The following is a 56,487-nucleotide window of genomic DNA, read 5'->3' on the forward strand; positions in this document are numbered from 1 at the left end:
CTTCCATGAACATCCCGCCGACACCCGCGTCCACGAACTTGGCGGCAGTGCGGGCGGCGTTGACGGCATTGCCATAGCCGGTGTCTATATCGGCGACCAGCGGCAGCTTGGAGGACTCCCGGATGGTGCGGACGGCCTGCAGGTTCTCGGTCTGGGTGTAGAGCTCGGCGTCGGGGAGGCCGAGGGCCGCCGAGACGGCGAACCCGGAAGCGCACAAGGCGCTGAAACCTGCCTGTTCGGCGAGGCGCGCGGTCAGGCCGTCCCATACGCCGGGCGCGTAGACCAGGCCGCGTGACGTGAGGTCTTTCAAGGTCGGGCTGCTCACTGTCCACTCTCCGTTTCGCAATGCGGAATGCGTTTCAAAAACTCGTAACGAGACGGTAAGGTGGTCCGAGTCACAAAGTCAACCCCGATCGGTAAAAGTGTTCGTATGGTGGCGACATCGATCGGCCGATCCACGGAAGAGAGTGAGTAACAGTGGCTGTGCCCACCGAGCCGGAGCCGGCTGTGCGTACCGCGCCGGAGGTATCGGCAGGTCGTGACGTCGTGGGTGCCGTACTCAAGGCGTGCACACTGCTCGGTCACTTCAGTGCCGACCGGCCCGTCTGGACGCTGAACGACCTCACCGTGGCGAGCGGGATGAACAAGACCACGGTGTTCCGCCTGATGGCCACGCTGATCCACGCGGGATGGGTCGATCGCACCGACGAGGGCACCTACCGGGTGGCGATGCCGGTGTTCGAGATCGGTTCCGCGGCGCTGGCGAAACTCGATATCCGTTCCGCGGCAAAGCCGTTCATGTCGGATCTGGCCAACGCCTTCGGCAATACGGCCTACTTGATGGTGCCCGCGGAACAGGGCGCGGTCTGTATCGACCTGCTCGAGGGGCGTAACTCGCTCGTCGTCGCCGGGATCAATGTCGGATCCGTGATGCCCTATCACGCGGCGGCGGGGCCGATCGTCATGCTCGCGCATTCGAAAGCGTTGCGGGACAAGTGGGTCACGACCGATCTACCGGCGATCACCGAGCAGACCATCACCGATGTGGACCGGCTCGTCGAACACCTCGACGAGATCGCCGAAGCCGGCTACTCGCTGAGCGTCGCCGACTATCTGCCCGGGGTCGCGGCGGTGGCCGCACCGATCCTCGGGCGCAACGGGTCGGTGGTCGCGTCGATCAGCGTCGGGGGCCGTGCCGAGGAATTCGAAGGTGACGCGCTGGCCGCGATGATCGAGAAGGTATGTGATGCGGGAGTCCGCATCACGCGGATCGCGCAGGCGCTACCGCGGGGCTGACAAACGCCGACTCCGGCGAGCCCGGCCGCCTGGTCGCTGACCACGGCGTTGTCCCGCAGCGGAACTCGGCTCGAGGCCGTCGAGCGGTCCGCCACCGATGTGGACACAATCGCCGCACATCTCGACCGGATCGAGGAGGCAGGTGCCCGGTGCGCGGTTGCTGGATCCGGGAACAGTTGTGAGTATGTACGAGTGGGCCGCAAGTAAATGGCTGAACAATACGGACTCGAGCGGGTTTCGGGCCGATGCCCATAGGTCGTGGTGTGATCGGATCGGTCCCGAATCCGGGGCGTATCCGAACACAACCGAGGAATATCGATGAACTCCAAAATTATCCGTCCGCTTGTTATCACCGGATTCGTGCTGTCCACGGGCGCATTGGGTGCCGGCGCCGCCGCGGCGGATGCCCCCGCTGCCGCCACCCCCGTCGCGGGCTCGGCCTCGGTATGCCTGAATATTCCGGTTGGCCCGGTGAGTGTCTCGGTCTGCCTGTAGCGGGCCGGACCAGGCGCGATGCGGCGGTGGCGAGGTCACTTGTCACCGCCGCCGGCCGGGATCTCTTACACGGGTGTCATCGAACGGTCATTCCTGAGGTGGTCGCTTATGCGACGATGCGGATCGACGCAGATTCGAAGGAGTGTCCGTTTTGGCCGAGTTTCTCGATATGGTCAATGGCTACGTCTGGAGCGACGCGCTGGTCTACCTGTGCTTGGCGACGGGCATATATTTCTCGGTGAGATCCCGGTTCCTGCAGTTGCGCCAGGTGCCGGAGATGATCCGGTTGATGGTGAAGGGGGAGAAATCCTCGTCGGGGGTCTCGTCGTTCCAGGCACTGGCAATATCGCTGTCCGGGAGGATCGGCACCGGGAATATCGCCGGTGTCGCGACCGCGATCGCGTTCGGCGGGCCGGGAGCGATGTTCTGGATGTGGGCGATGGCGTTCCTCGGGGCGTCGACATCGTTCGTGGAGTGCACGCTCGGCCAGATCTACAAGACCCGCGATCCGCTCTCCGGTGAATACCGTGGTGGCCCGGCGTATTACCTGAGCAGGGCGATGGCGCATACCAAGGCCGCCCCCGCGTTCCGGGTCTATGGGTTCGTATTCGCGGCGGTCACCGTGCTCTCCTGTGGTGTGCTGCTGCCCGGTGTCCAGTCCAACTCCATGGTGTCGGCGATGCGGCAGGCGTGGGGGATATCGGAATGGGTAGCGGCGGCCGGTACGGCACTGGTGCTGGCGGTGGTCATCATCGGCGGTGTCAAACGGATCGCGGCCTTCGCGTCGGTGGTCGTGCCGTTCATGGCCGTGGGCTACATACTCGTCGCCCTGATCGTCGTCGTCGCCAACGCCGGCGAGATACCCTCTGTTGTCACAATGATTTTCGAGAGCGCCTTCGGCACGGACGCGGCGTTCGGCGCGATCATCGGCGCGGCGGTGATGTGGGGCGTGAAACGCGGTATCTACTCCAACGAGGCGGGACAGGGCAACGGACCCCATGCCGCGGCCGCCGCCGAGGTTTCCCACCCCGCGAAACAGGGTTTCGTGCAGGCTTTCGCGGTCTACTTCGATACGCTGTTCGTCTGTAGCGCAACGGGTTTCCTGATTCTCTCCACCGGCGCCTACCGGGTGTTCGAAGGCGAGAGCGCCGACGGGGCGACCCTCGCCGACGGTGGTGCGCTGCCGTCGGATATCGACGTCGGACCCAGCTTCGTCCAGGTCGGCTTCGATACCCTCTGGAGCGGTGCCGGCTCCACCTTTGTCGCCGTATCGCTGGCGTTCTTCTGCCTGACCACGATCATCGCCTACTACTACATCGCGGAAACCAATCTGCGGTTCCTGCTCGACAAGTACGGCACAGCCATGATTCCGTTCCTCCGCCGGTCGGCCGGTTCGAGCGCGACGATTGTGCTGCAGGCCCTGATCCTGCTGTCGGTGGTGTTCGGCGCGGTGTCGACGGCGGCGGAAGCGTGGGCGCTTGGTGATATCGGGGTCGGTCTGATGGCCTGGCTCAATATCGTCGGCATCCTCATCCTGCAGCAGCCCGCGTACAAGGCGCTGCGCGATTACGAGAAGCAGCAGCGAGCCGGCGTGGACCCGGTGTTCGATCCGCGTTCGCTGGGGATCGTCGGTGCGACCTTCTGGGAGAGCTACGAGAGGGCGGGCGATAAAGAACGCGCACCGACCGGAGCGTAGGTCGCCGCCCGTCCGCCGGGTGGTGCGGTCGGTCAGGGGTGGCGCATGCACAGGGTTCCCCACTGGAACCCCGCCCCGATGGCCGAGAGAACGAAGAGGTCGCCGGAGCGGATGCGCCCTCGTGACATCGCCGTGTGCAGTGCTGTGAAGGCGCCGGCGGAACCCGTATTGCCCAATCGGTCCACGGTGATCGGCGCACGATCCATCGATACGGCGATGCGGTCCATGGCGGCGGTGACGATCCGGAGATTGGCCTGGTGCAGGAAGAAATGATCCACTTCGTGCACAGTCGATCCCGCTCGGCGAACAGCGTTGTCGATGCTGCGGGGCAATTGCTCGGTGGCCATCTCCCACACCGCGCGGCCGTCCATGCGCACATAGTGGGCACCTTCGGCCACGGTTTGTGCGCTGGCCGGCAGTCGCGAGCCGCCGGCGGGGATCTGCACGCTGTGCGACAGTTCGGCGCCGAAATCCCAGGACAACAGACCGGTTCCGGGCTCGGTTCCGCGGGTGAGGACAACGGCGACCGCCGCGTCGCCGAAGAAGACCCGCGTGGTGCGGTCGGCTGGATCAGTGATCCGCGCGGCGCAGTCGGCCGCCACGACGAGTACCGTTCGCGCCGAGCTCTGCAGTAGATGCGCGGCGAGCAGCATTGCCTGTATGCCATTCGCGCAGGCGGCCTGGGTGATATCGATCGGCAGCGCGTGCCGGGCGCCGAGCCGGTCGGCGACCATCAGTGCCGTGGACGGCAGGATCTGGTCGCCGGTGTAGCTGGCGATCAGCACCGCGTCCAGGTCGGCGGCCTCGACTCCGGCTGCCGTCATTGCGTCGCCGGCGGCTGCGACGGCCATATCCGATACCGCCAATTCAGGTGCCAGCCAACGCCGTTCGCGGATGCCGGTGTGCTGGACGATCCACTCGTCGCTTGTGTCCAGGGTCTCGGTGAGCTGCTGATTGGAGACGACGGTCGGTGGCAGGTGAAGACCGGTACCGGCGATACCGACCGGCACGGCCAAGTGGGTGTGTATCGGGAGCTGGGTGTCGAGCGTAGTTGTCACGGCGTCACCGCGGCCGGTACGGCGGTGTTGTGTTCCGGGGCGATGAGTTCGGCCAGATCCACGTAGAAGCGCCCGGATTCGCACGGCAGTCCGAGCAGGATGCGGCGTGCGGCATCGGCGACCAGCGCGCCTCCCAGCGCCACGTCGGCAGCCAGTTGTGGCCAGGTACTCAAAGTGACCCCGATCTGCCCGAAGGCCGCGGCGAGCTCGGAGCTGATCCGTTCGGGGTCCACCATCGCCAGCATCACGTCCGCGCGCTCGGCCTGCGTCAATGTGTCCAGGTCAGCGGAGCCGACCGAGCCCAGGCGGCCGTGCAGCAGCGGGCGGTCCGGCTCGAGATCGAATCGTTCGATATCGAGCATGCCGCGATCGTTGCAGTCCATGACGACCGGAATACGGCGTTCACGCGCGTATTCGCGGGCGGCGAGCTTGATTTTCGGGCTGTCGCATTCCTCGACCATGAGGTCCAGGCCGTCGAAGAAGCGATCGATGTTCTCGTCGGTCAGCCCGTCGGTGTAGATCTCGATATCCAGGTAGGGGTCGACCTCGAACATCTGTCGTGCGCTCAATACCGCTTTGTTGACCCCCAGGTGGTGCAGGCCGGCCCGCAACCGGTTCAGGTTGGACAGGCCCAGCTCGTCGAAGTCCGCGAGCCGGAAACGGCCCCCGATCCCACCCGCGGCCAGGGTGAGCGCCGCGGAGTTGCCCACGGACAGTCCGGCAATCCCGATCCGGCGGGCGAACAGCCGGCGCTGCTGGGGGCGCTGGATCTTCTCGCGGTTACGGTCGGTGCGCACCAGCCGGAACTCCTCGCACGGCAGGACGTGCACCAGCCGGCCGGACCACGGGTACCAGACCCAGGTGCCGTAGGCCCATTGTTCGACACCGTCGAGCTGTTCACGCACCGCGGCGGCCACATCTTCCGGGGTGAACCGGCGCTGCGGTTCCCGGCAGCGGACCAACTCGTCGAGCTGGTCGCCGATGCTGTCGAACACCGCGCGCACCCGGCCTGATTCCAGCAGTTCGGTCAGGGCCGCCAAATCCTGGGCCCGCACCGGCTCGAAGAGGGTCGGCCGCCACGACGTTTCCTCCGCGCCGGGCGGGCTGCTCAGCCCGGCCGGCGCCTGCCGCATCAGGTCCGGGGCAGCGGAGGTTGCGACACTGTCGGCGCCGGTGGTCAGGGTGGGTAGCGCAGGGAACTCACGATCCATCGCAGCGACCAGGTCGGTGTATTCCCCGGCGCCCAGCGCCGGACGATGCACCAGGATGATCACGTCCTCGGTGTACCGCTCCGTGTAACGGCGGGTACCTGGCACCGGGACGAACCCGAACCTGGCATGGAAGCTGTCCTGGCCGTCGGCGGTCCCCGAGGTGCCGATCATCAGACGCGCGCCGAGATGATGGGCGGCGCCGATTGCGACGGCGTTCAGGTAGGCGCCGAGTCCGAGTTTGCGGGCGCGATGCTCGACCACCAGCCGGCTGTGTTCGAAAGTATGGGCCGCGTCGACACCTTCGTCCGCCAGAACGCGCTGGTACTGCTCCGGACCCAGGTATTCCAGCGACTGGAACAGGTGACCGGTGGCCGGAGTCGACAACCGGATATATCCCAGTGGCGGCCCGTCCGGATTCCGGCGGGCCAGGAAATGCCAGGCACCGTAATCCAACTGCTGATCGTCCGCGGAATCCTCGACGACAGCACCGAAAGCCGGACGGCGGCCTCGGTCGAACAGGATCCTGGCGCGCAACTCACGCAGGCCGGTAAGAAGTTTCTCGTGTTCGTCCCCGCCGTCGACCGGTATCTGGACCGCGCTGATATGCCAGCGGGAACCCTCGAAATCGGTGGCAGCGCGCATGCCGACGCGATTGGTCACCAGAAAACTCCTTTGAGGACGAGCCGGCGGATCGCGGTAGCGACGCGATTCGTGGTGACGCCGAAATCGTCTACCAGTCGATACCGAACCACCGTGGCCGAAATTAGCACGCCGTGGAATCGTTTCCCCGCGACGGAGACATTCCCACCTATGGGCAGCTGTATTTCGAATTCGGTGACGCGCTGTGACGCTCCAGTGGGCCGAATGTCCATCGCCGGGCACGGCTGCCGGAGTGCGGAACGGTCAGGCGTGACCGCGGATGAAATCGGCCGCGCTCTCTGCCGGCCTGATCCGCCGGCCACGAATTCGGCGGAATCCCCGTGGCTTCGGTAGCGTGCTGAGTAGCACGATACGAGACTGATGACGGAGCACATTGTGGGCGCAGGGAATCGGTGGACCGCGCGGGGGCGGCTGCGCAAGGTCGGTGTGGTGATCGCGACGGTGTTGCTGATGACCTGGGTCGGCGGGGCGGTGGCCGGTTCCGCGCCGATCGGTCCCCGGGTATTGCGCACCCCGGCGGGCGGGTTCGAGGAACTCGTTGTGCCATCCGGTATGGGCCCGATCAAAGTCCAGGTGCAGTGGGCCGCTCGCGGTGGCAGTTCGGCGCTGTATCTGCTCGACGGTCTGCGCGCGCCGCACGATCACAGTCAATGGACCAGTGATACCGATGTGCTGCGCCGGTTCGCCGGCGATAACGTCACGCTGGTGTTCCCGGTCGGCGGCCACTCCAGTTTCTACGCCGATTGGTATCGGCCGAGCAGCACCAACGGCCAGGCGACCGCGTACAAATGGGAAACGTTCCTCACCGAGGAGTTACCGGCATTCCTTGCGGGATATGGTGTTTCGCGTACGAACAACGCCGTCGCAGGTGCCTCCATGGGAGGCGGGGCGGCCCTGACCCTGGCGGCCCACCACCGCGACCAGTTCAAGTTCGCCGGATCCTTCTCCGGTTTCGTGAACCCGACCTTCCCGCTGTGGAACGAGGCGGTCCGCGCCGCGATGTGGGACGAGGGCCGGTTCAATGTGGACGATATGTGGGGTCCGGCCGGGGACCCGGCCTGGAGTCGTAACGATCCGACGGTGCAGGCGGAGCTGCTGCGCGGCCTGCCGATCTATGTCTCGGCGGGCAACGGCGTGCCCGGGCCCGCCGATGTGCCGTACGGGGTCGGCAACACCGTGAACGCGATGGGCCTGGAACCGATGGCCACGATTGCCGCTCAGATCTTCCGTGATCGAGTTGCCGCGCTGGGGATCCCGGCCCGTGTCGATATCGTCAACGGCACCCATACCTGGCCGTACTGGGCGCAGGCTATTTCCACCGCCCGTCCGATGATCCTCGACGCCCTCGGCGCCCACTGAAAGTCACAGCGGGCCCCAGGTGGTGTCGGTGCCGTCCCGGAAGGCGGCGAAGGAGGCACCGAGTTCGCCGGTGGCGCTGCACATCACCTGCGTCCGATTCTCGATATCGAGGGCATGCCGCAGGCTGGGGGAGTCCACGGTCTGCCACATGGTCTCCTTGGTCATCCACACCGCGAGTGGTGAGTGCCGGGCGATCTCCTCGGCCTTGGCGACGGCGCGGTCCAGGAGATCATCGCTGCCGGTCACCTCGAGGACGAGCCCGATCCGCTCGGCCTCCTGGGCGTCGAAGACGCGGCCGGTGAGCAGGAGTTCTGCCGAACGGGAGGCGCCGACGAGTCGCGGCAGGTGATAACTGGTGCCCATATCGCAGGCCGAGATCCCGTGCCGGATGAAAACGGCGCCGAAACTCGCCTCGGGGCTCGCGAAGCGGATATCGCAGGCCAGTGCCAATGCGAAACCGCCTCCGACCGCCGCGCCGTTCACCGCGGCGATCACGGGCTGGCGGAGCCGGTGGATCTTCTCGAACGCCGAGGCCATCAATTCCTGGGCGGCGAATATCTGGGCCACCGGTGAGCGGACCGATCCCAGCAGCGCCGCGGTCGGGGTGGCGTCGGTGGCCGTGAAATCCTCCGGCTGGGCCCGCAGGTCGGCGCCGGCGCAGAACCCGGCGCCCGCACCGGTGACGACCAGGGCCCGGATCTCCGGTTTTCCGTTCAGCTCATCGAGCACCGCATGCAGTTCCGCGACCGTTTGATTATCGAGCGCGTTACGCCGATGCGGGCGGTCGATCGTCATGACGACGACGCCGGAGGGCAGGTACTCGATGGATAATTCGGACACGGATCGACCTTTCCGGAGGCGGGCTCAGCGGGCGACAGTACCGCCGTCCACCAAGAATGTCTGCCCGGTGATGAAACTGCCGGCGTCCGAGCACAGCAGCAGCGCCGCCCCGACCATCTCGTCGGGTTCGGCGATCCGGCCCAGCAGTGCCGCCCCGGCCATCGCCGAGATGAACTCGGGCGGGTTCTTGCGCACCATATCGGTGTTCACGGCGCCGGGGGCCATGGCATTCACCCGGATACCGTCGGCGGCGAATTCCGCGGCCATGGAGCGGGTGAACGACAGCAGCGCCGCCTTCCCCGCCGCGTACATCGACAGTGCGGGCGCGAACTGCATTGCGGCGACCGAGCCGAAGTTGAGCACGGCGGCGTGCCCGCTGGCCCGCAGATACGGCAGTGCCGCCTGGACCAAGAACAAAGGGCCCTGCACGTTGACACCGAACGATTTCTCGACCGCCTCCGGCTGCATACTGTCCAACGGCTGCGCGAGAGCATTGGCGGCGTTGTTGACGACGATATCGATACCGCCGAACGTCGAAGCCGCGGTCTCCACCAGCTCGCGCAGGGCGCTCACCTCGCCGAGATGGGCCGGGACACCGATCGCTTGCGCGCCCAGTTCCCGCAACCGGGCCGCGGCCTGTTCGCATGCCTCCGGTTTACGGCTCGCCACCACGATGTTCGCGCCCGCGCAGGCGAATCCCTCGGCGATCGCGAGCCCGATACCGCGGGTCCCGCCGGTGACGATCGCAGTCCGCCCGCTCAGGTCGAACAACTTCTGGTAGGAGTCCCTGTCCACTGGACCACCCTCTCGATCGGCGGGCGGTACCGCCCGGCGCCTGGAACCACGACCCTAGGCCACGGCAGGATGGACCCGAGCGGCCCGGCGTCGCCGCGGTCCGGGGCTCGGCCGGAATGCCGGCCGCGGGTCGTGCGTTACGCCAGGAATCGTGTCGACAACAGCGCCGTGAGGAGAGCCAGGTGAAGATCCGATTCGGTATCGGGACGGGTTCGGAAACCGAACCGGAGGCTCTGCCCGCGCTGGTGGATCGGCTGGAGGACGCGGGCATCGATTCGCTGTGGTTCTCCGAACTCGTCTATTCACCGGCCGTGGATCCGATCGTGGGGATGGCGGCCGCGCTGTCGCGCACCGAACGGCTCAAAGTGGGAACGTCGGTGGCGATCCTTCCGGGCCGGCATCCCGTACTGGTCGCCAAACAGTTGGCGTCGCTGGCGCTGCTCGCACCGAAGCGGGTGCTGCCGGTATTCGGATTGCGGCCGGCCAGTGCCGAAGAACTCGATCTGTTCCCGGTCGCGGGCCGGCGCGGCACCGTTTTCGACGAATCCCTGCGGTTGCTGCGCGCTGTCCTGCGCGCCGACGACGTGGATTTCGAGGGCGACCATTTCGCTGTCCGTGGAGCCGGGGTGGGGAAACGGCCCGCACGTCCGCTCGATATCTGGCTCGGGGGCCGGGCGCCGGGCGCGTTCCGGCGCATCGGCCGTTACGGTGACGGCTGGCTGGGCAGTTTCCTGACACCGGAGGAGGCCGCCGCGGGTGTGGCCGCGATCAATGCGGAGGCGGCCGCGGCGGGTCGCGAGATCGAAGACGATCATTTCGGTATCACGCTGCTGCTCGCCGAGGACGGAATCCCCGCCCCGCTCGCGACGGGGATCCGCCGGCAGCGGCCCGAGACCGACCCGGCGGATCTGGTGGCGGGCAGCTGGCCCGATCTGCATCGGCTGATCGACGGCTATCTCGCGGCCGGGCTCAGTAAGTTCGTGGTGGTTCCCGCCGGTGGCGGGGCATCGAAGGGTTTCCTGGATCGGTTCGGCACCGAACTCCTACCGCGCCAGAACTGACCGGCCGGCGGTCGGGCTCCGGGCCGCGACACTGGAACATGTTCTTGCCAAAGGCCGGAGTCTTCCCCGATGCTGGGGCGATGGATATCGGGATAGCGCTGCCCACAATGTGCCGAGGTTACGACCGGGCGGCCACCGTCGAATGGTCCCGTCTGGCGGATCAGGCACCGGTTTCCAGTATCTCGTGCGGTGAACGGATGACCTACCACAATCCGGAGATGTGGACGACGCTCGCGGCCGCCGCCGCGGTGACGGAGCGGGTGCGGATCATCGCGAACGTGTCTGTACTACCCGCCCATCCGGTGGCGCTGGTGGCCAAACAGGCCGCGACGATCGACGTGCTTTCCGAAGGCCGCTTCACCCTTGGTGTCGGCGTCGGCGGGCGGGGTGCCGATTACCGCAGCCTCGCCGCCGATTCCGGCCGGCGCCACGACCGGCTGGATCGGGCTGTCGCGGACCTGCGGTCGCTGTGGGCGGGTGAACCGCCGTTCGACGGTGCCGATCCGGTCGGCCCGCCGTGCGTTCAGCCAGGGGGGCCGCCGGTGCTCGCCGGAGCGCTCGGGCCGAAATCGCTGGCCCGCGCCGCCCGCTGGGCCGACGGGGTGGTGGCGTTCAGCGTGGGCGGGGTGCCGGAGGAGATCGCGTGGTCCGCCGATGCCGCACGCCGCGCCTGGACCGAGGCCGGTAGCGGCGCACCCAGACTGGTCAGCGGTTGCTTCTACACTCTTGGGGTTCCGGAGGCTCCGGCGGTTCTGCGCGGTTTCACCGCGGAATATCTGGGTTTCCTCGGCTCCCGCAACGCGGACGAGGCCGCGGCGACGATGAAGACCTGCGACGCGGACGCGTTGCACCGGACGCTGGATGCGGCAGAGGCCGCGGGACTCGACGAGTTCATCCTGGTTCCCGGCTCCGCCGATCGTGCCGTTCTGGACGCGACGCTGGAGCTGATCGCGTCCCGCTGAGCCCCCGGTCCGCGGCGGTTTTTCGAGATCACTTCTGTGCTGCTCGTGTTCCGGCCTGCGGAACTCCGGCGAAAACTTATGTTTTGATGCCGCGAAGTATCGGTACCGGGCAGGAGCGGCCCGCAAGTGTTGTGCGGTGTGTAGCGGGCGTCGGAGACTTGCTCGGTGATGCCGTCACCGCACCGGGCGCGGCGGCCGCCGACCCGAAAGGACCTCGATGCCGTCTGTGAAATCGGCCCAGCTCGATTGGGGCGCGCTGGCCGAGCCGATTCACACCGCCGCCGTCGAAGCAGACGATCCGGTCTGGCAGGACACCGCGTACCTCTCGTTCTGGGACCCACTCGCCGATGTGTTCGGGTCCGTGCACGTGTGCACCTCGCCGAACGCGCCCGGTGCGCGGCGGGCCCGGGTCAGCATCTCCGTCGCGGGGCGGGTCGTCGAGGTGGTCGAAGCGCTGGCGGAAGGCACGTTCGCCGGTAGCGCTATCGACTTCGGGCTCGAGGGCCGGGTGGTGGTGGACCATCCGGCCGTGCAGGCGGAGCTGCGCACCGCACCGCTGTTCTTCGCCGCCGAGTCCAGGCCGAACCCGCTCGTTTCGGCACCGGTGCCCGGCCGGCCGGGCGGGCATTCTCAGCAGGCGTGTGGTGTCGAGGGCGTTGTGCGGCTCGACGGCGAGACGATCGCCACCGTGGGGCACGGTGTGCGCGACCGGACCTGGGGTTTCCGTTCCGAGGCGGCGCAATGGGTCGAGTTCGCGGCGCTGTTCACGGTGGATTCGTCGAGGTTCGTGTCCGCGACGAAATTCCGGGGTCCCGATGGTGCCGTATCGGCCGAGGGGTTCGTGATCGAGCCGCAGGGGTGTAAAGCGATCACCGGTATCACCTTCGCCCGCGACGCCGCCGCGCAACTGCGCTGCGCCCGCCTGGAGCTGGCCGACGCGACCACCCGCACCGTCTCGATGCGTTCCCGGGTGGGCGGGTTCTGGGTTCCCGCGGGGCAGGTCGAAACCGATGGGCCCGCGGTCGGGTTGTACGACGATTTCATGCTGCTCGGCGACGAGGAATGGTGCAGTGGAGGCCTTTTCGAACAGGCAGTGGTGCACCGCGTCGTCTGATACCTGTGGACATCCGTGCTGACCTGCGTCGATATTATTTGCGACTGGTATTCGGCGGTGTAGCGAATTTGTCGTACCGGGCCCGCGGTGATGTTCTGCGGGGGTGACTTTCCCCGGATCCACCCCGCTCATCCCACGGCGCCGGCGACGGCTCCTGGCCGCCGCGCTGGCGGTGTCCGCACTGTCGTTCACCGCGGCCTGCGATTCGAATACCGGCGCCACCGCAGCCGAATCCACGAGTGTCACCGCACCGGCGGCCACCACCCAGGCCTTCGCGGATCTGGAGAAGACCCACGGTGCGCGGCTCGGTGTTTTCGCCGTCGATACCGGTACCGGACACAGCGCCGGCCATCGTGTGGACGAGCGGTTCCCGATGGCCTCCACGTTCAAGGGCCTCGCCTGTGGTGCCCTGCTGCACGAACATCCACTGTCGTCCGGCTTCTTCGACCAGGTGATCCACTACCCGCGACACGAAATCGTCGAGTACTCGCCGGTGACGGAGCGGCACGTCGATACCGGTATGACGGTCGCCGACCTCTGCCATGCGGCGATCACCGTATCCGACAACACCGCCGGCAATCAGCTCCTGAAGCTCCTGGGCGGCCCCGCGGGCCTCACCGCGTTCCTGCGCTCGATCGGGGACAGCACCTCGCGACTCGACCGCTGGGAAACCGAACTGAACACCGCCATACCCGGCGATGAGCGCGATACCACCACACCGGGTGCGCTGGCCGCCGATTACCGCGCTCTCGTTGTCGGCGACACTCTCCCGGAGCCCGAACGCGAGCAGCTGAAGTCCTGGCTCGTCGCCACCGGTTCCGGCGCCGATCGCATCCGCGCCGGCCTGCCCGCCGACTGGACCGTCGGTCACAAGACCGGCACCCCCGCCTACGGCTCCGCACTGGATGTCGCCATCGCCTGGCCCCCGGGACGAGCTCCTCTTGTCATCGCGGTCCTCAGCACCAAATCCGAGCAGGACGCCGAACCCGACAGCGGTCTGCTCGCCGCCGCCACCCGGACAGCGGTCGCGGCGCTGGGAGGCGGCGAAACCGGCTGAGGTCGACGGTTCCCTCCCGCGGGTCCCAGGAGTACTCGCCCTGGGACCTGCCACTCTGACCGGAACGGTCCGCCCGGCGCGGGCACGATCGGTAGAATCCACATATTCGCAGTTCGGGACGTGAGGGGTTTCATGTCACGTGACTTTTCGATTCAACTCCACCGGTCCATCGAAGAATCGGGTCAGGGTATCGACTATGACATTGCCGAACGCAATCCTCCGCGCTGAAGGGCCGCCGGCGGTGTCCGGATGAGGACAGCCGCCCGTGTCTCGGACCTCGGGTATGCCGCAGCCTGGCGGCTGATACGTCTGCTGCCGCGGCGCTGGGCCCTGCGCTCGTTCGAGATCGCGGCCGATCGCGCGGCCCGCGGTGGCGGTCCGGATCAGTTGCGCCGCAACCTCTCCCGTGTTCTCGGAACCACTCCGGACGCGGTGCCCGACGACCTCGTACGCGAAAGCCTGCGCTCCTACGCCCGGTACTGGTGTGAAGCGTTCCGGCTGCCGTCGATGGATCCCGTCCGACTGGCCGAGACGATCGAATCCTCGGCCACCGGGATCGAGCACATCCGGGACGCGGTCGCGCGTGGCGCGGGTGTGGTGCTGGCGCTGCCGCACAGCGGGAACTGGGATCTGGCCGGGGTATGGGTGGTGCGGCGGCTGGGCACACCGACCGTTGTGGCCGAGCGGCTGGCCCCGGAGTCGCTGTTCCAGCGTTTCGTTCGTTTCCGGGAGAGTCTGGGGTTCGAGATCATCCCGCTCACCGGTGTGGAGACACCACCGTACGACCAGTTGATCGCCCGGCTCCGGCAGGGCCGGATCGTGGGGCTGCTGGGCGAACGTGATCTGTCCGGTGCGGGCGTCCCGGTCGACTTCTTCGGCGAATCGGCCACCATGCCGCCCGGACCCGCCAAACTGGCCATAGAGACCGGCGCGCCACTGCTGCCGGTGCATTGCTGGTTCACCCCCGACGGATGGGGGTTCGATATCGGCGCGCCGATAGACACCACCGGCGGCGTCACCCCGACAACTCAGCGGCTGGCCGATCGGTTCGCCACGGGTATCGCCGCGCACCCGGCCGACTGGCATATGTTGCAACCGCTGTGGACGGCCGACTTCAGCGCCGAGCGCCTGGCCCGGATCGAAGCTCGCCGCAGCCGGTCACGCTGACCATCGCCTTCGCCGTCCGATCGCGGCCGTTGCGCACGCCGCTGTTCGCGACGTTTCGTTGCGAGGAACCTGCCGCCCCGGGATGCCGGTTCGTACCGCCTTCTCCGGAGTGAAGCCGATTATGCGTCGAGGATCCGGGGCGGAAATTACTGCCGAGCCGGGTTCCGCGGCGCCTCCCGTGGAACGGGTCACCGGTTCACGATGCCGTGGTGGGAGAGCGTTTCCGAGCTCGGTAACCGGAGTCCGCCGGTGTCTCCGGAGTCCACGGCGGGCGGCCGGGTGGACGTAACCATCATGTTTCTTCCTCGTCCGGAACCCTTCCCCAGGGTGGACCCTTGTGTTAGAACTCATGTCAGTTGTCATACAAATTGGAGGAACTGTGGAAGCGGGCCTGCTCATCACCGATGCCGAGGTTGCCGACGAGACGGGTGTCCGAGCCGCCGACGTCGCTGTCGAAGGGGGCCGGATCGTGGCGGTGGGACCGCGACTGCCCGTGGAGGCTGCCGGTGAGCGCATCGACGGGACCGGCCGGCTGCTGCTGCCGGGGTTCGTCGACCTGCACGCCCATTCCGCCCTGCGCCCGTTCGACGATCCACTGCTGACCCCGAAGATCGCGCAGGGCTTCACCACGGAACTGATCTGCCCCGACGGCCTGGGGCCCGCGCCGGTCACCGATATGACCCTGACGAGCCGTCGCCGCTACCTACAAGGTCTGGAGCCCAGCACGACCGCCCCCTGGACCTGGCGGAATATGGGCGAATACCTGGATGCGCTGGCACAGACCCGGCCCGCCGCCAATATGGTGGCCTGTGTTCCGCACAGTGCGGTCCGGGAATCGGTGATGGGCAATGCCGACCGGAAACCGGACGCCCGCGAGATGGCGGCGATGAAGGATCTGGTCGAGGAATCACTGGCGGCCGGATGCCGGGCGGTGTCGTTCGGCATGATCTACGCACCCGGCCTATATGCCGATACCGCCGAGCTCATCGAAATCGCCGAAGCCGCAGCAAAATTCGATGTTCCGCTGGTGCCACATGTCCGTAACGAGGCGGCGGGTGTGCTCGACTCGATCGCCGAATTCGTCAGGGTCTGTGAACGTACCGGTGCCGCCCTGCACGTCTCGCACGTGAAGCTCGTGGGCGTACCCGAACTGCTGTCGGATCTCATCGACCTGCTGAGTTCGGCCCAGGACCGGATCCGCCTCACCTTCGACCAGTACCCCTACGGCGCCGGCAGCACACTGCTGAGCGCGTTACTGCCGCCGTACGCCTTCGACGGGGGTCCGGCCGCGACGCTCGAACGGGTCCGTGACACCGGTGAACGGGAACGGATGTGCCGCGATATGCACCGCGGGCTGCCGGGGTGGGAGAACCTGTTCGGTGCGTGCGGTCCGGAGAACATCGTCGTCACGCAGGCTGCCGCTCCCCGGGAGGCGGCAGTGAGCAGAACGGTCGCGCGGATCGCGGCGGATACGGCCTCGGATCCGGCCTTCGCGGTGCTGGATCTGCTCGCCGATACCGAATTGGACGCGGCCATGATCGATCACTACTCCGCCGAAGAAGTGGTGCGGGAGATCTTCGTTCGCTCGGGCGCGCTGGTCGGGTCCGACGGAGTTTTCAATCCGCACCCGCACCCCCGCCTCTACGGCACCGCGCCGAAAGTTCTGGGCCGGTTTGCCTTGCGGGACAGGCTGATAACGATCCCGGAGGCGGTCACCCGGTTGTCGGCCGGCCCGGCCCGGCTCCTCGGGCTCGACGACCGTGGCGCGATCTCCGAGGGCCGGCGGGCGGATCTTGTGCTGATCGATCCGCGGCGGTACGTGGACACCGCGACCTATGCCGATCCGCATCGCACGCCGCCGGGTGTCGATCTCGTCACCGTGGGCGGCGAACCGGTCTGGCGGTCGGGCGAACACACCGGTTCGCGGCCCGGGTCCGTCACCGGCGGCACCGCGCGGGGAGATATCTGAGATGGGCACCGCAGCGATGAACGCGGATATCGACCGGGACGGATTGCGGGACTTTCTGTTACGCCTCGTCGGGGCGCGGAGTCCGGCCACCGCGGAGCAACCCGCGGTGCGGGTGCTGTCCGCCGAACTCGCCGCGCTCGGCTTCGACGTCACCCTCGACGACTGGGGCAATGTGATCGGTACCCTGCGGTTCGGCGACGGACCGGTGGTGCTGGTGGACTCTCACCTGGACACAGTCGAGGTGACCGATCCGGATCAGTGGTCGCGCGATCCCTGGGGCGAGGTGGCCGGCGGAGTGGTCTACGGGCGCGGCACGGTCGATATGAAAAGCGCGCTGGCGGCGTCGGTATACGGTGCGGCGGCGTTGCCGTCCGGCCTGCGCGGCACGATTGTGATCGCGGGAACGGTCTGCGAGGAGCTGGTCGAAGGACCCGCGCTGAGCCGGGTGATCGAGCGGGTGCGGCCGGACGTGGTGGTGATCGGGGAACCCTCCGCGAATCGGCTGATGCTCGGTCAGCGTGGCCGGGTCGAGGTGAATATCGAGGTATCCGGGCGGTCGAGCCATTCGGCGTATCCCGAGGCGGGGGTGAACGCGGCCGAGGTGATGGCCGATGTGATGACCGCCGTGCGCGATCTCGAGTTCCCCCGCCACCCGGACCTCGGACCGGCCATGATCGCGCTGACCAACCTCAAATCCGAACCCTATCCGAATGTTTCGGTACTGCCCGACAGGTGCACCGCCACCTACGACCGGCGCACGGTGCTCGGCGAATCGGCGGCGGATGTGCTCGAACCGCTGCGTGAGCTGGGGGAGCGGGTCACGCGGAAAGCCGGGGCCCGGATCGCTGTCGAACTCGCCCGGAGCAGTTTCACCACCTGGACCGGAATCGAGGTGACCACCGAATCTTTCGCCCCGGCATGGTGTATCGCGGCAACGGAATGGCCTGCGGCAGCGGTGATCCGGGAATTCGACGCGGCCGGCCTCGACGCCCGGCCCGGCTACTACCAGTTCTGCACCAACGGGTCGGCCAGCGCGGGCCGGCACGGAATCCCCACCCTCGGCTTCGGGCCCGGTGACCCGGGCCGGGCCCACACCACCGACGAACGTATCGACCTCGACGACCTGTACCTGGGCGCCCACGGCTATGCCGTGCTGCTGCGGGCACTACTCACCGCGGAATCCGAAATGTCTGCGCCAGAGCAGCTTTGAACACCGAAGGATCGACAGATGAACGCGACCGTTATCACCATCATGGTGGTCTATCTGGCCATCATGATCGGGATCGGCCTGTACGCACGGACCCGTATCAAAGACAGCACCGACTATCACCTCGCCGGCCGCCGGCTCGGTGTGTTCATGATGGCCGGAACCCTGGCCGCCACCGAGATCGGCGGCGGTAGTTCGGTCGGTGTGGCGAGCAAAGCTTACGGCGATTGGGGGCTTTCGGCCGGGTGGTACGTGGTGGCCGCCGGTATCGGCATCCTGCTGGTGTCGTTCGTGGCCCCGGCGATGCGGCGCACCATGGCCGTCACCGTGCCCGAGGTCATCGGCCGGCGTTACGGCGCGGCCGCGCAGACGATGTCGGCCGTGCTCGGCAGTGTCGCACTGGTGGCGCTGACCGCGGTGCAGATCACCGCGACCGCGACCATTGTCTCCACCCTGGGCGGTGTCAGCCTGACCTGGTCGATCGCGCTCACCGGGGTGGCCGTGATCTTCTACACCTGGATCGGCGGGATGTGGAGTGTCACGCTCACCGATTTCGTGCAGTTCTTCCTGATCGTCGGCGGTTTCGCCATCGCCGTTCCGTTCGCACTGCACAATGCGGGTGGCTGGGAAACCGTTGTCGACAACCTCCCGGAGGGGCAGCTCGGGTTCACCAAGATCGGCTGGCCCACCATCATCGGCCTGGTCGTGCTCTACTTCATGACCTTCTCCACCGGCCAGGAGGCGGTGCAGCGGTACTACTCCGCCCGCACTCCCCGTGCCGCCGTTCTCGGCTCGCTGCTGTGCGGTTCGCTGATGTCGCTGTACGCGTTCATCCCCGCGGTACTGGGATTGATCGCGCTGGCGGTGTACCCCGATATCGATCCGAACAACGCGCTGGCGACGGTTTCGGTGGGGCTGCTGCCCTCGCTGATCGCGGGTTTGCTGCTGAGCGCGGTGGTCTCGGCGACTCTGTCCAGTGCCAGCGGCAATATGCTCGGCTCTTCGACGGTGTTCATCAAGGATCTGCTGCCCAAACTCGGCGGCAAGGTCACCGAGGACAACGAGCTCAGATACAGCCGGATCGGCGTGCTGGTGGTGGGGGTGCTGGCCACCTTGATCTCGCTGTGGAGTCAGGCGATCATCCCGCTGCTGGTGTTCGCGTTCACCATGCGGTCGGCCGGACCGTTCTCCGCGTTCCTGTTCGCGCTGGTACTGAAGAAGACGAGCCGGATGGCCGGAGTTGTCTCCATTATCGTCGGCACGGTGTGCGGGTTCGTCTGGGAACTCGCCGACGAACCGTTCGCGATCGCGGCCATTATCTTCGGCAGTGTCTGCGGCCTCGCCTCGTTCCTGGCGATCCATATGATCGACGCGCGACGCGGAAAGCTGGTCCCGGACGCCTATGGGCCGGAGGCCGAGAAGCGGGAAGAAACCGCCGCCGCGACTGCGACGCTGTAGCGGCGAATACGTCCCGCTGTCCCGATCCGGGCGGCGGGGCGTAGAGCTCAGCTCTCGCGGCGGCGCCGCAGCTGGAAACGGAATGTCTCCGGCGACAACCAGGCCTCACTGCGATTGACCACGGCACCCACGGAATCGCGGGTGAGCTCACTGAGCTGCAGTAGTGGGCTGCCGCTTTCGCAACCCAGCCGGTTGCGCAGCTCGCCTTCCGCTACAACCGGTGTCAGGGTGCAGTCGGAGTACTCTGCCAGCCCTTCGTTCAGCAGTAGATCCAGCACGGAGCCGTCGAATCGCCGCTGGATCGCATCCATCGGAAGTACCGATTCCGGCACATAGTCGACGATCAATGCGACCTTGCGGTTGCCGACGGTTTTGGTGCGGCTCACCACCGTGACCGAGCCCGGTTCGAAAACCTCGGCGAGCGGATCGTCGGCACGGTCGATCCGGGTGAATTCCAGGTCGCCGGTGCGGATTTCCTTACCCGACTGTTTCGCGAAGGTATCGAAGGACGAGAGGCGATCGATACCCGAACTGATCGATTCGGGGAGTGGCAGCACGATGGACCCCGAACCGCGCACGATCCGGATATACCCCTGATCCTTGAGACTTTGCAGCGCCGCGCGGATCGTCACCCGGGAGGCCCCGAACAGCCGGGACAGTTCACTTTCCGAGGGCAGCCGGGCGCCGGCCTCGAGCCGCCGGGACAGGATGAACTCGTTGAGGATCGCCTCCCGGATCTCCGCGTGCAGCTGGCGCCGGGAACGGATCCGGGAGATGTCGTCGCCGGTGCCCGCCGAGCCGGCGGGTGCGCTGGTGGCCATCGCGGAAACCCTTTCGCTGTGCTGCGGTCGGAGATAGGTGCGGGGACGCTTCGGCAGCTTATCAGGCAGATTTGACTTAAGTCACTTGACAGTTGTCATACAAATTCTTAGGCTGAGGCCGTTATCCGAAGGCCCGGGAGGAACGTGATGTCAGAACCGCGACTGGTGCGGAACCCATTGGTAGCCAAGGGCTCCGTACGCTCACTCGTCGACGGGAGCCGGGCCTTCCATCGGTCGATGCCGGACTACCGCCCCACACCGCTCACCGCGCTACCCGCGGCGGCCGCGCGCCTCGGCGTCGGTTCGGTACACGCGAAAGACGAATCCCGCCGCATGGGTATGCCGTCGTTCAAAATCCTCGGCGCCTCCTGGGCCACGTACCGGACTCTGCTGGCATACCTCGGTCATACCGCCGACAGCGGTATCGAGCTCGCCGATCTGAAAACCGAACTCGCCTCCCGGCCCGGTCTACGGCTGGTCTCGGCCACCGACGGCAACCACGGGCGCGCCGTAGCGAGAATGGCGGCGTTGCTGGGTCTTTCGGCTCATATCCTGGTACCGGAGGATATGGTCGCGGCGCGGATCGACGCCATCGCCGCCGAGGGCGCGAAGGTCGAGGTCGTGCGCGGCGGATACGACGACGCCATTCGCCGCAGCGCCGAACTCGCCGATACGGATTCGCTCGTCGTCTCCGACACCTCATGGGAGGGATACGTAGACCCGCCGTCCTGGGTTATCGACGGCTATTCCACGATGATCGGCGAAATCCTCGACGATATCGACGCCGGAACCGTGCCCCGGCCCAGCGTCGTGGTCGCGCAGATCGGGGTGGGCGCCTTCGCCGCGGCGGTCGCGCGGGGATTTCGCAACAGTGCGGGCACCCGGCTGGTCGGTGTGGAACCCACCGACGCCGACTGTGTCACCGCCAGTATCGAAGCCGGCGGTATCACCACCATCCCGGGCCCGCAGCGATCGAATATGGCCGGACTCAATTGCGGCACACCGTCGGTTATCGCGTGGCCGGATGTATCCGGCGGCTACGACACATTCGTCACGGTCACCGATACCGCGGCCGAGGACGCGATGCGCCTGATGTACGCCGACGAAGTGGTCTCGGGGGAGAGCGGCGCCGCCGGGCTGGCCGGGCTGCTGACCCACGCCCGGGAACTGGGCCTGGGTCCCGACGACCATATTCTGGTCTTCTCCACCGAGGGCGCCACCGATACCGCCAATTTCAACCGTGTCACCGGCGCAGCGCTCGCCGGCGAGTGAGTGGAGGAGTACATGAAGACAGTCGAGTCCTCCGCCCGGATCGACGCCACCCGCCTGTGGCGATCACTCGACGAATTGGGCGAAGTAGGAGCGTATTCCGATGAGGAGACCGGTCTGCGTGGAGTTCGCCGGCTGGCGCTGACCGACGCCGATGTGGCCGGGCGCGAACTGGTCACCGGATGGATGCGCGCCGCCGGGCTCACGGTGACGACCGATCGGATCGGCAATATCTACGCGCGCCGTGACGGTAGGAACAACACCCTCGCGCCGGTGATGGTCGGCTCACATATCGACACCGTCGCCACCGCGGGCCGGTTCGACGGATGCCTCGGTGTCCTGGGTGGTCTGGAAGTTGTCCGCACCTTGAACGACCACGGCATCGTCACCGAGCGGCCGATCGAAGTCGCCGTGTTCACGGAGGAAGAAGGGGTGCGCTTCGGTACCGATATGCTCGGCAGCGCCGTGGCCGCCGGCCGGATCGACCTGGACGATGCCCGGCAGCGGTCGGATCCCGACGGCGTGACCGTCGGCGCCGAACTCGAACGGCACGGCCTGTCCGGCGATATTCCCGTTCCCATCCGGGCGCCCTTCGCCTACCTGGAATGCCATATCGAACAGGGTCCGGTTCTGGCGGCGGGGGATACCCGTATCGGAGTTGTGCAGGGCGTACAGGCGATCACCTGGCTCGAACTCCAGATCACCGGACGCGCCGCGCACGCCGGCACCACCCCGCATCATCTGCGCCGCAACGCCGGTCTCGCCGCCGCGCTGATCACGGTGCGGCTCAACGAGATGGTCGAGTCCGGGCAGTACGGCAGCATGCTGGCCACGGTGGGCCGGCAGGTCAACTATCCGAACCTGATCAATATCGTGCCCGAGAAATCGCTGGTCACGGTCGATCTGCGCAACCCCGACGGTGCGGCCATGGAACGCGCGGAAGCGGATCTCGCGGCCTATATCGCCGAAGTGGAGAAACTCGCCGGGGTCACGATCACCTGCCGGACCACCGCCAAGACCCCGCCGGTGGTATTCGCGGAACAGATGCGCGATCTTGTCGAAAAGCATGCGGCGAATCTAGGGATGAGCAATGCGTCCCTCACCTCCGGTGCCGGTCACGACGCGGGGGAGATCGCGGCACTGTGCCCGGCGGGCATGATCTTCGTTCCCGGACTGTACGACGGGATCAGCCACAACCCGCGGGAGTACTCCACTCCGGAAGCTTGCGCGGACGGGATAAACGTGCTGCTGCACGCCGTGCTCGAACTGGCCGGGGTCGCGTCGGACTGAGCTCGATCGAACTCCGCGGGCGGGGGCGCCCGGCTACATCGGTCCTCGCATTCGGTCCGTCGGCCGCCGGGCGTGGATCAGTCGTCGGTCTTGATCTTCTTCATGATCAGATGGGAATCCACCCGGGCGACCGCCCGCAGCCCCATGAGCTTGCCGGTCAGAAATGTCTCGAAGACCTCGGGGTCGGTCACCGCGACCCGGACGAAGTAGTCGGGGCGGCCGAAAAGGCGGTGGAACTCCACGACCTCGTCGTAGGAGGCGATGGCGTTCTCGAACTCCTCCACCGTCTGCAGATCGTTGATGCTGATCTCCACCGAGACGATCACCTCGAAGCCGCGGTTCATCGCGGCCGGGTCGACGCGGGCCCGGTAGCCGCTGATAATTCCGGTTTCCTCGAGCCGTTTCACCCGGCGCAGGCAAGGGGGTGGTGTCAGCCCCACACGTTTGGCCAGTTCGACGTTCGTGAGCCGCCCGTCTTTGCTCAGTTGAAACAAAATATCTCTGTCGACTGAATCGAGCTGCATATATGTCTCACAATCGCCGATTCTGATCAGATCCGGAAACCATATTACGTGGGAAAATACATAAAATGACCAGGTGAGCACGGGACAGACGACATCATCCGGCACGGCGACCTCGCCGCATCCCGGCGCCCCGCAGTCGGATCTGCGGTCGGCGCTCGTGGACACCAGTTCGGTCGGGCTCGCGCTGTTTCCCCTCGGGCTGGCGCTCGGGGTGCTGGTGGTGCACAGTCAGCTGGCCTGGTGGTGGGCGCCGGTGTTCGCCGGTTTCGTCTACGCCGGATCGCTGGAGTTCCTGCTGATCGGATTGGTCACTGCCGCTACGCCGCTGGCGCAGGTGGCGTTGACGGCGTTCCTGGTCAACTTCCGCCACGTCTTCTATGCCCTGTCGTTCCCCCTGCACCGAGTCCGTGGCCGGTGGGCCAAGGGGTACGCGACCTTCGCGTTGACCGACGAGGCATACGCCCTGACCACCGGACCGTCGGCCCGGAGCTGGAGCGGTAGGCGCATTCTGTGGCTGCAGGCCCTGTGCCAGGGCTACTGGGTCGCCGGGGCTACCGCCGGCGCCGCGGGCGCGGCGCTGGTTCCGGTTCAGCTGGATGGGCTCGATTTCGCCTTGACCGCGCTGTTCGTCGTGCTCGCCGTGGACGGTTACCGCGCGAACCGGGATATCCCGGTACCGGTGATCGCTCTCGTCTGCGCGCTGATAGCCCGGGTCCTGCTGCCCGGGCAGATGTTGCCTGTCGCGCTGGGGCTTTTCCTCGCCGCGCTGCTGGTCCGGCGAGTTCGTGCCGGGAAGGAGCCCGTCCATGCCTGACGCCGGCTACCTGATCGCCGCGACCGCGCTGTGCTCCGTGATCACCTGGTCGTTGCGCGCACTGCCTTTCGCCGCGCTGGCGCCGCTGCGGGCCAGCGGTACCGTCGAGTATCTCGGCCGGCATATGCCCGTCGGTGTCATGGTCATCCTCGCCGCGTACACCCTGCGGGATATCGCTCCGGCGCAACTGCTGATCACCGGCCCCGCCCTCGCGGTCACTCTGGGCCTGCACCTGTGGCGCCGCAACGCCGTGCTCAGTGTTCTGACCGGCACGGCGCTGCACGTCGCGCTGACCACGATCGTTGCCCACACCTGATCCGCCGGTGCCCGGCCGGCCTGTGGTTACCGCGCTCTCGCGCGGGCCAGGTTCCAGCTGTTCCAGGTGTCGTCGTCGAGTCCGTGCTCGAGCCGGGCGCGGAGGTCGGTGCGGATCGGAGTGGGCAGGCGGTCGATGGTGGGGACGATATCGGCCGAGAGGCCGGAAAGGTAGGCCACGTCGAGATCCTTGCCGTGCTGCCAGCGGTCGATGTTCTCGGAGGCGATGAGAGCCTCGGGGTTCAGTGCGGCGAGCGCCAGCAGAGCGGCCATGGCGGTGCCGATCGTCATCCGGGGCAACCACGACATTTTCAGGCGCAGGACGGCGACGATCACCAGGATGTACACGATCCCGAGCCAGAGTTCACAGGTCGAGACCAGGACCCGCAGCACGGTGAACCCGTATGCCTGCTGATAGGTCCACATGCGTCCGAGCGCCGAGGCGATGATGACCAGGGTGAGTCCGCTGATGGCGCACAGCAGCGCCCGCAACCACAGACGGTCCCCGGCGGTACCCCGGGCGGCCCTGTGCAATACGGGCAGGATCACCGCGAGAGTGAGCACGGTGACCGCGGACAGCTGCCAGAACCCGCCGCGCGCGTATTCGGCGTAGGTCAGCCCGGCGGTGCGCTGGACATAGTCGTCGCCACCGAACAGGGCCACCAGCTGCGCTGCGATGAACAGCGCGAATACCACTGTCAGCGCACCGACCGGCAGACCCCACTCCAGCCGGGCCAGCGTCCGATTCGGAACTTTCGTCTCCCCCGCGGGGTTCGGTGTCCCGGCGAGTAGGTACAGGGCGCCCAGACTTCCGGCACCTGCCAGCAGGAACACCAGAACCCAGCGCCTGACGGTATCGCCGTCCACACGCGGTATCAGCCCGTCGACGAACGCGGCGAAAGTCGCGTCGGCGCCGGCCAGCAGCGGTACGAACACTGCCAGCAGCGCCACTGTGACGGCCACGGAGACACCGAGCCGCCGCTGCCGGACCCCGGTGCCGTTCCGCAACCTGCCCTGCGCGGTATAAGCCCAGGCGACGGCGCCGAACGACGCCAGCGGGACGGCGAACGCATCATGGAATATGCCGTGCGCCGATCGCCGGCCCACAACCGCCAGCGAACCCGCGACCGCCGCCGCGGCCACACAGAGGACGAACAACCATCCGGCGGCCCGGAAAGTGCCGACCGCCAGCAACGCCAGCGCCGCGATCGCCCACCACAGCCTTTCCCAGCCGCGGCCCGGGCCGGCCGGCGCCCTCCGCTCCGGATCCGCGGCCCGGCGTGCGCGCCGATGGACGACGGTCACCGCGGCCGCCGCGGCGGATCCCGCGAGCAACCAGCCGATACCGGGCTGGTCGAGGGGGAGCGTCGCCGCCGCGACCAGCCCGGCGATGCCCGCCGCCGATACGGCGCCCGCCGGGTAGGCGACCCGCTGCCATCGCGGCGGCGGAGGCGGTAGGAACGCTCGATCCGGGTACGCCGGCATACCTTTGGCGTCGGGCGACTGCCAGTGCGCCCGGTTACCGGGGGCTGTGTCGACCGGTGTGTGCCGATTGCCGGTGGGCTTCGCGCCGGTCGCGGACTTCCGGGCCTTTTCCGGCTCGGTGGGAGAGACCACGGCCGTCTCGTGAGCCGCGGCGCGCGGCCATTGCGAAACGGTAGAGCCGCTCGGCGTCTTTTCCGCTGAGGATGCTTTCTCCGTTGGCTTTTCGGTTTCGGCAGGTGCCGTCGCCGTATCGCCCGGTGTCGTTGTCGCGGCAGATGCTGAAGTGTCCGCCGCTGCTGTCGTGCCGGCCGGTTCTGCGGTGTCCACGGATATCGCGGTATCGGCCGATTTCTCTGCGTCCGTGGATGTCCGAGTGTCGGCGGAGTCCGCGGGTTCCGCCGAACTCGTGGCGTGCTGCGCTTCCGTCCGCTTCGCGGTGTGGTCGTCCGCATCGGGTTGTTCGGGCATGGGGTCCCCTCCTGTGGGTGTGCGGTATCGCCCTGGGGGCTGATCGGCCGCCGGGCTGTGGAGATGGAAATGTCAGTGGTCGGTTGGTTCGGCGGCAGGCAGGGTCACGCGGATACGTGATCCGGGGTCGGCCACGGCGATGGAGCCGTGGTGCAGGTCGATCACCCAGCGCGCGATGGCGAGACCGAGTCCCGTACCGCCCCCGTCGGTACGGCCGCCGCGGGTGAAGCGGTCGAAAATGCGTTCCCGTTCCTCGTGCGGTATCCCGGGACCGTCGTCGTCGACATCGATGACGAGATCGCTGCCCGCGGTATGCGCGCGCAGGCGCACCTCGCCGCCCGCCGGACCGTGCCGGGCGGCGTTGTCCAGCAGGTTCAGCAGGACCTGGTGGAGGCGGGCGCGATCGGCGTATGCGGTCGCGGCGGCGGGCTCGACCTCGCTGCGGAAGCGGATACCGCGGCCGAGCGCCGCTGTCATGACCTCGACCTCGGCGATAACCTCCTCGAAAAGTATTGCGAGCGAGAACTCTTCGCGTTCCAGTGAAAGTGCTCCCGCTTCGATACTGGAGATATCGAGTAGTTCGGAGACGAGCCGACCGAGCCGTTCGGTCTGGGCGAGGGCGGTTTCGAGAGTTTTCGGATCGGGTTGCGACACCCCGTCCACCAGGTTCTCCAGTACGGCGTTGAGCGCGGTGATCGGGGTACGCAACTCGTGCGAGACATTGGCGATCAGCTCGCGGCGCTGCCGATCCGCGGCGGCGAGATCGGCCGCCATCCGGTTGAAGGCCTCGGCCAGCTGCCCGACCTCGTCCCGGGAGGACGCGCGCACCCGGCTGGTGTAGTCGCCGCGTGCCATTCGCTGTGCCGCGGTGGTCATCTCCCGCAGCGGCGTGGTGATGCCGTGCGCCAGGAACTGGGAGGACACCAGCGCGATGACCATCGCGGTCAGTGTGGTCATCGTCGGCAGCCAGCCGAGCTGCCATCGGAAATAGGCGAAGGCGAGTCCGCCCGCGAAGGTCATCAGGACGGCCAGTTTGAGTTTGATCCAGCGGATCCGGTCCAGCGGCCGCGGCGCGGCCGCCGCGATCAGTTCCGATATCCGCCGCAGCGTCCGCGGAATTCCCGGTTCATCGCGGCCGCCCGTGCCGGGTCGTTCGGCGACGTGGTCGCTCATCGGGCCTCCAGCGCGTATCCCACACCGTGGACCGTCCGGATCAGGTCGGCGCCGAGTTTGCGCCGCAGTGCCTTGATATGGCTGTCGACCGCCCGGGTCCCCGCGGCATCGGCCCAGTCCCACACCTCCTCGAGGAGGCGCTCGCGGGCGAGCACCGCGCGGGGACGGCGGGCCAGCCGGGTGAGCAGATCGAACTCCAGCGGGGTCAGCTGGGCTTCGACCCCGCCCCGCCACACCCGGCGCTGATCGGTGTCGATACGCAGATCGCCGACCACGGTGATCGCACCGTTCTGTGCTCCGGCCCGCTCGACCCGCCGCAGCAGGGCGTGCACGCGGGCGGTGAGAACGCGCAGCGAGAACGGTTTGGTCAGATAGTCGTCGGCGCCGACGCCGAGACCGATGAGCTGATCGGTTTCGTCCGTCCGCGCGGTGAGCATCAGCACGGGCACCGGGCCCTCGGCCTGAATACGCCGGCAGACCTCCAGCCCGTCATAGCCGGGCAGCATGACATCGAGTACTACGAGATCGGGTGCGAATGTACCCGCGGCCGCCACCGCGGCGGGTCCGTCGTGCGCAATCTCGACGGTGAATCCCTCGGCCCGCAGTCGTGCCGCAACCGATTCCGCGATCGTGGGCTCATCGTCCACAACCAGGATCCGCCGCGCCGTCGCTCCCCCTGCCGGTGCGTTCTGTTCCATGATCGGGGAGCCTAGCTACCCGGTGTGGAGAGGACCGGTATCAATTGTGGAGATTCTGTGTGCCCAGTGGAACCGCGCCCGCCGGGTGGGCACCTGCCGCTCCCGGCGGGCGAACGGTTCCTACGGGTGCCCAGTGCAGAGGGATCCGCCTACCGGAACACCACCGGACCGAGCAGCCGGATCACGAGAATTGGAGGCACGCGGCGACGACCCAGCCTTTGGCGCCATTCCACTCGACGGGGTACCAGACCCGCTCCGTCCGGCCGCAAGCGGTGTACTCCTTGCCGCCCACGGAGGCGTTGTCGTCGATCGTCATCACCGTCCCCTTGGGGATGGTGCCCACGGCCGTGGAGCTGCCGCTGGCCTCGGCCCGCACCGTGATCGTTTCCAGAATCTTGGTCTTTACCGGGGTTGCTGAGGCCGTCGGCGCGACCCCGGCCACAATACCGCCGGCCAACGCGGCAAGGGTCGCGACTCGTACGAGTTTCGTCATTGTCTGTTCCTTGTATTCATCCGGTCAATTGCCAGGCGGGAACCTAGCAGCGAGTGGCCCGGGTTCCCGTATCAGAGAAGTGCCGAAGATCGGTGGCGATTCCACGTCGATTGCCGGAGCTGGGATCACCGGGCGCCGGGTGGAATGATCGAAGTCCCGGCTACCGGGATAACCGCGCCGACCGCGACTACCTGCTGGGGAGTGTCGGCGAAGCCCGCGCGCGGGTTGCCGGTGTACGAGGGAGCCGGCACGGATTCGTGAGCATCGGCTCACCCGTGAAATATCAGGGGTTGTGGATCGCGACGGCGAGGGTGGTGTCGCTCTGGCCGTAGTAGACCAGCCATCTGCCATGGAAGTGGACGAGTCCTTCGACGAACGTGACGCTGCCGGACATCCCGTAGATTTCTTCGAAACTTGTCGGCTGGAGCCCTGATTCGCAGGTGTGGGTCGTCACCGTGGCCGGGTCGTCGAGTGCCACGGTGAGCCGGCCGCAGCGGTAGTCGATGCGGGCGCGGTGAAGTTCGCGCCGTTGGTGAGGAACACCAGGCGCCCGTCCGCGGTGGCACCGGGGGTGCGCCGACCTCCATGAGAGAGGCGTCCCAACGGCCGGGGTCGGCTGCCGGCCATGAGGTTGCCGACGGCCGAAGTCTGTCAGCTGCTTCGGCCGCGTGAGTGGGCCGACGTCAGCGCGGCGAGTCCGTCGTGCCCTCGCGGGGTGATGCGGATGCTGCGTGGGACGGTGCCTCGAGTTATCCAGCCGAGGTCGAAGAGCCGGGTGGTGATCGCGGTGCCGAGGGGGCCGGCGAGATGGTGGGCCTGCTCGGTCCAGTCCACGCAGTAACGCAGGGGACGCTCGGTCGAGAGCAGCCCGGCCGGGATCTCCCAGGCGGCCAGGGCGGACGCTCCGTCCCGGGTGAGCCGGTAATGGACGCCTTTGCCCGGCGCCGAAAGCCGGTCGCCGGTGGCCTCGGGGTGGTGGTGCCCGTCGCCTCCGCTGATCCATCCCGCGCCGATGAACTGCTGGAAGAGAGTGACACCGGCCTGCCCCGCCAGATGGCGATAGCAGGTTCGGGCCGTGCGCAGCGCGGCAGAACGAGTGTGCTCGCGCAAGGAGGTGATCGGGATGCGGGGCGCGAGCCCCGCGAGCGCCTCCAGGACCCCCTCGACCTCACTGCCGGCCAGCCGGTAGTAGCGATTGCGGCCCTGCGGCTCCACGGTGACGAGGCCGTGGTCCAGCAGTACGGACAGATGGTTGCTGACGGTGGAGGCGGCGGTCCCGGCTTCCTCGGCCAGTCGCCCGGCCGGGAGGGCACGCCCGTCGGCCAGGGCCATGAGCACACGCACGCGTCGCCGGTCGGCGAAGACGGACGCGAGCCGGGCGATATCCGGCTCGCCGCGTTCGGGCTCGGTGGTCACGGTCCGATTCTAGGAGCGAAACGCTTCGATCCGGAATGAAGTATTCCGGGCCGACGATCGTAGCCATGGACCGGAACCGCTCACGGTGGCCGCTGACACTCGCATTGTGCGGCGGCTACTTTCTCGTGCTGTTGGACGTGACGGTGGTCAACGTCGCGCTGCCGCAGGTCGGCTCCGATCTGGGCACCGGTAGTTCCGGGGAGGCCTGGGTGGTGGATGCGTATTCGGTGCCGCTGGCCGCGCTGTTGCTCGCCTCGGGGGCGATCGGTGACCGGCTCGGGCACCGCCGGGTCGTTCTGCTCGGTTTCGCCGGCTTCGGGGCAGCATCGGTACTGTGCGCGCTGGCACCGGCCATCGGGGTCTTGATCGCCGCGCGCGCGGTCCAAGGCGTCGGTGCGGCGCTGATGCTCCCCGGAACGCTCGCCCTTCTGGTGGAGGGCGCGCCGGACGAGAGCAGCCGGGCGCGCCTGGTGGGAATGTGGGCGGCGATCGGCGGTGCGGCCCTTCCCGCCGGACCGGTGATCGGCGGTGTGCTGGTCCACGTAGCGGGTTGGCGGGCCGTGTTCTGGCTCGGTGTTCCGGTGATCGTCCTCGCGCTCGTTCCCGTCGCCCGGCTTCCCCGGCCGCACGGAGACGTACGTCGGGACGGCTCCGTCGATTGGGCGGGCGCCGGCCTGCTCGTGGTAGGCCTCGCCTGCCTCGTGACCGCGATCGTTCAGGGCGCCGATCCGGTGTGGCCGACGGTGTTGCTCGCGCTGATCGCCGCGTGCCTCGCGGTCGCGTTCGTCGTCGTCGAGGGCCGGACGACGCATCCGCTCGTCCGAGTCCCGGAGCAGGCACGAGGGGCTCTGGTCGCGGCCTGTCTGGTGGCCGGGACGATGAACCTGTGCGTGCTCGGTGGCCTGTTCTTGCTGACGCAGCTCTTCCAGGTCGTCCACGGGCTCGACCCGCTGACGGCCGGACTCGCCACCCTTCCGGCGATGTTGCCCCTGCCGCTCCTCGGCACTCTGTCCGGACGGCTCGGCAGCCGCATCGGCGTATGGCGGACCAGCGCACTCGGCCTACTCGTTTCCGCCGCCGGTTTTGCCGGGATCGCGTACTGCGTCGACGGCGCCGGTTATGTCACCCTCTTGTTCTTCCTGGCCCTGTGGGGCTCGGGACTGGGTGTTCTGACCCCGGCGATCGTCTCGGCGGCGCTCGCAGCCACACCCGATTCGCCCGGCACGGCCTCCGGCGCGAGCAACACGAGCCGGCAGACCGGCGGCGCGCTGGGTGTCGCGATCTTCGCCGCCGTCGCCGGGAGTCCGGCGGATTCCGGCTTCATCCCGCACTCGATCGGGCTGTTCCTCGGCGGGGCTGTGGTTTTCGTCCTCGCCGGCCTGCTGTGCTTCGTCTCGGCACGAACCCCTGCCCGCGCCGGCAGTGCCCTGGTCTCCAGCCGCTAGCCGCTGATCACGACCACGCAATGCGCCGCGTCCGAGGGGTCCGAGCGCCGCGGTAGTCCGGCGGGTTCACCCCGGCGCGGACGGCGCCGGTTCCCTGGGTGGTGCGGCCGGGTTCCCGCTTTCCGATCGCAGGTAACTGCGGGTGAGAACCGCGGATCGGAGGCGGCAGAACCCGGCCGGTTCGGCCGGGTCGAGTCCGGTCAGCTTGGCTATGCGCTGGAGCCGGTAGTCCACGGTGTTGGTGTGCACATGCAGCGCTCGCGCGGTGCGGCGGCGATTGAACTCGGTGGCGATATGACATTCGAGCGTCCGCAGCAGTTCGGGGTGCTCGTCCAGCGGATCCAGTAGCGCGCCCAGCGACTGCCGGGCGGGGCCGTGGCGAGTGAGCTGGAATTCCAGGGCCAGATCGTCGAAACGGTGGAGGCCGCGGCGAAAACCCAGGCGGAGCACCATATCCAGTAATTCGTGAGCCTGTTCGGCCACCGCGGGGATTTCCGGGCCCGATCCCTCGACGGCGGCGGCGAGGACCGGGACGCCGAGCGCGTCCGAGAGCCGGACGATCAGGTCGTCCAGGGTGCCGGCATATGCCGCGGTGTCCGAGAGCAAAATGGTGCCACCGTTATCGGAGAACTGTGACAGCGCCGTGTCACCGTAGATCTCGGCCAGGGTGTTCTCGATGAGCGCGGCGCACTGTCCCGGGCTGTTGTGCCGGCGCGCTTCCGGGTCGTCCGATACCGGGACCATCAGCGCGAGCGCCGTATAGGTGGCGGTGATATCGAAACCCGTTTCGCGAGCTACCGCCGAGGGGCCGCGCCCTGCCAGTAGCGCGGAGACGAGAGTGACTGCGCTGCTCTGTTGTTCGGCGACGATACCCTGTAATTCGCTGAGGTAGGACCGGGAAAGGGTCGCGGAGATGGTGCCCAGCGTGTCGATTATGGCTCGGGTCGAGTGGCGCAGCCTCTCGAACGCGGCGTCGGAGTCGGGCGGCCGATCGGTCGAGGCGATACCGAGCAGGAAGCCCTGACAGACAGCGTGGTGAACGTCTTCCAGTGGCCGGCCGCTGCGCGCGCTCCGGACGGCGGCCTGCTGGAATCGCGGTAAATCGAGTTCGGGCAACGCACCGTCGAGGATGCTCTGGGCGGATTCGATACACATTCGCAGGATCATGAATTTCCTACTGCCTGAAGCTTCGTCCCGGAGGCAGGTCGTGCGTGCTTGCGCACTTCGCGCCGGTCTATTCGATGAATGAGACACCGGACCGCCCCTCCGAGAATTATCGATCTGAATAACGAGAAGATAACTCGTGAATTACGAGAATAACATTCTCGTAATGGGGTAGACATCCTCTCTTTGTAAGCCCCATTACCCCCGAAGTACTTATCGTGCCGCCTCGGGCCGGCGACGCCGGGCGTACCGGCAGGTGAATCCGCTTGCGGCCGCGGCTGTCCCGCCCGGCCGTGCGGCTCGGGCGGTCGGGTCGCCGTTCGGTGATCTAGTCGGGCAGCCCCGACACCCGTTCAACCGCCACCAGGGGGATCTCCCGCTCGGTCTGCTGCTGATGCGCGGCCATATGCGGGAACCGGTCCTCCAGCATCCGGAACAGCCGCTCGCGTTCGGCCCCGGTGGTGGTGCGCGCGGTGCCGGTGAACAGGTCGATACCCGCCGAGGTGGGCCGCTCGATCATGACCTGCGGGTTGGCCACCAGGTTCCGATACCACTCCGGGTGCTCGGGCGCGGCCATATTGGACGCCCACAACACGATTCGATCGTTACCGTCGATGAGATATCCGAGCGGCACGATATGCTGCCGTCCGCTGCGCCTGCCGACAGTGGTGAGTAGAACGACGTCGGCCCCTTTCAGCATTCCGTCCATCGTGATCTCCCCGCCGTTGGCGCGAAAATTCTCCACCACGGTCCGATTGAACGCAGGCATATCACTCGGCATCGACATCTGCCGGATGGTAGTCGCCGCCGGTGACCGGCAGTCGCAGCCGCCCGCTCGATCCGCGGGAGCAGGCAGGTAACCGCAGATCATGCCGGTCGGGTGGGTGCGGGGCGTGTCGTGATCGGGGAGCCGGTGTCCTGGGCCGCACCTGCGGGGCCGGGGAAGCTGAGGCAGGATCTACTCGGTCACCCGGAAAGGACCTGATCGCTCACCGGGCGGCCGGACAGATGCAGGAGGACGCGCGATGCCATTGCCGCTCGGTGCCGTGGTGGGCGGCTACCGCATACTCCGGGTACTCGGCAGTGGCGGTATGGGTTCGGTGTACCTCGGGCAACATCCGAGCCTGCCACGGCAGGACGCCGTCAAGGTCCTCAACGAGCAGTTGTCCACAGACCGGGAATTTCGCGCCCGATTCGAACGTGAGGGCCGTCTCGCCGCGGGCCTGGACCACCCCAATATCGTTTCGGTGTACAACCGGGGTGCGGAGGACGGCCGGCTCTGGATCGCGATGCAGTACGTACCGGGGACCGACGCCGCGCGGGAGTCGCCGCAGGGGTCGACGACGATGCACCCGCTACGGGCGCTCCACATCATTTCGGAGGTGGGTAAGGGTCTCGATTACGCCCACTATCGACGGCTGCTGCATCGTGATGTGAAACCCGCGAACTTCCTGTTGTCCCGGGCCGGCGGGGAAGCCGGCGAACGAGTACTGCTCGCGGATTTCGGTGTGGCCAAATCGACGGAGGACGATCAGGACCTCACCGCCACAGGCAAATTCGTGGCCACGGTCGCTTATGCCTCACCGGAGCAGCTCCTCGGGCAACCACTCGATCATCGCTCCGATATCTACAGTCTGGGCTGCTCCTTCTACCGGCTGCTGACCGGCCGGAATCCCTATCCGTCCGCCGTTCCGGCGGTGGTGCTGATGGGACATGTGCACGAGCCACCCCCGCGGGTGACGAGCATCCGGCACGATATCGCCCCGGAATTCGACAATGTTCTCGCGAAGGCGCTCGCGAAATCCCCGTACGACCGCTACAACAGCTGCCAGGAATTCGTTCGCGACGCGGAAGCCGCTCTCCTCGGCCGGATGCAGTACCGGGCCCCGGAGGGCGGGCCGCTGCCCCAGGGCGGCCCTTTTCCGGTATCGCCGCCCGCGGGTACCGGCAACCCGCCGTACCTGTTCGCTCGGCACAGCGAGGAATCCACCGGCGCGGACCACCGGCGGACCGGTCCGGATCCCGAGGTGCGCGACCGGCCGGGCAACTCGCGGACGTGGCGCCGGATGCTCATCGCGTTCGCGGTGCCGATCGTCGTGGCCCTCGCCGTTGTCGTGGGCGTGGTTCTGGTGTCCTCCGCCGGGTCGAAAGATGCCGGCGCGCTGGCCGCGGTGCGTTCCCAGCATCCCGAGTTCAGCGGCAAGGTGGTGGCGGCATTCAACTATGACCCCGGGCGCGTGCACGGAGGTCCTCCGTTGACGGCGATCCTGGCGGGTTCGCCGCAAGCCGAGTTCCTGAGTGATATCGGGTTCCGTTATGCGGACGCGTACCGGCCGGACGGTGACGAGGAATCCCCGCGGACGCTTCCGATCGCGAGTTTCCGGGTGGCGGAGCCGGTCGATGTGGTGATCGTGCTGCGGTCGGATGGGCAGAGCGGTTGGGGTGGGCTGCCGGAGGGGTTGGCGAAGGCGCCGGCCAGGCTGGTGGTGACGGGCGATGAGCCGTCGGTCGGAGCATTCCGGGAGTGGTCCGCGGACTCCGCGGCCGACCTCATCGACGGTGTGGTTCCGAAGATCTCGGAAACCCTGACCTGACCTGCGGCGTAGGGCACCGCGCCTTCGCGGGAAGTGCCGGTCGCTATTTGTAGAAGCCCTCCCGCAGGTTGATGCCGTGCTCGACCCATATCTTGAGGGCGGCCAGCATTCCGGTCCAACCCTCGCAGTTGCCGAATGCGCTCTTCGCGCCCGCTTCCGTCGGCTGCCAGGACGATTCCGTGATCGTCACCAGGGTGCGGGTGTCGTTGTCGATCGGTTCGAACTCGAATGTCGTGGTCGTGGCGCCGGCTTCGCCCGTCGTCGCCTCGCCGTCCCATTGGATGACGATGGTCCGGGGTGGGTCGGCCTTCAGTACACGTACGGGGAAGGCGCCCGGGAAGTCGTGGAAATCCCAGGTCACCTCCGTCTCTGTGGTGAGCCGTCCGCGCGCGCCGCCGGTGGTGAAGTACTTCGACAGCTGTGCGGGATCGGCGACGGCCTCGTAGACCTCGGCGCAGGGGCGGGCTACGCGGCCGGACACGGTGAAGGAGAGTTCTTTCAAATCAGACATGTGATAAATTTACAACATGTCTGCGGTTGGTGACAAGGATTCCGACGACCTCGTGTTCAAGGCGCTGGCCTCGGCGACCCGGCGGGCAATGCTCGACGCGCTCAGGGAGTCGCCGCGCACCACGGGTGGACTGTGTGAGGTATTTCCCGAACTGGATCGCACCACGGTGTTGCAACATCTTCGGGTGCTGGAGCGGGCCGGCCTGGTGACCGGCCGCAAAGTGGGGCGGGAACGGCATCTGGCGCTGGCCCCGATGCCGATCAAACGAATCCACGACCGGTGGATCGGTGAGTACACCCGCGCCGCCGTCGAATTACTCGATCAACTCGACGCGGAGTAGCCCGTGTGGGGTCGGTCAGCGGCGCCGGCCGGCGCAGGGGGCGTGCTTGGCGTGTTTGGCCCTGTCGACCTCGTCGTCGGTCAGGGCGCGGACCGGTAGTTCCTGGCGTGCGACCGTATCGGCGCGAATACCGTTGAGCGCGATGGCCATATAGCGCCGCCAGATCTCCGGATTGATCGGCTTGGCGAACTCGGCCAGACCGTCGACCATATGGATCATCGCGAAGAGGTCCGAGGATTCGATATCGGGTTGCAGGACGCCCGCGTCGTGCGCGCGGGTGACGATCCCGGCGACGGCCGGTTTGATCCTTTCGCGCAGGCGATGGAACCGATCGGTATCGAGGTCGAGTTCGAGAATGACCTCGCTGAATCCGCGGTTGATCGACAGGTGCCGGCAGGCGTATTCGACGAACTGGACGAGGCCGAGCCAGGGGTCGGGGTGCTGTTTGCTCGCCTCGGCGGCGTCGGCGAACTCGCCGAGGTGGTGTTCGAAGACCTCGGAGATGAGCTCGGTCTTGTTGGCGAAGCGGCGATAGACCGTGCCGACTCCGACGCCCGCGCGTTCGGCTACGTCGTCGAGCGTGATCTCGAGCCCGCGGTCGGCGAACAGTTCGCGGGCCGCCTCGACGATGCGTTGCTGGTTTCGTACGGCGTCGGCGCGCAGACGCCGAGGTGCGCGCAGGGTCGTGGCGGGTTTCACAGCCGCAGTCTACCAACGACGGGATTAAGTGGAGACACCATCTCCGTTATTGTGTTAGCGTTCATGCAAGCGGAGATTACTCCTCCGGTTAATCCATACTTCAAGGGGCGAGATGACTACCACGATCGATCGCGGTCCATCCGCGCAGGAAATACCGTCGGGCAGGCGCGGTTCGCACGCGTTGCGATGGTGGGTTCTCGCCGTACTCGGCGTCGCTCAGCTCATGGTCGTGCTCGACGCGACCGTCGTGAACATCGCACTACCCGAGGCACAGCGTGACCTCGGGTTCGACGACGCCAGCCGGCAATGGGTGATCACCGGCTACGCCCTGGCCTTCGGCAGCCTGCTGCTGCTCGGCGGCCGCCTCAGCGACCTGTTCGGCCGGCGCAACACCTTCATCATCGGCCTGATCGGCTTCTCCGTGGCCTCCGCCGTCGGCGGCGCGGCCGCCAACTTCGAGATGCTGGTCGCGGCGCGGGTCGGCCAGGGTGTCTTCGGCGCACTGCTCGCGCCCGCGGCGCTCTCGCTGCTCACCGTCACGTTCACCGAGCCGTCCGAACGGGCCAAGGCCTTCGGTATCTTCGGTGCCGTCGCCGGTACCGGTGGCGCGATCGGCCTGCTGCTCGGCGGCGCGCTCACCGAATGGGCCTCGTGGCGCTGGGTGATGTTCGTGAACCTGATCTTCGCGGCCGTCGCGCTGGTGGGCGCGGTGCTGTTGCTGGCGCGGCATGCCGGCGGCGTGCGGCCGAAACTCGATATCCCGGGCACGGCCGTGGTCACCGCGGCGCTGTTCAGCATCGTCTACGGGTTCTCCCATGCCGAGAGCGAGGGCTGGACGGATTCGGTCACCCTCGCGTTCCTCATCGGCGGTGCGGCGCTGCTCGGGGTGTTCGTCTGGCTGGAGACCCGGGTGGCCCACCCGCTGCTCCCGCTGCGCATCGTGCTCGACCGCACCCGCGGCGGCGCGTACCTGGCGGTGTTCGTCATGGGGATCGGGATGTTCGCGATCTTCCTGTTCCTGACCTACTACATGCAGCTGACCCTCGGCTACTCGCCGATCATGACCGGTGTGGCATTCCTGCCCATGGTGGCCGGAATGGTCGCCTCGTCCACCACGACACCGTCGCTGTTGCTGCCGAAGGTCGGGCCCAAGGTGGCCGTCAGTGGTGGTTTCGCGATCGCCGCCCTCGGAATGCTCTGGCTGACCCGGATCGGGCTCGATACCGGATACGCCACGCATATCCTGCCGGCCCTGATCCTGCTCGGCCTCGGCCTCGGTGGCGCCATGTCGACGGCCTTCCAGAGCGCCACCGCCGGCGTCCGGCACGACGACGCAGGGGTCGCGTCGGCGATGATCAACACCAGCCAGCAGGTCGGTGGTTCGATCGGCACGGCGCTGCTGAGCACGATCGCGGCCTCGGCGGCGGGCGACTATCTGGCCGCCCGGACACCGAACCCGGTCACTGTCGCGCAGTCGGCGATCGAGAGCTACACCACCAGCTTCGCTTGGGCCGCCGGTGTTTTCGCACTCGGCGCGGTGGTGCTCGCGATATTGCTGCCGAACACCCTGCCGGTCCCGGCCGAAGGCGAGCCGGTGCTCGCGCACTGAGCCGTCCGGTACACCACCGCCCGCCTCCGCGTATCGCGGAGGCGGGCGGTCGTGCTTTCCGGCTCGGAGTTACAGGTCTGTCGCGCAGACCCGTTCCGGGCCGGCGATATCGACCCCGGCCGTGCGCCGCACGGGTGCGGTGCGGCTGTGTTGCGGCGGATCAGGACTCCGGTGGGAGGATCGGTGAGCTGAAAACGTCCTCCAGCGGGGTCGGGCCGGTGTAGCGGCGGCAGTTGCACGGGACCCATTCGCGCAGGCCGTGGATGCCTTTGCGGGAGTTCTCGGCGTGACAGGTCCCGGCGGCGCGGTCGTGCAGCGCCAGATCGTGTCCGCAACCGCAGCGCGCGGGCAGTTTCCGGGCCGACCGGGTTCGCCGGAGCCCGAACCGGCCACCGGCCCAGCCGATTGCGATCAGGCCCGCACCGACCGCAAGGCTGAGAGGATCCAACATGATCCGAGTATATGTACACATGTATCGGCTGGTCGGTCCCGCGTTTGCCCGGGACGGGTCCCCACCTCAGCGGCCGTCACTTCAGCTCTCGACGTGCGGATAACCGATCCCGCACGTCGATGTGGGTAGGAGACCGGTAGACGGCACGGTAGTCTCCGCAGGTGCGTGGTGGGAGTAGAAGGTTTCGGCGATTCCTTGTCGCCGCACTGTTTCTGGTGACGGTCTTGTCCGGGTGTAGTCGTTCGGTATCGGGGACACCGCTCGCTTCGGAGGACAGCGGCCCCGCTTCCACGCCGGACTTGGCGGCGATCGCCGGGGAGTGGATCGGCTCCTACACCTGTGCGCAGGGCGCGACCGGGCTGAAGCTGACCGTCGACGACACCGGACGGACCGAATTCGAGTTCTATTCACTGCAAACCAATGTCGCCGCGGAGTCGGGCAAGTTCGAGATGCGGGCGACAGCCGACGGCGAGCAGATCGAGTTCGCCCAGGTCCGCTGGATCGTCCGGCCCCAGAACTACAGCATGGTGGATCTCGTCGCCACCGAGGTGACGTCCGACATCATGCGGGGAACGGTGGAATCGGCGGGGTGCTCGACATTCGAGGTCAGCCGGGATGATTCCTGACGGCCCTCGCCCAGCACGGTTTATATGGCCCGCTTCCGCGAAGGAGGCGGGCTTGCGCTCACCCGGCCGGCCGGGTCGCCCGGCGCGGGCGGCGGCCACGCGCGGACTCGGCGGTGTTCCCACCGTTCGTGCGTGCCGCCCCGGTCCCACGCTTGGCTCCGGATGCCTGGTTCCGGGCCGGCGAACCGGGCTGCTGCCGTGTCTCGTGGCTCGACGCTGCCGCCCGATTCCCGGAGCGACCCGCGGTATTCCCGCGTCGCCCGCTGGAGCCACGCGCGCCGGCGTGTTCGGCCGCACCGGAACGGTCACCCTGCCGGGAGCGGTTACCCGTGCCTTCCGGCCGGCTCCGTTCGCCCGTCCGGGTGGGTGCCGGCTCGAAGGCGTTCGACCTCGGCGAATCCGCGCGGGCACCGGTTGCCGTGCGCCGGCCGCGCGATCCGCGCTTGCTGCCGCGGCTGTTTCCGTTCGCCGCTCGGGAGCCGCCCGGCGCCGAGACGACGGCCGGGTGCGCTTCCGCCGGGAGCGGGGTGATCACCGCGCCGTCCGACAGGTCGGCGATGATCGGCGAATCGAGGGTCACCGGGCGTGGTTTGACGGTGATACCGGCTTTCCGCAGCAGCGCCGCGACATCCTTGCGCTGCTCGGGCAGAACCAGGGTGACCACGGTGCCCTCGGTACCGGCGCGCGCGGTGCGGCCGGACCGGTGCAGATAGGCCTTGTGCTCGGCGGGCGGGTCTACGTGCACGACCAGTTCGAGATCGTCGACGTGGATACCGCGCGCCGCGATATCGGTCGCGACCATCACCCGGGCGGTGCCCGCGGCGAAGGCGGCGAGGTTGCGGTCGCGAGCCGGCTGCGAAAGATTCCCGTGCAGGTCGACCGCCGCGATACCCGCGCGTGTCAGTTCGCCGGCCAGCCGGCGAGCGTGGTGTTTGGTGCGCATGAACAGGATGCGCCGGCCGCTGCCGGCCGCCAGCGCACGGATGATCTCCTTCTTCGCCGCGGCGCCCTCCAGTTCGAAGACGTGATGTTCCATCTTCGGCGGCGGGGCGTCGATATCGTCGACCGAATGGGTGACGGGTTCCCGCAGGAATCGGTCGACCAGTTTCCCGACGCCGTTGTCCAGCGTGGCCGAGAACAGCAGACGCTGACCGCCCGCGGGTGTCGCGCCGAGAATTCGCGTGACGCCGGGGAGGAAACCGAGATCGGCCATATGGTCGGCCTCGTCCAGGACCGCGATCCGCACAGCATCCAGCGATACCGCTCGCTGTTTCATCAGATCTTCGAGCCGGCCCGGGCAGGCGACAACGATGTCCACGCCCTGCTTCAGGGCCTTGACCTGCCGGTTCACCGGGATACCACCGAAAACCGTGGTCACCCGAAGCCCGCGCACGGCGGCCAACGGGGTGAGGGTGGCGGCGATCTGGGTCGCGAGCTCACGGGTCGGGGCGAGGATCAGCCCGGTCGGGCGTCCGGGTACGCGACGTTCGCCGGCGAGCCGGTCGACCACCGGGATCGCGAAGGCGAGGGTTTTGCCGCTACCGGTTTTGCCGCGGCCGAGTACATCGCGGCCGGAGAGGCTGTCGGGCAGGGTGGCGGACTGGATGGGGAACGGCGCGGTGATACCCGCGGCGGTGAGTTCGTCGGCGATCCCGGTGGATACGCCGAGGGAAGCGAATGACTGCGCGACAGCAGTGTGGACTGGCATGAAAGTATGGGCGCCTTTCGGCATCGGAGGTGATACCGCGACGTCCGATCGGACCGATGTCCGCGCCTATACGAGGTGGCGGCGTCGCGGGTCCCGACGCGAAAGGCTGGGATCAGATCCGCGACGGAGTACTTGCAGCTCGCCGGCGCAGGTACTCGGATCACCCTACAGCACGAGGGCGGCGGTTCCGGCGCCGCGAGCTCCGGCGCCGAGGCATTCCGGTATTCGACGACCGGTATTTCCGCATGTCCGCACGAGTATGCGGTTCGCGGCCGGACGCGACGCATATCACGTCGGCCCGGGCCGGGTATCGGGTTGTGGCCACTGATCACCGGTGGCATCGGGTCGGATGTTCCGGCTCCTGCCCGCCGGAAAATCAGCGCGGCCGCCGGCCCGGCGAATCGCCGGAAGTCACGTCGAACCGTTCGCGGGGTCGTGGACGAAATGGTCTGGTCCTATGTTGCTGAATTACTAATGCGCACCGCGTTTTTCGCGATTCCTGCGGAAAGGACCACATTGCCGGGATTACGCTGTCGAGGACGGAACAACTGACCTGAGCGCTCCAATTCCATACGCCTCGCGGGCGTGGTATATCTCTGCTGCGGCGCCCGTCCGGGCTCCGGCGAGTTCGTTGAAGAAGAGTGTGCGAGTGTCCAATCCAGCCGATCCCACCCGTGGGCAGAATCCGAGTCCTCACTCGCCGGCGCGTGTCGCGCCGGGCGCCCGTACCGGTGATCCCGTTCATCGAGTGATGCTCGTCTCAGGGATCGGTTTCGCCTTGGCGATCGTGGGCTTGGTCGTCACCCTTCTGGTCGGTTCCGCGTCGGGTGAGGCGGATTCCGATACCGCGCTCACGGAGACGACCACGCAGCGTCCGGTGTCCGCTCCGCCGGCCGCGGTGCCGCCCGCGGCGCCCGCCCAGCAGTATCTGGCCGATATGGCCCCCACCGGGAGTTCGGCGTACACCGGGACGATAACCATGAACGGTGTTTCCTACGCGCACGCGATCTATCAGCAGTTCAACGGCTGCAATACCGCGGTGAGCCACACCTACGACCTGAAGCGGGAATGGTCCCGCTTCTCATCCGTGGTCGGGCTGGCGGACGGCGGAAACGCGGAATCTGTCCTGCAGTTCGAGGTGATCGCCGACGGTAAGTCGATCTATTCGTCCGGAAGTGTGCGCGCGGGGGAGCCGCCGGCGGTGGACGTATCGGTGGCGGGCGTGCAGAGCCTGACGATCGGCTTCACGTTCGTGGACGGGAACCTGGAGAGTTGTGGTCAGCTGGGCAACGGTGTGTGGGGAGATCCGGCCCTCACCAAATAGAAGTCGGGCGCCGTGACGGAATCGGCCAGTCTTCCCTTTTAGCGGATGATTCCGCTGCAAAATACGGTTATCCGCTTCTGCAGTCTCGGCGATACTACGGACTGGCATCCACTCGGTTCATCGAGCCGTGCACCGGCTGGGAAAGAGGTAATGTTTCTGTTCCCGGCAGTGAAAAAGTGAATTCGGTCGGTTCCGCACCGATCCGGTGCTACAGCCGGTGCCGATTCCGCGCCGCGCGCTGCCCGACCGGGACGCACAACTGAAGAAACGTTCCACACATATGAATACCGCAAATGAACTGAAGCTCATCGAGTTAGGGGATACGGATGCGGGTGATGGTTCTGGGTGGGGACGGATTCTGCGGTTGGCCGAGCGCACTGCACCTTTCGGCGGCCGGCCACGACGTCACGATCGTGGACAGCCTGGTTCGCCGCGAGACAGACGATGAACTGGGTGTTCGCTCACTGACACCCATACGCGAACCCGCCGAGCGACTGGCCGCGTGGCGGGCGGTGAGCGGGCGGGATATCGAGCTGGTTCGCTTGGATATCGCCCACGACTACGAGCGGCTCACCGCGGTGCTCGAGGCCGTGCGACCCGATACCGTCGTGCATTTCGCGGAACAGCGCTCCGCTCCGTATTCGATGAAGTCGCCGTGGCACAAGCGCTACACGGTCGACAACAACGTCAACGGGACCCATAATCTGCTCGCGGCGGTGGTGGCGCTCGAACTGGATGTTCATATCGTCCATCTCGGGACGATGGGTGTGTACGGCTACGAAAGTGTCCCGGTGGATCTGCCCGAAGGCTATCTCACCGTCAGTTATCCGGGTCGTGACGGCAAGACGTATTCCCGAGAAATCCTTTATCCCACGAAGCCGGGAAGTGTCTACCATCTGACGAAATCGCTGGATCAATTGATGTTCCAGTTCTATGCCCGCAACGACGGAGTGCGGATCACCGATCTCCATCAGGGAATTGTCTGGGGAACGCAAACCGAGGAAACCGCCCGCGATCCGCGCCTGGTCAATCGTTTCGACTACGACGGTGAATACGGCACCGTGCTCAACCGGTTCCTGGTGGAGGCCGCGATCGGCTACCCGCTGACCGTGTACGGAACAGGCGGTCAGACACGGGCATTCATCAATATCAACGATTCGATCCGCTGTATCCGGATGGCGGTGGAATCGGGTGCCGCGGTCGGCAGGACAGTGCGGGTGATGAATCAGATCACCGAAACCCATCGGGTCGCGGATCTGGCGCGGCTGGTGTCCACAGCGATCGGCGCCGAAGTCCACGCGGTTCCCAATCCCCGGCAAGAAGCCGCCGAAAATGAGCTGGCGGCCCGCAACGACCATCTGTTGGAGCTCGGGTTGAATCCGATAGCGCTGGATTCGTCCCTGCTGGCCGCGGAATCCGAGATAGCCCGGAAATACTGCGACCGCGTCGACCCGACCCGTATTCCCAGCCACTCGTACTGGAATGAGACCCGTAAACACGTGGTCGAGGAGCAGGAGGTTTGAGCGAAGACGATAAGGATCCGGCCGGTGGTGCACCGGATAACGGGTCGCGGAAATCCGAGCCCGAGTACTTCCCTGGGGAGCGCGGGCGTACCGTTCCGCGCTCCGCCTGGTGGATTCTCGGGATCGCGCTCGTTGTCCTGCTCGCTTTCGTGATCGTCCGGCCGACCTGGTTCACCCAGGATTACGACGACACCAGTCTCCACGTGCCCGCGGAGCGCCATTTCGACCGGACACTCGCCGGGCTCGGCTACGCCGACGGTGCCTGGCTCGGCGACGAATCGCCTTCGCTCAGTTTTCCGGTCACCCTGCCGGTCGATTCCGGGCGTGAGCAGACCCGGCTCCACCTGCGCGGATCCACGCAGGTCGCGCAGGACAGCACGGTGTTCCTGGCAGTCGAGGTGAACGGCCGGCAGGTCTATCGCAGTGAACTCGCCCGTGGAGACAACGAGCTCGATGTGCTGGTGGACGTGCCCCAGTACCTGGCCGTGGACGGACAGCTCCGAGTCCGCGTGCATACCGAGGGCATGCTGAACAACCAGGTCTGTGTGAACGACCGCTCCGCCGGCATGCGGATCCACCTCGACCCGGAAACCGTGGTCGAAGCCGCTCTCGACGAGCCGATTCACACCATCCGTGACGCGGTGGCGTCCTGGGACCGCCGGCTGACGGTCGTGCTCGCCGACCAGAGCGATACCTGGCGCACCACCGCCGCGCAGCTCGGGGTGACGCTGACCCGTGCCGGATATCAGGTGGACTTCGCCGACCGGCTCCCGGAGTCCGATGAGCACAGCGTGCTGCTGGTCGGTCCGCCCCAGCAGCTGACCGAGCTCACCGGCTGGGACGCCGGTGACCCGGCCGGGAACGGGATCGCACTGGGTACCGTTACCGACACTCCCGTCGTCGGGGTGATCGAGCCGGACGGGAGCCTGATCGGGAATTTCCTGACCGAACCGGTGTCGGGCACGGCGGATTCCGCCGGTAGCGCACCCCGCGCCCTGGCCACACCGCCGATTACCGGAGATCAGGTGGGCCTGGAAGCGTTCGGCGCGGATATGTCGGTCACGCAGGTCGCCGAATCCCATCGATGGCGGGCCGGTTATTCACTCGCCGACCTCCCCGGCGGGCGCCTGCCCCGCGCTGTCCGGGTGGGGTTCCGATTGCCCGCCTCGCCCGATGATCTCACCTGGGTGCTGAACGTCGAACTGAACGGGCAACTGCTCGACAGCCGGCGGCTCGACAGGTCCGGGGGAGAGGTGGTCATCCCGCTGCCCGCCGGGGCCCATTTGCTGGACAATCAGCTGACGTTGACCGTTCAACGGGATCGTGACCTCGGCGGCTGCGATGTCCGCGTCACCAGCTACCCGATTCAGCTGACCGGCGTATCCGCGCTGGAACTGGGCGATGAAACGGCGCCCGGGTTCACGGGCCTGCCCCGCGATCTTGCCCCAGGTTTCTCGGTCTATGTACCCGAGGCTGCGGGCGCGGATATCTCGAGCCTGCTGGACGCGACCGTTCCGGTGCTGAGCGAATTCGTTCCGGCGCAGTACAGTCCCACGTTCCGCTGGAACACCCAACCGGCGCCCGGGCAACCGTTCGTGCTGGTCGGGCAGAGTCCCGAGGTGAACCCGCCGGTGAGCGTCCGGGACGGGCGGCTGGTGGCTGGCCCGGGACAGCCGGCGCTGGATATCTCGTCGTTCGACAACGGGATCGTGGTCGACCGTGCCACCAGCCGCGGCGGTGCCGCCGGGCTCGTCATCCAACCGGTCGGCGATATCGGACCTGTGCCGCTACCCGCATTCGGCCCGGAGTCCGCCCAGGTGGTGACTGCCCAGGGCAGTTTCGCCGTCAACGCCGACGGTAGCGTCGCAACGGCCGGACCCGGACGCACGGACCGGCCCCGATGATCGACGTGCACACCCCGGCCCAGTCGCCGATCAGCGACTATTTTCGTTCCGTCGACAGCGCACCCGCCGAGTACGCCGTGGACCGGCCGGCCGCCGCCGCCAACGGCTTCCTGATCACCTTCGCCGGTCTCAGCGTTCTGGCGATGTGCCTGCGTACCTGGCTGGTCCATGCCGAATATCTGATCCGGCCGGCCGATTTGATCTTCTTCGCCTCCGATCGCGGGGATGTCGCCGTCCCGACGCGGCTGTTCATCGTCATCTTCTTCGTGACGTACGCCTTCTACGCCTACTCGAACGTCTGGCGCCGGGTGTTCCTCGGGGTGGCGCTGCTGTGGAAATTCGCCGTGTTCTGTGTTTTCGCCGATTTCGTCGGCTGGGCCCTCGATCACCTCGAGCTCGTCTCGATCCCGGTGCTCGGCCTGCAGGCGGCGTCGGGTCTCATGGCCCTGGGCGTATTTCCGCATACGATTCTGAAGCAGGCGCAGTTACCCGATCGCGGGCCGCCACCGCTGAACCCCAAGACACCACCGGCAGCGTATTTCACCTTGTTCGCCTGTCTGACGGTCGCGTGCCTGGGTGCCGTCGCGGCGATGCAGATTTTCTTCGGCGCGGTCGTCACCATGCGGGCGTGGGCACTGCTCGGCGGTATCGGCCCCGGAGTCTTCCTGGTCCAGCAGATCTTCGCGGTGACGACCGCGCTGTTCGGGTGGCGCATGCTGCGCCGGTCCCGCCGCGCCGAATTCGCGCCACCGGTCGCGGTACTCGTGCCCGCCCACAACGAAGCGCACGATATCGCCGCCACCATCGCCTCGGTCGATCGCGCGGCACGCACCTATACGGGCCGGATCCACCTCTATATCGTCGACAACGCGTCGACCGACGACACCGCCGTGGTCGCGCGGCAAGCGATCAGCGAGTGCACCGCTATCACCGGTGAACTGCTCGACTGTCCCAAACCCGGTAAGGCGATCGCCCTGAACCTGGGGATTCAGCGGATCACCGAGGATTTCGTGGTGCGGATCGACGCCGATACGGTGATCGGTCCCGGATGCTTGCAAACCGCCATGCGGCATTTCGCGAACCCGCGGGTGGGTTCGGTGGGTGGTATGCCGATGCCCGCCGAGGAGAAGACCTGGATCGACAAGGTCCGGCTGGTGGAGGTCCTCATGCGGCACGGTTTCTTCCAGGTCTCCCTGGACGGTTACCAGGGGGTGCTGGGCGTTCCGGGGATGTTCGCGATCTACCGGCAGAGCGCCCTGCGCAAGGTCGGCGGAATGGTGGAGGGCATGAACGGTGAGGACACCGATATCTGTATCCGGCTCACCGCCGCGGGCTTTCACACCCTCGCCGACCCGAAAGCGATCTACTACAGCGAGACCCCGCTGTCCTATGCGCATCTCCGCGAACAGCGGGTTCGCTGGTTCCGCAGTATCTATCACATCACCGCCCACAACCGGTCGACCCTGCTGGACCGGCGATCGATGACGGGAACCTTCGTCCTGCCGTTCCAGCTGGTCAACGCCGCCCGCCGGGCGATGCTGGCCCCGCTGCTGCTGTTCGCACTCATCGCCCAGGTCGGCTTCCAGGCGATTTTCACCGGTATGCGCTGGGAGCCGGTCCTGGCCACCGTGCTGGGGATGCCGCTGATCATGACCGTGTTCATCTGCCTGCTGCTACGGCCGAGCGCGCTGAAATATGTCCCGGCCTACCTGTGCTTCCGGGTACTGCGCAGCTACTTCACCCTCGCCGCCGCGCTGAGCCTGGTCTACCCGCCGCTACATCCTGGTGTGCCCGGACGAGTCCGGGCGTTCCTGCGGCCCGTGCGCGAGTATTCACGTACGCGCCGGGGCGGTACGGCGGTCGTCCCGGCCGAAACCGCGTCCGGCTGATGAATGTCGTTGTCGCCTACGGTGGTCCGCTCCGGATCTGATCCGAGCCGGCGCTACCCGCTCGTATCCGCGCCCCCTGGCCGAGATCGAGGGTCCAGGTCTGTCCCATCAGGTCCCGGCCGAAGCTGTGGTGCGGTTCCTCGCCGGCGAGAGTGAATCCGGCTGCCTGGTAGATCCTGCGCGCGGACGTCAGGACATCGTTGGTCCAGAGCGTGATCCGCTCGTATCCGGTGTCCCGGGCGAAAGCTACGCACTCGCCGACGAGGCGCGTGCCCACGCCCAGGCCGCGCCCGGCGGGGGTGACCAGCAGGATTCGCAATTTCGCCACCCCGGGTGCCTCGTCGGCGACGCAGAAGATGCACCCGGCCCGCCGCCCGTCGACCTCGGCGATCCAGGCTGCTTCCCGGGTGGGGTCGTGGCAGGTCGCGTATCCGGCCACGATCTGGGCGACCAATGCCTCGAAATCGGTGTTCCAGCCGAACTGTTCGGCGTAGATCTCACCATGGGCCATCACGATCCAGCCCATATCACCAGGGTTCTCGGCCCGGCGAACGACGACCCGGTGCTGGTCCGGTGGAGACATGAAGCCCCCCTTCTCCGCGCAATCCACTGAGACGACTGTTTCAGTACCGACAGGCTACCGCTGCTGTCACGGGAAGCGACAGACCCATCTTTCGCTGTGGGCGGAACCGCTGGCGTTGATTGCGGCGTAATCTTGTAATCAAGTAATCCGCTAGTAAGCGAGAAGGTGATCCTATGAGGCACGGACATCGGGGCCGCGGCTTCGGCCGGCCGGGTGGCTGGCAGCAGGCCGATCTGCCCGAGGCGACAGATGTGCCGGAGTGGTTCGCGGGTCGTTTGCCGAGTGACTGGTTCACCGGCCCGCCCGCCATCGAGATCGACCGCGACGAGATCGTGGTGATCGGCGAGCTACCGCTCCCGCGGCCGGATGTCGCATCCGGCGAGAAGGGATCCGCGGAAGGGGAGGCATCCACGGTTCCGGAAGCGACGAAGGAAGGTGCTGTCTCCCGGTTCCGGGAGTCCACTCGGTCGGCCCGGATGCAGATCGCGGACGAGGCGCAGCACCGGTACGGCCGCAGTGTGGCGTGGGGTGTCTCGATCGAAGGCCGGCGAATCCTGTTCACGCACTTGGCGGTACCGGTGATGACGCGGCTGCGGCAACCGGAACGCAAGGTGCTCGACACCCTCGTCGACGCGGGTGTCGCGCGCTCCCGGGCCGATGCGCTGGCCTGGGCGGTGAAGCTGGTCGGCGAACATACCGAGTCGTGGCTGGAGGAGTTGCGGGCCGCGATGCGTAAGGTCGATGACCTGCGTTCGGAAGGTCCGCGAGGCGTATAGCGCCGGCGCGTGGTCCGGCACAGCAGGCCTCGTGTCCCTCGAGGGGTTCCTTGTCGCGTCGCCGTGAAAGGAAACTCGAAGGCGTCGAGAGCCGGTCAGAAATGAACGAGAATCCGGCCCTCGTTGCCCGGATCCGCCTCGACGCGCCGATAGAACTTCTTCAGGCTCGCCTGGGAAAGTTTCGCCAGCACACGACGTTTCAGGGTTCCGGAACCCTTGCCCGGAATGATCTCCAGCAAGCCGACCTTCTGGGCGGCCGCACGGAACACGGCGTTGCGCACCGCATTGTCGATATCGCGATCACTCCGGAAAATCGGGTGCAGATCGACTGTCAGCTTTTCGGTCACCCTGAACTCCTGATATCTGCGCTCGGCCGACCTGCCTCGTCGTCGGCCGGCGAAGGTGATCGTGCCTTCGGCAGAGTAGTAGGCGCCTCGCCGATACGCGGCCGCTGGTTCCTCCCGGGAGGGATAAACCGGACCCTCGCGTCGCCGTGGTGGTGGCGGCAGGCGCCGGCCATGTAGGCCGCCGCTCCCGGCAGGGGTGATTGCCCACGAGTAGCTTCCTGGGCCGGGCTGCTGGTTGGCCAAATAAGTGAACGCAATTTACTAAAAGGTGTTCACAAATGAACTGTGGTGTGGTTCACTCCAGGAACAGCGTTTCCGAAGGAGGCATTTGTGACCGCACCGTCCCTGTCCCACGACTTCGATTTCACCGACCCCGACCTGCTCGCCACCCGGCTGCCGATCGAGGAATGGGCCGAACTGCGCCGCACCGCACCCGTCTGGTGGGTCGACCAGCCCGACGGTGTCAGCGGGTTCGACGACGGCGGCTACTGGGTGGTCAGCAAACTCGACCACATCAAGGAGATCTCCAAGAACTCCGAGGTCTACTCCACCAACGCCAACACCGCCGTGATCCGCTTCAACGGCGAGATCACTCGCGACGAGATCGATATCCAGCGCGCCATGCTGGTCAACACCGATCCGCCGGAACACGACAAACTCCGTCGCATCATCTCCCGCGGCTTCACCCCGCGCGCGGTCCAGAGCTTGCGCGACGCCCTGCACGAGCGCGCCGAACGTATCGTGCACGAAGCCAAGAAAGCCGGCGGCGGCGATTTCGTCGAACAGGTCGCCTGCGAACTCCCCCTGCAGGCCATCGCCGAACTGCTCGGCGTGCCGCAGGAAGACCGCGGCAAACTCTTCGAGTGGTCGAACCAGATGATGGGCTACGACGACCCCCAGTACGCCGACAGCTACCGCATGGCCAACGCGCAGGTCATGGGCTACGCCTGGAACCTCGCCGAGGAACGCCGCGGCTGCCCCGCCGACGACATCATCACCCAGCTGCTCAGCGCCGATGTCGACGGTGAGGCACTGAGTTCGGAGGAATTCGCCTGGTTCGTCATCCTGCTCGCAGTGGCCGGTAACGAAACCACCCGTAACGCCACCACCCACGGCATGAAGGCCTTCATCGACAACCCGGACCAGTGGGAGCTGTACCGGGCCGAACGCCCGCGCACCGCCCCCGACGAGATCGTCCGCTGGGCCACCCCCGTCATCGCCTTCCAGCGAACCACCCTGCAGGACACCGAAATCGGCGGCCAGGCCATCAAGAAGGGCCAGCGGGTGGGCCTGTTCTACTCCTCCGCCAACTTCGACGAGGATCATTTCAAGGACCCGTTCGCCTTCGACGTCACCCGCAACCCGAACCCGCACGTCGGCTTCGGCGGCACGGGCACCCACTACTGCGTCGGCGCGAATCTGGCCCGCCTGCAACTGGACCTGATCTTCAACGCGATCGCCGACGTGATGCCCAACCTGCGTGAGGTTTCCGAACCGGTTCGGCTACGGTCGGGGTGGTTGAACGGAATCAAGAGCTGGCAGGTCGAATACGAATGACACCACCCGCGCGGCGGGGCCGGATGCCCGCGGTCAGCGACGCCGATATCCGGCACGCGGCCGCGGGGCTCCTGGTCGAGCAGGGAGCCGAGGCGCTGACCCTGCGCGCGATCGCGCGTGAACTCGGCATCACCGCCCCCGCCCTCTACCGCTACTACGCGTCCCGCGAGGAGTTGCTGGCCGCGCTGCGCCGCGATATCTGCATCCGGCTGGCCGACGACCTCGGCGCCCAGGTAGCCGAGCTACCCGACGACGGAGTGGTCCGGCTGTTCGCGGTCTGCCGTTCCTTCCGGCGCTGGGCCCTGGCTCACCGCAACGAATTCACCCTCGTCTTCGCCTCCCCGGCCGCCGGCGGCCCGGATACGGTGCGCCGGTTCGACGAATCCTTCGGCCTGGTCTTCCTGGAAGCCGCAGGGAAGCTGCTCGCGGCCTACGACCTGGCGACTCCACCGGTCGAATCGATCCCCGAAGCGCTGCGCAAGGACCTGCTCGCGTTCCAGGGTGAGCTCCTCGCGCTGCTGGCGGGGTCGGACCAGAAGTTCCCGGCCGAGAAGTTCGATCTCGGGGTGGCGTATCTGATGATGACGGTATGGGTCCGGCTCTACGGTCACGTGACGCTGGAGGTTTTCGGCAATTACCCGATGCCGGTGAGCGACCCGGACGTTCTGTTCGACGCGGTCCTCACCGACCTCGCCGCCGGAATGGGTCTCGCGGCAGGTGACGCAGGGTAGATCCAGGCCTGGGCACCGTCGACGACTGCGACCGGGCATCGGCCAGAACGTATGGTGCTCCCGTCTCCCGGTTACGTTGGTAAGCCCTTGGAAAGGGTTGCGGTAAGGGAGGATTGCGAACCTCGAAGCACAGTGCAACGCACACCGGGCAGCCCGGACGCAGAGCCAGTAGCGACACAGAGCTCTGTTCCAGGCTGTTCGTACTGAAGTGTTTCGGGAGGAACAGATGAGGAAGTCCAAGTTCGCTCGCGCCGCGGCTCTGCTCAGCGGGCTCGCGGTCGTCGGGGCGTCGGCGGTGGGTACGGCGGGGACCGCATCGGCATCGAATGACGGTGGATGCGGTGAATTCGTGCACGCCTCTTACGCGTGCGTCACCCTGGATGATGGTGTCGTCAATTACAGCGGATTCACCGATTACACCTATGGCTCCGGCACAGTGCATTTGATGCTGTGGGACTACACGCAAGAACCGGGCGGTGTGGTCGTATTCACCACCGATTTCCCGATCGCCACCGACGGCCCGCACTACTACCAGCCCGGCGGCCTGGCCGATCCGAGTCCGGGCCACGATTACAAAGCGGAGATGCGAGTCCGCTGGGACGACGGCAGCGAAAACCGCTACCTGAGCCCCGACCTCATCGTCTGAGCCATATACCGGAATCGCGAATCGCCTCGGTGGTCCACTCGGCGGCCCGATCCCTCTTTCCCTGGGGATCGGGCCGTCCCGCCATTGCGTAGGAATCCGCGCCAGATTCGCTGGGGCACTTCCCATGCGCTAATGCCTACCGCAGGCTTATCTCGAGCATCGCATCCAAGACCAGCAACGCTGGTACGGACCTCGGGTGGCGGGTATCAGTGGTCGATCAATTGTCCAGTCGAACGCATCGTGAATTCGAAAGCCGGCGCGCCGATTGCCGATCTCATGCCGCGCCGAGCCGCGCCGGTACCTGGAGCCGAGGCGGTGGGAGCCTGTTCTCCCGTCGCTCGACGGCTATAGCATGGTGCGCTATAGTTCCTGCATGGTCGGCCGGAGTGAAGTACTACGCGAGGTAATGCTCGAGACGGGGACAACCCAGTCGGAATTGGCGCGGGTGAGTGGCGTCCGGCAATCCAGCATCAGTCAGTGCCTGTCGGGCAAGGTGAATCTGAGCGATGAGCAGTTGGACCGGCTGTTGTCGTGCATGGGTTACCGGCTCGAGGTGATTCGGCGCGCTGTTCCCCCGGACCTCACCCGCTCCGAGCGCCGCTCGTGGATGTTGCATCGGAGGCTCTCGGCGCATCTGACCGAATCGGACCTCGAGGGTTGGCGGCCGCGTATCGAACGCAACCTGCAGAGGCTCCGTGCCGGAGTATCCGGTCAGCCCCATCTGCGTAACCTCGACCGCTGGGAGTCGATGATCGAACACGGTGATGTTCTCGCGCTTCACAGGGCCCTCACCGGTTTGGACCGCGAATCCATCGAAATGCGGGAGGTTTCACCGCTGGGCGGGCTGTTGCCGCCGGAGGAACGGTCCACCGTGCTCCGTCTGGCGAGTTGATGCGCCGCCATCAACTCGAGCATGCGATCCGGACGGCGTGCCAGATCATAGGTCGAACCGAGGTGATCGTGGTGGGCTCGCAATCGATCCTCGGGACCTTCCGGGAGGACGAGCTACCCGCCGATGCAACCATGTCGCTGGAAATAGATATCTTGCCGATTGCAGTCGACAACGAAGAAACGGCACGGCTTGCGGACCTCATCGAGGGCGTGGCCGGAGAGTTCTCGCCGTTCGAAGACCTCCATGGGTTCAGTATCGATGGCGTGGATATGGAGACTTCCGCGCTTCCGGCCGGCTGGCGCGGCCGATTGGTCAAGGTGCAAAACGCCAATACGGCCGCACCTTCGGGTGCGCCGCAGTTCACCGGATGGTGCCTCGACAAGGAAGATCTTTGTGTAGCGAAGTTGTGCGCGCTGCGAGAAAAGGATCAGAATTTTGTTTCTGCGCTGGTAGAGGCCGGTTTGGTCGACCCAGGTGCTATCGCGCGCCGACTGCCGACTGTCCCGGACCGGTACCGTCCTGGCGCGGAACGCGCACTCGACTGGATCGCTGCCCGATGGTGACCGAATGCGGTTCCGCGTGGCATACACATGCTCCGGGTCGTCGTGCTCAGGGTGACTCGCGGGTAAACGGGTGATGGGCTTTCGCGACAAGGTGAGGCGGGGTCTGATGCGTTGTTTGCGGGTGGTGGTGACGCGGATCGTAGCGGTCACTATGGTGGCTGTGGGCGGGGTTTCGTGCGGTGGAGAGGTTGCCGAAGGGCCCGTTCTCCAGGGGCGTGCGGACACGATGAAGGTCGTCTACGGGGACCATGTGGACAACTACGGGATTCTGCATCTGCCGGAGGGGGAGGGGCCGTATCCGGTGGTGGTGATGGTGCACGGGGGTGGGTGGCTGGAGGATCACGATCTCGGTTACTTCGAACCGCTGGCGGCGTCGCTGGCCGAATCCGGGGTCGCGGTGTGGAATATCGAGTATCGGCGGGTGACCGGGGAAGGTGGGTGGCCGGCGACCCTGGCCGATGCCGATGATGCCACCGAGTCCCTGGCTACCGTCGTTCAGCAGGCGGCGGGTGGGCGGCTCGATCTGGGGCGGGTGCATCTTGCCGGGCATTCGGCCGGTGGGCATTTGGCGGCGTGGATCGCGGGGCGGCACACACTCGGGGCGGGAGCTCCCGGGGCGCGGCCGCGGATCCGGCCGCGGAGTGCGACCATCATGGCCGGTGTATTCGATCTTGCTCTGGCGGTGCGCAAGGGGCATGACGAATTCGTCGAGGGGTTGCTCGACGGGGCGCCGGCGGAGCAGCCCGCGCGGTATGCCGTCGGATCGCCGATCAGGCATCTGCCGGTGGGGATTCCGGTGGTCGCGGTGCACGGGTCGGCGGATACGGTGGTGGATCCGGTGCAGTCGCGGAACTATGTGCGGGCGGCGCAGGCCGCGGGTGATCCCGCGCGGCTGGGGTTGCTCGAGGGGGTCGGTCACGCGGATTTCGGCGATATCGATTCGACGGCGTGGGCCAGTGCCCGGGCGATCATTCTCGAACATGTGACAGGGGCGCACGCGCACCGGTGAGTGGCGGTTTCGTGCCGAGGGCGCCCACGGTTGGGGTGGGTGGCGTCCACAGATGATTTTCGGGGCGCGGAGAGGTCATAACCAGCGACGGATCGCTGCGAAAGGACAGACCGATGAAGCTCACGGCGCACGAATTCCTGACCCTGGACGGGGTGATGCAGGGGCCCGGTGCCCCCGACGAGGACGTCAGCGGGGGGTTCGAGCGGGGTGGGTGGCAGGTGCCGTTCACCGATGACGAGGATTTCGGGCGGATCGTCGGCGGGTGGTTCGAACAGGTCGAGGAGTTCCTGCTCGGGCGCAATACCTACGACATGATGTACGGGTACTGGTCGCAGGTCACCGACCCCGGCGATATCGTGGCGACGAAGTTGAACGGGTTGCCGAAACATATTGTCTCGGCCACGCTTGCCGAGGCCGAGTGGCGGAACGCGACCGTGATCGGCGGGGATGTCGTCGAGCGGGTGCGGGCGCTGAAAGAACGGCCGGGTGGCGAACTGCAGGTGCACGGGAGCTGGCAGTTGGTGCGCACGCTGCACGCGGTGGGGTTGATCGACGAGTACCGGCTGATGGTGTTTCCGGTGGTGGTCGGTCCGGGGAAACGGCTGTTCGACGCGGACTCGTCGGCGTCGGGATTCACGCTGGTCGACAGTGCGGTGACCGGTTCGGGGGCGATTTATCAGGTGCTGCGACCCGCGGGGTTCCAGGCCGGCCGGTATCTGGTCGAGGGGGGTCGTGAGGTTTCCGAGGTCGACTGAGCGCCGGTCCGCGACTGCGTGACGAGGGTTCCCGGCCGAGGCGAGCCCGGTGATCGCCGACGGCTCCGGGAGGTTTGTTCCAGCCGCCGGTAGGCGGGCGGATGAGAGACGAATCGACTCCTTCCCGCGATCGCGGGGCTAGAATCAGTGGCCGTATCACCTGTGCGGCGCAGATCTCCGCGCCGACCTGCTCGACTTCGTGAGAACCGATCGAGACCGGACAGGGAAACCATGACCACATTCCGCACTCTGCGCGTTGCGTTGTTCACTCTGATCATTGCGTTGACCGCGGCGTTGGGCGGTGCGATTCCCGCGGCCGCCGCCCCGCTGCCGACCGTGGTGCTGGTGCACGGTGCCTTCGCCGACCCCACCGGCTGGGACGGTGTCGCCGAGCGGCTGCGCGGGCAGGGGTACCGGGTGGTGACACCGGCCAACCCGCTGCGTGGGCCCGCGCACGATGCCGCGGCCATCCAGTCGGTTCTCGACACCGTGGAGGGCCCGATCGTGCTGGTGGGCCATTCGTACGGGGGCTTCGTGATCAGTAATGTGCACGACCCCGATGTCGTGTCGATGGTGTATGTCGCGGCGTTCGCGCCGACGCAAGGTGAGGTGGCGCAGCTGGCGCTGGATCCGATCCGCTTCCCGGGTAGTGAGCTGCTGCCGCCGACAC

Annotated in this window: 55 protein-coding genes (2 of these 55 only partly in view); 34 read left to right on the forward strand and 21 right to left on the reverse strand. The window is 66.9% G+C overall.

All coding sequences use genetic code 11. The annotated features are described in order from the left end of the window. Nucleotides 1-325: the 5' end (the start) of an isocitrate lyase/PEP mutase family protein gene (locus ABZ827_RS09455; RefSeq protein ID WP_357235032.1), read on the reverse strand. Its footprint begins 542 nt before the window's first position; the window shows 325 of its 867 coding nt (coding positions 1-325); it begins with the start codon at nucleotides 323-325; the stop codon falls past the left edge of the window. 152 nt (nucleotides 326-477) lie between these two features. Here ABZ827_RS09455 and ABZ827_RS09460 point away from each other — a divergent pair, with 152 nt between their 5' ends. From ABZ827_RS09460 to ABZ827_RS09470, 3 genes are all read left to right on the forward strand, one after another. Continuing rightward, complete coding sequence (locus ABZ827_RS09460; RefSeq protein ID WP_357235034.1) at nucleotides 478-1,296, forward strand: IclR family transcriptional regulator; 819 nt, start codon at nucleotides 478-480, stop codon at nucleotides 1,294-1,296. A gap of 318 nt (nucleotides 1,297-1,614) precedes the next feature. Next, the gene (locus ABZ827_RS09465) at nucleotides 1,615-1,791 is read left to right on the forward strand and encodes a hypothetical protein (protein ID WP_357235036.1); all 177 of its coding nucleotides are present in this window, start codon (nucleotides 1,615-1,617) and stop codon (nucleotides 1,789-1,791) included. A gap of 151 nt (nucleotides 1,792-1,942) precedes the next feature. Then, nucleotides 1,943-3,487, forward strand: a complete 1,545-nt coding sequence (locus ABZ827_RS09470; RefSeq protein WP_357235039.1) for an alanine/glycine:cation symporter family protein — start codon at nucleotides 1,943-1,945, stop codon at nucleotides 3,485-3,487. A 32-nt stretch (nucleotides 3,488-3,519) separates the two neighbouring features. Here ABZ827_RS09470 and ABZ827_RS09475 read toward each other — a convergent pair whose 3' ends face one another. Then, nucleotides 3,520-4,545 carry a ketoacyl-ACP synthase III gene (locus tag ABZ827_RS09475; protein ID WP_357235042.1) on the reverse strand — a complete coding sequence of 342 codons (1,026 nt, stop codon included), beginning with the start codon at nucleotides 4,543-4,545 and terminating at the stop codon, nucleotides 3,520-3,522. Beyond that, nucleotides 4,542-6,416 (reverse strand): ThiF family adenylyltransferase, encoded by a 1,875-nt coding sequence (locus ABZ827_RS09480; protein WP_357235043.1) that lies wholly within the window; start codon nucleotides 6,414-6,416, stop codon nucleotides 4,542-4,544. The genes ABZ827_RS09475 and ABZ827_RS09480 overlap by 4 nt, the downstream gene beginning before the upstream one ends. Nucleotides 6,417-6,866: 450 nt before the next feature. On the opposite strand from ABZ827_RS09480, the gene ABZ827_RS09485 reads away from it, so the two are divergent. Beyond that, nucleotides 6,867-7,775, forward strand: coding sequence for an alpha/beta hydrolase family protein (locus ABZ827_RS09485; RefSeq protein WP_357235897.1), 909 nt, complete (start codon nucleotides 6,867-6,869; stop codon nucleotides 7,773-7,775). Between the two features lie 3 nt (nucleotides 7,776-7,778). Here the strand turns inward: ABZ827_RS09485 and ABZ827_RS09490 are convergent, their stop codons facing one another. Further along, nucleotides 7,779-8,615, reverse strand: coding sequence for an enoyl-CoA hydratase/isomerase family protein (locus ABZ827_RS09490; RefSeq protein ID WP_357235046.1), 837 nt, complete (start codon nucleotides 8,613-8,615; stop codon nucleotides 7,779-7,781). 24 nt (nucleotides 8,616-8,639) lie between these two features. Further along, nucleotides 8,640-9,410, reverse strand: coding sequence for an SDR family oxidoreductase (locus ABZ827_RS09495; protein ID WP_357235048.1), 771 nt, complete (start codon nucleotides 9,408-9,410; stop codon nucleotides 8,640-8,642). Between the two features lie 182 nt (nucleotides 9,411-9,592). On the opposite strand from ABZ827_RS09495, the gene ABZ827_RS09500 reads away from it, so the two are divergent. The 8 genes from ABZ827_RS09500 (at nucleotide 9,593) to ABZ827_RS09535 (ending at nucleotide 19,405) form a co-directional block, all read left to right on the forward strand. Next, nucleotides 9,593-10,471 (forward strand): TIGR03854 family LLM class F420-dependent oxidoreductase, encoded by an 879-nt coding sequence (locus ABZ827_RS09500; RefSeq protein ID WP_357235051.1) that lies wholly within the window; start codon nucleotides 9,593-9,595, stop codon nucleotides 10,469-10,471. A gap of 80 nt (nucleotides 10,472-10,551) precedes the next feature. Continuing rightward, a complete protein-coding gene (locus ABZ827_RS09505) occupies nucleotides 10,552-11,433 on the forward strand; it encodes an LLM class flavin-dependent oxidoreductase (protein WP_357235054.1) in 882 nt (293 codons plus the stop codon). A 217-nt stretch (nucleotides 11,434-11,650) separates the two neighbouring features. Then, nucleotides 11,651-12,547: a hypothetical protein gene (locus ABZ827_RS09510; RefSeq protein ID WP_357235057.1), complete on the forward strand. Its 897-nt coding sequence runs from the start codon at nucleotides 11,651-11,653 to the stop codon at nucleotides 12,545-12,547. Between the two features lie 103 nt (nucleotides 12,548-12,650). Then, on the forward strand, nucleotides 12,651-13,604 hold the full coding sequence (gene bla / locus ABZ827_RS09515) for a class A beta-lactamase (RefSeq protein WP_357235060.1): 954 nt from the start codon (nucleotides 12,651-12,653) through the stop codon (nucleotides 13,602-13,604). 249 nt (nucleotides 13,605-13,853) lie between these two features. After that, a complete protein-coding gene (locus ABZ827_RS09520) occupies nucleotides 13,854-14,771 on the forward strand; it encodes a phosphatidylinositol mannoside acyltransferase (RefSeq protein WP_357235063.1) in 918 nt (305 codons plus the stop codon). A 379-nt stretch (nucleotides 14,772-15,150) separates the two neighbouring features. After that, nucleotides 15,151-16,740, forward strand: coding sequence for an amidohydrolase family protein (locus tag ABZ827_RS09525; protein ID WP_357235066.1), 1,590 nt, complete (start codon nucleotides 15,151-15,153; stop codon nucleotides 16,738-16,740). Between the two features lies 1 nt (nucleotide 16,741). Further along, nucleotides 16,742-17,950 (forward strand): YgeY family selenium metabolism-linked hydrolase, encoded by a 1,209-nt coding sequence (locus tag ABZ827_RS09530; protein WP_357235069.1) that lies wholly within the window; start codon nucleotides 16,742-16,744, stop codon nucleotides 17,948-17,950. A gap of 18 nt (nucleotides 17,951-17,968) precedes the next feature. Continuing rightward, complete coding sequence (locus ABZ827_RS09535; RefSeq protein ID WP_357235072.1) at nucleotides 17,969-19,405, forward strand: hypothetical protein; 1,437 nt, start codon at nucleotides 17,969-17,971, stop codon at nucleotides 19,403-19,405. A 47-nt stretch (nucleotides 19,406-19,452) separates the two neighbouring features. On the opposite strand, the gene ABZ827_RS09540 is transcribed toward ABZ827_RS09535, so the two are convergent. After that, nucleotides 19,453-20,226, reverse strand: a complete 774-nt coding sequence (locus tag ABZ827_RS09540; protein WP_357235075.1) for a GntR family transcriptional regulator — start codon at nucleotides 20,224-20,226, stop codon at nucleotides 19,453-19,455. Between the two features lie 147 nt (nucleotides 20,227-20,373). On the opposite strand from ABZ827_RS09540, the gene ABZ827_RS09545 reads away from it, so the two are divergent. Next, a complete protein-coding gene (locus ABZ827_RS09545; RefSeq protein ID WP_357235078.1) occupies nucleotides 20,374-21,498 on the forward strand; it encodes a diaminopropionate ammonia-lyase in 1,125 nt (374 codons plus the stop codon). A gap of 12 nt (nucleotides 21,499-21,510) precedes the next feature. Then, the gene (locus ABZ827_RS09550) at nucleotides 21,511-22,785 is read left to right on the forward strand and encodes a Zn-dependent hydrolase (protein WP_357235081.1); all 1,275 of its coding nucleotides are present in this window, start codon (nucleotides 21,511-21,513) and stop codon (nucleotides 22,783-22,785) included. Nucleotides 22,786-22,862: 77 nt separating this feature from the next. Here the strand turns inward: ABZ827_RS09550 and ABZ827_RS09555 are convergent, their stop codons facing one another. Further along, entirely contained in the window at nucleotides 22,863-23,309 is a 447-nt protein-coding gene (locus ABZ827_RS09555; RefSeq protein ID WP_357235083.1) for an Lrp/AsnC family transcriptional regulator, read from the reverse strand. Nucleotides 23,310-23,382: 73 nt separating this feature from the next. On the opposite strand from ABZ827_RS09555, the gene ABZ827_RS09560 reads away from it, so the two are divergent. Together ABZ827_RS09560 and ABZ827_RS09565 are read left to right on the forward strand one after the other, a co-directional pair. Then, complete coding sequence (locus ABZ827_RS09560; RefSeq protein ID WP_357235086.1) at nucleotides 23,383-24,123, forward strand: AzlC family ABC transporter permease; 741 nt, start codon at nucleotides 23,383-23,385, stop codon at nucleotides 24,121-24,123. After that, nucleotides 24,116-24,439 (forward strand): AzlD domain-containing protein, encoded by a 324-nt coding sequence (locus ABZ827_RS09565; RefSeq protein ID WP_357235089.1) that lies wholly within the window; start codon nucleotides 24,116-24,118, stop codon nucleotides 24,437-24,439. Before ABZ827_RS09560 ends, ABZ827_RS09565 begins: the two co-directional genes overlap by 8 nt. A gap of 26 nt (nucleotides 24,440-24,465) precedes the next feature. On the opposite strand, the gene ABZ827_RS09570 is transcribed toward ABZ827_RS09565, so the two are convergent. The 6 genes from ABZ827_RS09570 to ABZ827_RS09595 all read right to left on the reverse strand — a co-directional run bounded on the left by ABZ827_RS09570 (nucleotide 24,466) and on the right by ABZ827_RS09595 (nucleotide 30,171). Further along, complete coding sequence (locus ABZ827_RS09570; RefSeq protein ID WP_357235092.1) at nucleotides 24,466-26,055, reverse strand: DUF4173 domain-containing protein; 1,590 nt, start codon at nucleotides 26,053-26,055, stop codon at nucleotides 24,466-24,468. Nucleotides 26,056-26,463: 408 nt separating this feature from the next. Continuing rightward, nucleotides 26,464-27,489 (reverse strand): HAMP domain-containing sensor histidine kinase, encoded by a 1,026-nt coding sequence (locus tag ABZ827_RS09575; RefSeq protein ID WP_357235899.1) that lies wholly within the window; start codon nucleotides 27,487-27,489, stop codon nucleotides 26,464-26,466. Nucleotides 27,490-27,560: 71 nt separating this feature from the next. Next, nucleotides 27,561-28,262, reverse strand: coding sequence for a response regulator transcription factor (locus ABZ827_RS09580; protein ID WP_357235095.1), 702 nt, complete (start codon nucleotides 28,260-28,262; stop codon nucleotides 27,561-27,563). 181 nt (nucleotides 28,263-28,443) lie between these two features. Beyond that, a complete protein-coding gene (locus ABZ827_RS09585) occupies nucleotides 28,444-28,755 on the reverse strand; it encodes an SH3 domain-containing protein (protein ID WP_357235098.1) in 312 nt (103 codons plus the stop codon). Nucleotides 28,756-29,038: 283 nt separating this feature from the next. Next, nucleotides 29,039-29,512, reverse strand: coding sequence for a hypothetical protein (locus tag ABZ827_RS09590; protein WP_357235900.1), 474 nt, complete (start codon nucleotides 29,510-29,512; stop codon nucleotides 29,039-29,041). After that, nucleotides 29,407-30,171, reverse strand: a complete 765-nt coding sequence (locus tag ABZ827_RS09595; RefSeq protein ID WP_357235101.1) for a helix-turn-helix transcriptional regulator — start codon at nucleotides 30,169-30,171, stop codon at nucleotides 29,407-29,409. The genes ABZ827_RS09590 and ABZ827_RS09595 overlap by 106 nt, the downstream gene beginning before the upstream one ends. Nucleotides 30,172-30,236: 65 nt before the next feature. On the opposite strand from ABZ827_RS09595, the gene ABZ827_RS09600 reads away from it, so the two are divergent. Further along, nucleotides 30,237-31,616 carry an MFS transporter gene (locus tag ABZ827_RS09600; protein ID WP_357235103.1) on the forward strand — a complete coding sequence of 460 codons (1,380 nt, stop codon included), beginning with the start codon at nucleotides 30,237-30,239 and terminating at the stop codon, nucleotides 31,614-31,616. Between the two features lie 66 nt (nucleotides 31,617-31,682). Here the strand turns inward: ABZ827_RS09600 and ABZ827_RS09605 are convergent, their stop codons facing one another. Both ABZ827_RS09605 and ABZ827_RS09610 read right to left on the reverse strand, forming a co-directional pair. Further along, nucleotides 31,683-32,771: a helix-turn-helix domain-containing protein gene (locus tag ABZ827_RS09605; protein ID WP_357235105.1), complete on the reverse strand. Its 1,089-nt coding sequence runs from the start codon at nucleotides 32,769-32,771 to the stop codon at nucleotides 31,683-31,685. Between the two features lie 337 nt (nucleotides 32,772-33,108). Further along, a complete protein-coding gene (locus ABZ827_RS09610; RefSeq protein WP_357235108.1) occupies nucleotides 33,109-33,567 on the reverse strand; it encodes a nitroreductase/quinone reductase family protein in 459 nt (152 codons plus the stop codon). Nucleotides 33,568-33,805: 238 nt separating this feature from the next. Here ABZ827_RS09610 and ABZ827_RS09615 point away from each other — a divergent pair, with 238 nt between their 5' ends. Continuing rightward, on the forward strand, nucleotides 33,806-35,374 hold the full coding sequence (locus tag ABZ827_RS09615) for a serine/threonine-protein kinase (RefSeq protein ID WP_357235111.1): 1,569 nt from the start codon (nucleotides 33,806-33,808) through the stop codon (nucleotides 35,372-35,374). Nucleotides 35,375-35,417: 43 nt separating this feature from the next. Here ABZ827_RS09615 and ABZ827_RS09620 read toward each other — a convergent pair whose 3' ends face one another. Further along, entirely contained in the window at nucleotides 35,418-35,885 is a 468-nt protein-coding gene (locus ABZ827_RS09620; RefSeq protein WP_357235113.1) for an SRPBCC domain-containing protein, read from the reverse strand. A 16-nt stretch (nucleotides 35,886-35,901) separates the two neighbouring features. Between ABZ827_RS09620 and ABZ827_RS09625 the strand changes: the two genes are divergently transcribed. Next, complete coding sequence (locus tag ABZ827_RS09625) at nucleotides 35,902-36,225, forward strand: metalloregulator ArsR/SmtB family transcription factor (protein ID WP_357235115.1); 324 nt, start codon at nucleotides 35,902-35,904, stop codon at nucleotides 36,223-36,225. A gap of 15 nt (nucleotides 36,226-36,240) precedes the next feature. On the opposite strand, the gene ABZ827_RS09630 is transcribed toward ABZ827_RS09625, so the two are convergent. Continuing rightward, entirely contained in the window at nucleotides 36,241-36,924 is a 684-nt protein-coding gene (locus tag ABZ827_RS09630) for a TetR family transcriptional regulator (protein ID WP_357235117.1), read from the reverse strand. 112 nt (nucleotides 36,925-37,036) lie between these two features. Here ABZ827_RS09630 and ABZ827_RS09635 point away from each other — a divergent pair, with 112 nt between their 5' ends. Then, nucleotides 37,037-38,533 carry an MFS transporter gene (locus ABZ827_RS09635; RefSeq protein WP_357235120.1) on the forward strand — a complete coding sequence of 499 codons (1,497 nt, stop codon included), beginning with the start codon at nucleotides 37,037-37,039 and terminating at the stop codon, nucleotides 38,531-38,533. A gap of 160 nt (nucleotides 38,534-38,693) precedes the next feature. Here the strand turns inward: ABZ827_RS09635 and ABZ827_RS09640 are convergent, their stop codons facing one another. Continuing rightward, nucleotides 38,694-38,984, reverse strand: coding sequence for a hypothetical protein (locus ABZ827_RS09640; RefSeq protein WP_357235123.1), 291 nt, complete (start codon nucleotides 38,982-38,984; stop codon nucleotides 38,694-38,696). A gap of 215 nt (nucleotides 38,985-39,199) precedes the next feature. Here ABZ827_RS09640 and ABZ827_RS09645 point away from each other — a divergent pair, with 215 nt between their 5' ends. Then, nucleotides 39,200-39,610, forward strand: coding sequence for a hypothetical protein (locus tag ABZ827_RS09645; RefSeq protein ID WP_357235126.1), 411 nt, complete (start codon nucleotides 39,200-39,202; stop codon nucleotides 39,608-39,610). A gap of 58 nt (nucleotides 39,611-39,668) precedes the next feature. On the opposite strand, the gene ABZ827_RS09650 is transcribed toward ABZ827_RS09645, so the two are convergent. After that, nucleotides 39,669-41,318 carry a DEAD/DEAH box helicase gene (locus ABZ827_RS09650; RefSeq protein ID WP_357235129.1) on the reverse strand — a complete coding sequence of 550 codons (1,650 nt, stop codon included), beginning with the start codon at nucleotides 41,316-41,318 and terminating at the stop codon, nucleotides 39,669-39,671. 751 nt (nucleotides 41,319-42,069) lie between these two features. Here ABZ827_RS09650 and ABZ827_RS09655 point away from each other — a divergent pair. From ABZ827_RS09655 to ABZ827_RS09670, 4 genes are all read left to right on the forward strand, one after another. Beyond that, entirely contained in the window at nucleotides 42,070-42,642 is a 573-nt protein-coding gene (locus tag ABZ827_RS09655) for an NPCBM/NEW2 domain-containing protein (RefSeq protein WP_357235902.1), read from the forward strand. Between the two features lie 326 nt (nucleotides 42,643-42,968). After that, nucleotides 42,969-44,165 carry an NAD-dependent epimerase/dehydratase family protein gene (locus tag ABZ827_RS09660; protein ID WP_357235132.1) on the forward strand — a complete coding sequence of 399 codons (1,197 nt, stop codon included), beginning with the start codon at nucleotides 42,969-42,971 and terminating at the stop codon, nucleotides 44,163-44,165. Next, nucleotides 44,162-46,069, forward strand: a complete 1,908-nt coding sequence (locus tag ABZ827_RS09665; RefSeq protein WP_357235135.1) for a hypothetical protein — start codon at nucleotides 44,162-44,164, stop codon at nucleotides 46,067-46,069. The genes ABZ827_RS09660 and ABZ827_RS09665 overlap by 4 nt, the downstream gene beginning before the upstream one ends. Further along, the gene (locus ABZ827_RS09670) at nucleotides 46,066-47,958 is read left to right on the forward strand and encodes a glycosyltransferase (RefSeq protein ID WP_357235138.1); all 1,893 of its coding nucleotides are present in this window, start codon (nucleotides 46,066-46,068) and stop codon (nucleotides 47,956-47,958) included. Before ABZ827_RS09665 ends, ABZ827_RS09670 begins: the two co-directional genes overlap by 4 nt. 16 nt (nucleotides 47,959-47,974) lie before the next feature. Here the strand turns inward: ABZ827_RS09670 and ABZ827_RS09675 are convergent, their stop codons facing one another. Further along, a complete protein-coding gene (locus tag ABZ827_RS09675; RefSeq protein ID WP_357235141.1) occupies nucleotides 47,975-48,541 on the reverse strand; it encodes a GNAT family N-acetyltransferase in 567 nt (188 codons plus the stop codon). A gap of 173 nt (nucleotides 48,542-48,714) precedes the next feature. On the opposite strand from ABZ827_RS09675, the gene ABZ827_RS09680 reads away from it, so the two are divergent. After that, nucleotides 48,715-49,317, forward strand: coding sequence for a hypothetical protein (locus ABZ827_RS09680; protein ID WP_357235144.1), 603 nt, complete (start codon nucleotides 48,715-48,717; stop codon nucleotides 49,315-49,317). 95 nt (nucleotides 49,318-49,412) lie between these two features. Here ABZ827_RS09680 and ABZ827_RS09685 read toward each other — a convergent pair whose 3' ends face one another. Then, nucleotides 49,413-49,664, reverse strand: coding sequence for a Smr/MutS family protein (locus ABZ827_RS09685; RefSeq protein WP_357235147.1), 252 nt, complete (start codon nucleotides 49,662-49,664; stop codon nucleotides 49,413-49,415). A gap of 330 nt (nucleotides 49,665-49,994) precedes the next feature. Between ABZ827_RS09685 and ABZ827_RS09690 the strand changes: the two genes are divergently transcribed. From ABZ827_RS09690 to ABZ827_RS09725, 8 genes are all read left to right on the forward strand, one after another. Further along, nucleotides 49,995-51,221, forward strand: coding sequence for a cytochrome P450 (locus tag ABZ827_RS09690; protein WP_357235150.1), 1,227 nt, complete (start codon nucleotides 49,995-49,997; stop codon nucleotides 51,219-51,221). Continuing rightward, a complete protein-coding gene (locus ABZ827_RS09695) occupies nucleotides 51,218-51,952 on the forward strand; it encodes a TetR/AcrR family transcriptional regulator (protein WP_357235153.1) in 735 nt (244 codons plus the stop codon). Before ABZ827_RS09690 ends, ABZ827_RS09695 begins: the two co-directional genes overlap by 4 nt. A gap of 226 nt (nucleotides 51,953-52,178) precedes the next feature. Next, complete coding sequence (locus tag ABZ827_RS09700; RefSeq protein WP_357235156.1) at nucleotides 52,179-52,598, forward strand: hypothetical protein; 420 nt, start codon at nucleotides 52,179-52,181, stop codon at nucleotides 52,596-52,598. A 373-nt stretch (nucleotides 52,599-52,971) separates the two neighbouring features. Beyond that, entirely contained in the window at nucleotides 52,972-53,490 is a 519-nt protein-coding gene (locus tag ABZ827_RS09705) for a helix-turn-helix transcriptional regulator (protein ID WP_357235159.1), read from the forward strand. Continuing rightward, nucleotides 53,490-54,053 (forward strand): DUF6036 family nucleotidyltransferase, encoded by a 564-nt coding sequence (locus tag ABZ827_RS09710; RefSeq protein WP_357235162.1) that lies wholly within the window; start codon nucleotides 53,490-53,492, stop codon nucleotides 54,051-54,053. The genes ABZ827_RS09705 and ABZ827_RS09710 overlap by 1 nt, the downstream gene beginning before the upstream one ends. A 106-nt stretch (nucleotides 54,054-54,159) precedes the next feature. Further along, a complete protein-coding gene (locus tag ABZ827_RS09715; protein WP_357235165.1) occupies nucleotides 54,160-55,062 on the forward strand; it encodes an alpha/beta fold hydrolase in 903 nt (300 codons plus the stop codon). A 113-nt stretch (nucleotides 55,063-55,175) separates the two neighbouring features. After that, a complete protein-coding gene (locus ABZ827_RS09720; RefSeq protein WP_357235168.1) occupies nucleotides 55,176-55,817 on the forward strand; it encodes a dihydrofolate reductase family protein in 642 nt (213 codons plus the stop codon). A gap of 231 nt (nucleotides 55,818-56,048) precedes the next feature. Then, on the forward strand, nucleotides 56,049-56,487 hold the 5' portion of the coding sequence (locus ABZ827_RS09725) for an alpha/beta hydrolase (RefSeq protein WP_357235171.1). Its footprint extends 365 nt past the window's final position; the window shows 439 of its 804 coding nt (coding positions 1-439); the start codon lies at nucleotides 56,049-56,051; its stop codon lies off the right edge, out of view.

Source organism: Nocardia sp. NPDC019395 (assembly GCF_040632335.1).
Lineage (GTDB): Bacteria > Actinomycetota > Actinomycetes > Mycobacteriales > Mycobacteriaceae > Nocardia.

What these genes read in the sequence shown, in the direction of transcription:
- ABZ827_RS09635 (WP_357235120.1), top strand. Translation starts at nt 37,037, where the DNA reads ATGACTACCACGATCGATCGCGGTCCATCCGCGCAGGAAATACCGTCG.
- ABZ827_RS09605 (WP_357235105.1), bottom strand. Translation starts at nt 32,771, where the DNA reads ATGTGTATCGAATCCGCCCAGAGCATCCTCGACGGTGCGTTGCCCGAA.
- ABZ827_RS09585 (WP_357235098.1), bottom strand. Translation starts at nt 28,755, where the DNA reads ATGACGAAACTCGTACGAGTCGCGACCCTTGCCGCGTTGGCCGGCGGT.
- ABZ827_RS09520 (WP_357235063.1), top strand. Translation starts at nt 13,854, where the DNA reads ATGAGGACAGCCGCCCGTGTCTCGGACCTCGGGTATGCCGCAGCCTGG.
- ABZ827_RS09615 (WP_357235111.1), top strand. Translation starts at nt 33,806, where the DNA reads ATGCCATTGCCGCTCGGTGCCGTGGTGGGCGGCTACCGCATACTCCGG.
- ABZ827_RS09705 (WP_357235159.1), top strand. Translation starts at nt 52,972, where the DNA reads ATGGTCGGCCGGAGTGAAGTACTACGCGAGGTAATGCTCGAGACGGGG.
- ABZ827_RS09700 (WP_357235156.1), top strand. Translation starts at nt 52,179, where the DNA reads ATGAGGAAGTCCAAGTTCGCTCGCGCCGCGGCTCTGCTCAGCGGGCTC.
- ABZ827_RS09655 (WP_357235902.1), top strand. Translation starts at nt 42,070, where the DNA reads ATGCTCGTCTCAGGGATCGGTTTCGCCTTGGCGATCGTGGGCTTGGTC.
- ABZ827_RS09555 (WP_357235083.1), bottom strand. Translation starts at nt 23,309, where the DNA reads ATGCAGCTCGATTCAGTCGACAGAGATATTTTGTTTCAACTGAGCAAA.
- ABZ827_RS09640 (WP_357235123.1), bottom strand. Translation starts at nt 38,984, where the DNA reads ATGTTGGATCCTCTCAGCCTTGCGGTCGGTGCGGGCCTGATCGCAATC.
- ABZ827_RS09625 (WP_357235115.1), top strand. Translation starts at nt 35,902, where the DNA reads ATGTCTGCGGTTGGTGACAAGGATTCCGACGACCTCGTGTTCAAGGCG.
- ABZ827_RS09710 (WP_357235162.1), top strand. Translation starts at nt 53,490, where the DNA reads ATGCGCCGCCATCAACTCGAGCATGCGATCCGGACGGCGTGCCAGATC.
- ABZ827_RS09580 (WP_357235095.1), bottom strand. Translation starts at nt 28,262, where the DNA reads ATGGAACAGAACGCACCGGCAGGGGGAGCGACGGCGCGGCGGATCCTG.
- ABZ827_RS09465 (WP_357235036.1), top strand. Translation starts at nt 1,615, where the DNA reads ATGAACTCCAAAATTATCCGTCCGCTTGTTATCACCGGATTCGTGCTG.
- ABZ827_RS09680 (WP_357235144.1), top strand. Translation starts at nt 48,715, where the DNA reads ATGAGGCACGGACATCGGGGCCGCGGCTTCGGCCGGCCGGGTGGCTGG.
- ABZ827_RS09675 (WP_357235141.1), bottom strand. Translation starts at nt 48,541, where the DNA reads ATGTCTCCACCGGACCAGCACCGGGTCGTCGTTCGCCGGGCCGAGAAC.
- ABZ827_RS09660 (WP_357235132.1), top strand. Translation starts at nt 42,969, where the DNA reads ATGCGGGTGATGGTTCTGGGTGGGGACGGATTCTGCGGTTGGCCGAGC.
- ABZ827_RS09545 (WP_357235078.1), top strand. Translation starts at nt 20,374, where the DNA reads ATGTCAGAACCGCGACTGGTGCGGAACCCATTGGTAGCCAAGGGCTCC.
- ABZ827_RS09530 (WP_357235069.1), top strand. Translation starts at nt 16,742, where the DNA reads ATGGGCACCGCAGCGATGAACGCGGATATCGACCGGGACGGATTGCGG.
- ABZ827_RS09600 (WP_357235103.1), top strand. Translation starts at nt 30,237, where the DNA reads ATGGACCGGAACCGCTCACGGTGGCCGCTGACACTCGCATTGTGCGGC.
- ABZ827_RS09620 (WP_357235113.1), bottom strand. Translation starts at nt 35,885, where the DNA reads ATGTCTGATTTGAAAGAACTCTCCTTCACCGTGTCCGGCCGCGTAGCC.
- ABZ827_RS09485 (WP_357235897.1), top strand. Translation starts at nt 6,867, where the DNA reads ATGACCTGGGTCGGCGGGGCGGTGGCCGGTTCCGCGCCGATCGGTCCC.
- ABZ827_RS09720 (WP_357235168.1), top strand. Translation starts at nt 55,176, where the DNA reads ATGAAGCTCACGGCGCACGAATTCCTGACCCTGGACGGGGTGATGCAG.
- ABZ827_RS09510 (WP_357235057.1), top strand. Translation starts at nt 11,651, where the DNA reads ATGCCGTCTGTGAAATCGGCCCAGCTCGATTGGGGCGCGCTGGCCGAG.
- ABZ827_RS09535 (WP_357235072.1), top strand. Translation starts at nt 17,969, where the DNA reads ATGAACGCGACCGTTATCACCATCATGGTGGTCTATCTGGCCATCATG.
- ABZ827_RS09540 (WP_357235075.1), bottom strand. Translation starts at nt 20,226, where the DNA reads ATGGCCACCAGCGCACCCGCCGGCTCGGCGGGCACCGGCGACGACATC.
- ABZ827_RS09695 (WP_357235153.1), top strand. Translation starts at nt 51,218, where the DNA reads ATGACACCACCCGCGCGGCGGGGCCGGATGCCCGCGGTCAGCGACGCC.
- ABZ827_RS09505 (WP_357235054.1), top strand. Translation starts at nt 10,552, where the DNA reads ATGGATATCGGGATAGCGCTGCCCACAATGTGCCGAGGTTACGACCGG.
- ABZ827_RS09610 (WP_357235108.1), bottom strand. Translation starts at nt 33,567, where the DNA reads ATGTCGATGCCGAGTGATATGCCTGCGTTCAATCGGACCGTGGTGGAG.
- ABZ827_RS09715 (WP_357235165.1), top strand. Translation starts at nt 54,160, where the DNA reads ATGCGTTGTTTGCGGGTGGTGGTGACGCGGATCGTAGCGGTCACTATG.
- ABZ827_RS09550 (WP_357235081.1), top strand. Translation starts at nt 21,511, where the DNA reads ATGAAGACAGTCGAGTCCTCCGCCCGGATCGACGCCACCCGCCTGTGG.
- ABZ827_RS09650 (WP_357235129.1), bottom strand. Translation starts at nt 41,318, where the DNA reads ATGCCAGTCCACACTGCTGTCGCGCAGTCATTCGCTTCCCTCGGCGTA.
- ABZ827_RS09565 (WP_357235089.1), top strand. Translation starts at nt 24,116, where the DNA reads ATGCCTGACGCCGGCTACCTGATCGCCGCGACCGCGCTGTGCTCCGTG.
- ABZ827_RS09670 (WP_357235138.1), top strand. Translation starts at nt 46,066, where the DNA reads ATGATCGACGTGCACACCCCGGCCCAGTCGCCGATCAGCGACTATTTT.